At 57.1% G+C, this 57671-nt stretch carries 51 protein-coding genes and 3 tRNA genes (2 of these 54 cut by a window edge); 36 read left to right on the top strand and 18 right to left on the bottom strand.

Annotated elements, in window-relative coordinates; translation table 11 throughout:
• From F5897_RS02115 to trpA, 7 genes are all read left to right on the top strand, one after another.
• Positions 1-662: the 3' portion of an alpha-ketoacid dehydrogenase subunit beta gene (locus tag F5897_RS02115; RefSeq protein WP_183304307.1), read on the top strand. Its footprint begins 376 nt before the window's first position; the window shows 662 of its 1038 coding nt (coding positions 377-1038); its start codon lies beyond the left edge, outside the window; its stop codon occupies positions 660-662.
• Between the two features lie 126 nt (positions 663-788).
• The gene (locus tag F5897_RS02110) at positions 789-2213 is read left to right on the top strand and encodes a 2-oxo acid dehydrogenase subunit E2 (protein WP_183304306.1); all 1425 of its coding nucleotides are present in this window, start codon (positions 789-791) and stop codon (positions 2211-2213) included.
• Between the two features lie 142 nt (positions 2214-2355).
• On the top strand, positions 2356-3135 hold the full coding sequence (locus F5897_RS02105; protein ID WP_183304305.1) for a Sua5/YciO/YrdC/YwlC family protein: 780 nt from the start codon (positions 2356-2358) through the stop codon (positions 3133-3135).
• A 154-nt stretch (positions 3136-3289) separates the two neighbouring features.
• Positions 3290-4312, top strand: coding sequence for an anthranilate phosphoribosyltransferase (gene trpD / locus F5897_RS02100; RefSeq protein ID WP_124824622.1), 1023 nt, complete (start codon positions 3290-3292; stop codon positions 4310-4312).
• Positions 4305-5807, top strand: a complete 1503-nt coding sequence (gene trpCF, locus F5897_RS02095) for a bifunctional indole-3-glycerol-phosphate synthase TrpC/phosphoribosylanthranilate isomerase TrpF (protein ID WP_183304304.1) — start codon at positions 4305-4307, stop codon at positions 5805-5807. The genes trpD and trpCF overlap by 8 nt, the downstream gene beginning before the upstream one ends.
• Positions 5794-7068, top strand: coding sequence for a tryptophan synthase subunit beta (gene trpB / locus F5897_RS02090; RefSeq protein WP_183304303.1), 1275 nt, complete (start codon positions 5794-5796; stop codon positions 7066-7068). The genes trpCF and trpB overlap by 14 nt, the downstream gene beginning before the upstream one ends.
• A complete protein-coding gene (gene trpA, locus F5897_RS02085) occupies positions 7065-7889 on the top strand; it encodes a tryptophan synthase subunit alpha (protein ID WP_183304302.1) in 825 nt (274 codons plus the stop codon). The genes trpB and trpA overlap by 4 nt, the downstream gene beginning before the upstream one ends.
• 7 nt (positions 7890-7896) lie before the next feature.
• Here the strand turns inward: trpA and F5897_RS02080 are convergent, their stop codons facing one another.
• The 3 genes from F5897_RS02080 to F5897_RS02070 form a co-directional block, all read right to left on the bottom strand.
• Positions 7897-8544 carry an anthranilate synthase component II gene (locus F5897_RS02080; protein WP_183304301.1) on the bottom strand — a complete coding sequence of 216 codons (648 nt, stop codon included), beginning with the start codon at positions 8542-8544 and terminating at the stop codon, positions 7897-7899.
• Positions 8541-10274, bottom strand: a complete 1734-nt coding sequence (locus tag F5897_RS02075; RefSeq protein WP_221221242.1) for an anthranilate synthase component 1 — start codon at positions 10272-10274, stop codon at positions 8541-8543. The genes F5897_RS02080 and F5897_RS02075 overlap by 4 nt, the downstream gene beginning before the upstream one ends.
• Before the next feature lie 157 nt (positions 10275-10431).
• Positions 10432-11427 (bottom strand): pseudouridine synthase, encoded by a 996-nt coding sequence (locus tag F5897_RS02070; protein WP_183304300.1) that lies wholly within the window; start codon positions 11425-11427, stop codon positions 10432-10434.
• A gap of 203 nt (positions 11428-11630) precedes the next feature.
• On the opposite strand from F5897_RS02070, the gene F5897_RS02065 reads away from it, so the two are divergent.
• From F5897_RS02065 to F5897_RS02055, 3 genes are read left to right on the top strand one after another with little or no spacing between them, the layout of a single operon-like run.
• Positions 11631-12086 (top strand): lanthionine synthetase LanC family protein, encoded by a 456-nt coding sequence (locus F5897_RS02065; RefSeq protein WP_183304299.1) that lies wholly within the window; start codon positions 11631-11633, stop codon positions 12084-12086.
• A complete protein-coding gene (locus tag F5897_RS02060) occupies positions 12079-12708 on the top strand; it encodes an ABC transporter ATP-binding protein (protein WP_183304298.1) in 630 nt (209 codons plus the stop codon). The genes F5897_RS02065 and F5897_RS02060 overlap by 8 nt, the downstream gene beginning before the upstream one ends.
• Positions 12705-15335: a hypothetical protein gene (locus F5897_RS02055; RefSeq protein WP_183304297.1), complete on the top strand. Its 2631-nt coding sequence runs from the start codon at positions 12705-12707 to the stop codon at positions 15333-15335. Before F5897_RS02060 ends, F5897_RS02055 begins: the two co-directional genes overlap by 4 nt.
• A gap of 38 nt (positions 15336-15373) precedes the next feature.
• Here F5897_RS02055 and F5897_RS02050 read toward each other — a convergent pair whose 3' ends face one another.
• From F5897_RS02050 to F5897_RS02025, 6 genes are all read right to left on the bottom strand, one after another.
• Positions 15374-16174 (bottom strand): sulfite exporter TauE/SafE family protein, encoded by an 801-nt coding sequence (locus F5897_RS02050; RefSeq protein ID WP_183304296.1) that lies wholly within the window; start codon positions 16172-16174, stop codon positions 15374-15376.
• Between the two features lie 44 nt (positions 16175-16218).
• Positions 16219-16773 (bottom strand): orotate phosphoribosyltransferase, encoded by a 555-nt coding sequence (gene pyrE / locus F5897_RS02045; RefSeq protein ID WP_183304295.1) that lies wholly within the window; start codon positions 16771-16773, stop codon positions 16219-16221.
• Between the two features lie 140 nt (positions 16774-16913).
• Positions 16914-18923 carry a bifunctional copper resistance protein CopD/cytochrome c oxidase assembly protein gene (locus F5897_RS02040; RefSeq protein ID WP_343048745.1) on the bottom strand — a complete coding sequence of 670 codons (2010 nt, stop codon included), beginning with the start codon at positions 18921-18923 and terminating at the stop codon, positions 16914-16916.
• 250 nt (positions 18924-19173) lie between these two features.
• Complete coding sequence (locus tag F5897_RS02035) at positions 19174-19452, bottom strand: HU family DNA-binding protein (protein WP_124825180.1); 279 nt, start codon at positions 19450-19452, stop codon at positions 19174-19176.
• A 258-nt stretch (positions 19453-19710) separates the two neighbouring features.
• The gene (locus F5897_RS02030; RefSeq protein ID WP_124825181.1) at positions 19711-20010 is read right to left on the bottom strand and encodes a Dabb family protein; all 300 of its coding nucleotides are present in this window, start codon (positions 20008-20010) and stop codon (positions 19711-19713) included.
• An 86-nt stretch (positions 20011-20096) separates the two neighbouring features.
• A complete protein-coding gene (locus F5897_RS02025) occupies positions 20097-20903 on the bottom strand; it encodes an SGNH/GDSL hydrolase family protein (RefSeq protein WP_183304294.1) in 807 nt (268 codons plus the stop codon).
• A 110-nt stretch (positions 20904-21013) separates the two neighbouring features.
• On the opposite strand from F5897_RS02025, the gene F5897_RS02020 reads away from it, so the two are divergent.
• From F5897_RS02020 to F5897_RS01985, 8 genes are all read left to right on the top strand, one after another.
• Entirely contained in the window at positions 21014-21913 is a 900-nt protein-coding gene (locus F5897_RS02020) for an exodeoxyribonuclease III (protein ID WP_183304293.1), read from the top strand.
• A 139-nt stretch (positions 21914-22052) separates the two neighbouring features.
• A complete protein-coding gene (locus tag F5897_RS02015; protein ID WP_183304292.1) occupies positions 22053-22898 on the top strand; it encodes an exodeoxyribonuclease III in 846 nt (281 codons plus the stop codon).
• A gap of 111 nt (positions 22899-23009) precedes the next feature.
• A complete protein-coding gene (trpS, locus tag F5897_RS02010) occupies positions 23010-24008 on the top strand; it encodes a tryptophan--tRNA ligase (RefSeq protein ID WP_183304291.1) in 999 nt (332 codons plus the stop codon).
• 7 nt (positions 24009-24015) lie between these two features.
• Complete coding sequence (locus F5897_RS02005) at positions 24016-25293, top strand: bifunctional diaminohydroxyphosphoribosylaminopyrimidine deaminase/5-amino-6-(5-phosphoribosylamino)uracil reductase RibD (RefSeq protein ID WP_183304290.1); 1278 nt, start codon at positions 24016-24018, stop codon at positions 25291-25293.
• Positions 25294-25298: 5 nt separating this feature from the next.
• Positions 25299-26051, top strand: a complete 753-nt coding sequence (locus tag F5897_RS02000; RefSeq protein WP_124825187.1) for a riboflavin synthase — start codon at positions 25299-25301, stop codon at positions 26049-26051.
• Positions 26048-27340 carry a 3,4-dihydroxy-2-butanone-4-phosphate synthase gene (gene ribB / locus F5897_RS01995; protein WP_183304289.1) on the top strand — a complete coding sequence of 431 codons (1293 nt, stop codon included), beginning with the start codon at positions 26048-26050 and terminating at the stop codon, positions 27338-27340. The genes F5897_RS02000 and ribB overlap by 4 nt, the downstream gene beginning before the upstream one ends.
• On the top strand, positions 27340-27813 hold the full coding sequence (gene ribH / locus F5897_RS01990; RefSeq protein ID WP_124825189.1) for a 6,7-dimethyl-8-ribityllumazine synthase: 474 nt from the start codon (positions 27340-27342) through the stop codon (positions 27811-27813). The genes ribB and ribH overlap by 1 nt, the downstream gene beginning before the upstream one ends.
• Positions 27814-27849: 36 nt before the next feature.
• The gene (locus F5897_RS01985; RefSeq protein WP_183304288.1) at positions 27850-29754 is read left to right on the top strand and encodes an ABC transporter ATP-binding protein; all 1905 of its coding nucleotides are present in this window, start codon (positions 27850-27852) and stop codon (positions 29752-29754) included.
• An 11-nt stretch (positions 29755-29765) separates the two neighbouring features.
• Here the strand turns inward: F5897_RS01985 and F5897_RS01980 are convergent, their stop codons facing one another.
• Positions 29766-32744 carry a hypothetical protein gene (locus tag F5897_RS01980; protein WP_183304287.1) on the bottom strand — a complete coding sequence of 993 codons (2979 nt, stop codon included), beginning with the start codon at positions 32742-32744 and terminating at the stop codon, positions 29766-29768.
• Between the two features lie 144 nt (positions 32745-32888).
• Positions 32889-33209: a GNAT family N-acetyltransferase gene (locus F5897_RS01975; RefSeq protein ID WP_183304286.1), complete on the bottom strand. Its 321-nt coding sequence runs from the start codon at positions 33207-33209 to the stop codon at positions 32889-32891.
• A 192-nt stretch (positions 33210-33401) separates the two neighbouring features.
• Here F5897_RS01975 and F5897_RS01970 point away from each other — a divergent pair, with 192 nt between their 5' ends.
• Entirely contained in the window at positions 33402-34799 is a 1398-nt protein-coding gene (locus F5897_RS01970) for an APC family permease (RefSeq protein ID WP_124825193.1), read from the top strand.
• A 115-nt stretch (positions 34800-34914) separates the two neighbouring features.
• Here F5897_RS01970 and F5897_RS01965 read toward each other — a convergent pair whose 3' ends face one another.
• The 3 genes from F5897_RS01965 to F5897_RS01955 form a co-directional block, all read right to left on the bottom strand.
• Positions 34915-35403, bottom strand: a complete 489-nt coding sequence (locus tag F5897_RS01965; RefSeq protein ID WP_183304285.1) for a GNAT family N-acetyltransferase — start codon at positions 35401-35403, stop codon at positions 34915-34917.
• Between the two features lie 180 nt (positions 35404-35583).
• Positions 35584-35668 (bottom strand) — tRNA-Ser (locus F5897_RS01960).
• Between the two features lie 110 nt (positions 35669-35778).
• A complete protein-coding gene (locus F5897_RS01955) occupies positions 35779-36216 on the bottom strand; it encodes a hypothetical protein (protein ID WP_183304284.1) in 438 nt (145 codons plus the stop codon).
• Positions 36217-36475: 259 nt separating this feature from the next.
• Between F5897_RS01955 and F5897_RS01950 the strand changes: the two genes are divergently transcribed.
• From F5897_RS01950 to F5897_RS01930, 5 genes are all read left to right on the top strand, one after another.
• Positions 36476-36550: transfer RNA gene (locus F5897_RS01950), tRNA-Thr, on the top strand.
• Between the two features lie 34 nt (positions 36551-36584).
• Positions 36585-36661: transfer RNA gene (locus F5897_RS01945), tRNA-Met, on the top strand.
• A 188-nt stretch (positions 36662-36849) separates the two neighbouring features.
• Positions 36850-37239, top strand: a complete 390-nt coding sequence (locus F5897_RS01940) for a hypothetical protein (RefSeq protein WP_183304283.1) — start codon at positions 36850-36852, stop codon at positions 37237-37239.
• A gap of 112 nt (positions 37240-37351) precedes the next feature.
• A complete protein-coding gene (locus F5897_RS01935; RefSeq protein WP_183304282.1) occupies positions 37352-39505 on the top strand; it encodes a glycosyltransferase in 2154 nt (717 codons plus the stop codon).
• Complete coding sequence (locus tag F5897_RS01930) at positions 39505-41130, top strand: helicase HerA-like domain-containing protein (protein ID WP_183304281.1); 1626 nt, start codon at positions 39505-39507, stop codon at positions 41128-41130. Before F5897_RS01935 ends, F5897_RS01930 begins: the two co-directional genes overlap by 1 nt.
• Here F5897_RS01930 and F5897_RS01925 read toward each other — a convergent pair.
• The 3 genes from F5897_RS01925 to F5897_RS01915 all read right to left on the bottom strand — a co-directional run bounded on the left by F5897_RS01925 (position 41127) and on the right by F5897_RS01915 (position 44807).
• Positions 41127-41495 (bottom strand): hypothetical protein, encoded by a 369-nt coding sequence (locus tag F5897_RS01925; protein WP_183304280.1) that lies wholly within the window; start codon positions 41493-41495, stop codon positions 41127-41129. The genes F5897_RS01930 and F5897_RS01925 overlap by 4 nt on opposite strands.
• 229 nt (positions 41496-41724) lie before the next feature.
• Positions 41725-43374 (bottom strand): amidohydrolase family protein, encoded by a 1650-nt coding sequence (locus tag F5897_RS01920; protein ID WP_221221241.1) that lies wholly within the window; start codon positions 43372-43374, stop codon positions 41725-41727.
• Between the two features lie 8 nt (positions 43375-43382).
• Positions 43383-44807, bottom strand: coding sequence for an APC family permease (locus F5897_RS01915; protein ID WP_183304279.1), 1425 nt, complete (start codon positions 44805-44807; stop codon positions 43383-43385).
• 320 nt (positions 44808-45127) lie between these two features.
• Here F5897_RS01915 and F5897_RS01910 point away from each other — a divergent pair, with 320 nt between their 5' ends.
• The 12 genes from F5897_RS01910 to F5897_RS01855 all read left to right on the top strand — a co-directional run bounded on the left by F5897_RS01910 (position 45128) and on the right by F5897_RS01855 (position 57536).
• Positions 45128-46249, top strand: coding sequence for a polyamine ABC transporter substrate-binding protein (locus tag F5897_RS01910; RefSeq protein ID WP_246332189.1), 1122 nt, complete (start codon positions 45128-45130; stop codon positions 46247-46249).
• Positions 46250-46252: 3 nt separating this feature from the next.
• Positions 46253-47140, top strand: a complete 888-nt coding sequence (locus F5897_RS01905; protein ID WP_124825204.1) for an ABC transporter permease — start codon at positions 46253-46255, stop codon at positions 47138-47140.
• Positions 47141-47938, top strand: a complete 798-nt coding sequence (locus F5897_RS01900) for an ABC transporter permease (protein WP_124825205.1) — start codon at positions 47141-47143, stop codon at positions 47936-47938.
• Positions 47931-48938 carry an ATP-binding cassette domain-containing protein gene (locus tag F5897_RS01895; RefSeq protein ID WP_183304277.1) on the top strand — a complete coding sequence of 336 codons (1008 nt, stop codon included), beginning with the start codon at positions 47931-47933 and terminating at the stop codon, positions 48936-48938. The genes F5897_RS01900 and F5897_RS01895 overlap by 8 nt, the downstream gene beginning before the upstream one ends.
• A gap of 41 nt (positions 48939-48979) precedes the next feature.
• Entirely contained in the window at positions 48980-50377 is a 1398-nt protein-coding gene (locus tag F5897_RS01890; RefSeq protein ID WP_183304276.1) for an NAD(P)/FAD-dependent oxidoreductase, read from the top strand.
• A 1-nt stretch (position 50378) separates the two neighbouring features.
• Positions 50379-50735, top strand: a complete 357-nt coding sequence (locus tag F5897_RS01885) for a cupin domain-containing protein (protein WP_183304275.1) — start codon at positions 50379-50381, stop codon at positions 50733-50735.
• Positions 50736-50783: 48 nt separating this feature from the next.
• Positions 50784-51362 carry a hypothetical protein gene (locus tag F5897_RS01880; RefSeq protein WP_183304274.1) on the top strand — a complete coding sequence of 193 codons (579 nt, stop codon included), beginning with the start codon at positions 50784-50786 and terminating at the stop codon, positions 51360-51362.
• Between the two features lie 126 nt (positions 51363-51488).
• Positions 51489-52241, top strand: coding sequence for a hypothetical protein (locus tag F5897_RS01875; RefSeq protein ID WP_183304273.1), 753 nt, complete (start codon positions 51489-51491; stop codon positions 52239-52241).
• A gap of 207 nt (positions 52242-52448) precedes the next feature.
• Positions 52449-53888 (top strand): APC family permease, encoded by a 1440-nt coding sequence (locus F5897_RS01870; protein ID WP_343048741.1) that lies wholly within the window; start codon positions 52449-52451, stop codon positions 53886-53888.
• 20 nt (positions 53889-53908) lie between these two features.
• Positions 53909-55216 (top strand): glutamine synthetase family protein, encoded by a 1308-nt coding sequence (locus tag F5897_RS01865; protein WP_124825210.1) that lies wholly within the window; start codon positions 53909-53911, stop codon positions 55214-55216.
• 1 nt (position 55217) lies between these two features.
• On the top strand, positions 55218-56357 hold the full coding sequence (locus F5897_RS01860; protein WP_343048740.1) for an amidohydrolase family protein: 1140 nt from the start codon (positions 55218-55220) through the stop codon (positions 56355-56357).
• A gap of 3 nt (positions 56358-56360) precedes the next feature.
• Complete coding sequence (locus tag F5897_RS01855) at positions 56361-57536, top strand: amidohydrolase (protein ID WP_183304271.1); 1176 nt, start codon at positions 56361-56363, stop codon at positions 57534-57536.
• Here the strand turns inward: F5897_RS01855 and F5897_RS01850 are convergent.
• Positions 57533-57671 carry the 3' portion of a MurR/RpiR family transcriptional regulator gene (locus F5897_RS01850; RefSeq protein ID WP_124825213.1) on the bottom strand. The gene runs 695 nt beyond the window's last position, so 139 of the gene's 834 nt are visible here — the last part of the coding sequence; the start codon falls outside the window, past its right edge; it ends in the stop codon at positions 57533-57535. The two genes, F5897_RS01855 and F5897_RS01850, sit on opposite strands and share 4 nt — an antisense overlap.

Below are 57671 nucleotides of genomic sequence, written 5' to 3'. Positions count from 1 at the left end.
CCCAAGGAGCGGTGAGCTTACCGGTGGTAATCCGCATTCCATATGGCGGTCACATCGGTGCGGTTGAGCATCATCAGGAGAGCCCGGAAGCGTATTTTGCGCACACTGCGGGGCTGCGCGTGGTGTCGCCGGCTAACGCCCACGACGCTTACTGGATGTTGCGGGAGGCGATTGCGAGCCCGGATCCGGTGATTTTCATGGAGCCCAAGGCAAAATACTGGCACAAGGGCGAGATTGATTTCAGCGGCGCGGCTGCACCTATGACAACCGCGCGAATTGCTCGCACCGGCACCGACTGCACGGTTGTGGGGCACGGCGCAATGGTTGCGACCCTGCTGGCGGCGGCAGAGATTGCGGCCGCGGAGGGCACCAGTTTAGAGGTTGTGGATCTGCGCTCGCTGTCTCCGGTTGACTATGAGCCGCTGTTTGACTCGGTGCGCAAAACTGGGCGTTTGGTGGTGGCGCAGGAGGCTCCGGGCAACGTTAGTTTGGGGTCTGAAATCGCTGCGACCGTTGCGGAGCACTGCTTTTACTCTTTGCAAGCACCGGTGCTGCGGGTGAGCGGCTATGACGTTCCGTTTCCGGTGGCGAAGTTGGAGGGCTTGTATTTGCCGGATGCGGACCGAGTTTTGGAAGCGGTCGATCGCACGATGCACTACTAGCGCTGGCCCGTGTTTGTGGTTTCCGCGGGTTTTGCAACCGCTGGAAATGCGCAGACAAGGAAGCGAGCCGCACCGGCACCGCAGGGCAAGCGCAACAAAAGATTTGACTAGGAACAGGACAACATTGTGACTGAACAGGTGTTTAACCTCCCGGATGTGGGTGAGGGGCTGACTGAGGCTGAAATCGTGACCTGGCTGGTGCAGCCGGGCGATGAGGTCGAGCTGAACCAGACAATTTGCGAGATCGAAACCGCGAAAAGCTTGGTGGAACTCCCGAGCCCTTTCAGCGGTACGGTTGTGGAGTTGCTGGCGCAGGTGGGGCAGACCGTACCGGTTGGGGAGCCGCTGCTGCGGGTTGCTGCTGCGGGCTTGCCTGCTGATACAGGCGCTGCAGCTGCGGGTGCGGCCGGTGCTGAGGATTTTGCTGCTCAGGTGGATCCCGCCGTCGCTTCCTGCACTGCACCGGGTGCGGCGTGCGACGCTGCGGCCGGTGCTGGGGCCGACCCAGCTGCTGCTGCCGCTGCTGCGGCTGAGTCCGCGACTGATGCTGCCGCGACTGATGCCGCCGCGACTCCTGCGGCGCAGAACGCGGTGCTGGTGGGTTATGGCTCTGCCGGTGCCGCAAAGAGCCGCCGCCGCAGGGGCGGCGAGCCGCTGCTTACAAAGCCGGTGATTCCGGTTGCCGCGGCAACTCCGATTTTGGCGAAGCCGCCAATTAGGAAACTTGCAAAAGACCTCGGCGTTGACCTGGAAACCGTGATCGGCAGCGGTATCGCAGGCGAAATTCTCCGCGATGACGTGGTGCGTCACGCCAGTCAGGCAGCGGTGTTCCACAACCTGGAGACACCGGAGCCGCCAAGTGTGCGCGAAGAGCGGATTCCGGTGAAGGGGGTGCGTAAGCAGATTGCGCAGGCAATGAGCCGCAGCGCCTTCACCGCACCGCACGTTAGCGTTTTCACTGAAATCGATGCAACGCGCACCATGGAATACGTGAAGCGACTGAAAGCGTCACCCGACTTTGCCGGGGTTAAAGTGTCGCCGCTTTTGGTGATGGCGAAGGCGATTGTGTGGGCGGTGCGACGCAACCCGATTGTGAACTCCACCTTCACCGAAGAAGAAATTATTGTGCACAACTTCGTCAACCTCGGCATTGCCGCGGCAACTCCGCGCGGGCTGCTGGTGCCAAACATCAAAGACGCGCAAGACATGTCAATGCTGGAGCTGGCAGAGGCGATCCAGCAACTGACGATCACTGCGCGTGACGGCCGCACACAGCCCGCAGACATGGCAAACGGCACAATTACCGTCACTAACATTGGGGTGTTTGGGATGGACACCGGCACCCCTATTCTGAACCCGGGTGAGGTTGCGATTGTGGCGATGGGCACGATTAAGCAGAAGCCGTGGGTTGTGAACGGCGAGATTCTGCCGCGGATGGTGACAACCGTTGGGGGGTCTTTCGACCACCGTGTGGTTGATGGCGATGTGATCAGCCGTTTTGTTGCCGACGTTGCCTCGGTGCTGGAAGAGCCAGCATTGCTGCTTGATTAGCCGCTGTAAAACAGGCTGCGTCGCTGCTTTAGTGACTGTAGGAGCGGCGCAGAAAAGCCCTTTTGTTTCACGTGAAACACTGCGATTGCCCCGTGTTTTAGGGCTAGAATTAGAATATTCGCAAAGCAAATAAGGAGAAACGGTGAGCGCAAAGCGAGTTGCCTGGAACGGTGAGCTGACTCAGGAAGCTGTTGAGCTGCTTGACGAGGGTGGCAAGATTATTGTGAGCCCCACCAAGGTTGGCTACATCATTATGACCACTGATCTTGCTGGTCTAGAGCGGAAGTTCGACGTTAAAAACCGCAAGCGGAACAAACCGGGCGTGGTGCTGTGTGGCTCAATGGAGCAGCTTAAAGAGCTCGCAGAAATGACTCCGGAAATTGAAAAGTTTTATCAGCTGCACTGGGATCAGGACGTGCTGATGGGCTGCATCCTGCCGTGGAAGGAAGAGGCTAAAGCGAAGTACATTCCGGAGGGCGCAGCGGAGCTGATGACCGATGTGCGCGGCACCAGCTGCTTCGTGATTCGCTTCGGCACCCCGGGTGAGCAGATTGTGGCGGAGCGCTGGGAAAAGAGCCGGGCGCTGTCGTTTGCAAGCTCTGCAAACCCTTCCGGGCAGGGCAACCGTGGCCTTGTTGAGGGCATCGGTGAGCGCATCGAAAATGGTGTGGATCTGATTATCGAGGGTAATGACTACGTGGCGTCAATTCAGCCAGACGCAACCCCAGAAACCCGCTACGAGCAGGGTGTTATGGTGTCATTCGTTGATGAAGATGGCAAACTGGTGCCGGAACAGCACGGCGAACGAGACGTGACCCCGGCACCAATCTTGATTCGCAAGGGTGTTTACCTGCCGCAGATTCTGGAAAACCTGGCGGAATGCTTCAACAGCTGGGATTACCGACACGGCCACTACTACTAAACCGAAAGCAGGGAAGTAAACCTCACATACCCCGCTGTTATCAGGTGCAGCTGCTACCGATAAAAGCGGGGTATGCTGTATTTACCCTCTGGGTACTAACCCGTCAGGTGCGGTGCGCTGCCGCCGCGAGATAAACCACATAAGGATGTTTCACATGAAACAACACGATGCACAAACAGCTTTTGCCGAGTATCTCGACACAGCGGAGCCAACCGCGGCCCAAACACAGGCTGTTTTTACGCCGCTCACCATGGGCGAGTACGACGATATTCAGATTGCCGCGCTGCTGGCAACAGTGCGTGCCCGAGGGGAGCGTTACGAAGATATTTTGGGTGCAGCACGAGCTTTTATACACGCGGCACGGCCCTTTCCCATCACCGGATCCGGAGTGCTTGACACCGCGGGCACCGGCGGCGACCGCACCAACACCATTAACATTTCCACCGGAGCCTCGCTGATTACAGCAGCTGGGGGCTGCAGGGTGGTGAAGTGTGGCAACCGCTCAGTCAGCTCCAAAGCAGGCAGCGCTGACGTGCTGGAGGCACTGAACATTCCGCTGGATTTGAACCCCGAGCGCGCGGTGCGGCAGGTGCAAGCGAGCAACTTCACATTCCTCTTCGCGCCCGCATATCACCCGGCGGTGGCGCACGTAATGCCGGTGCGCCGCGCCCTCAAAGTACCAACAATTTTTAACACGCTGGGGCCAATCCTGTCACCAGCCCGCCCGCAACTGCAAATGATGGGGATCGCAAAACCCGAAATGGGGCTCACCATTGCGCGGGTTTTTGCAGAGCTGGGACGCACCCGGGCACTGGTGGTGCACGGCTCTGGAATGGACGAAATCGCGGTGCACGGCCCCACTAAAATCTGGGAACTGCGTGACGGCGAAATAACCCACTACGAGGTAACCCCGGAACAGCTTGGCATCGCAACCCACGCGCTCAGTGACCTGCGCGGCGGTGAAGCGGCACAAAACGCGCAGATTTTGCGCGAGGTATTCGCCGGGCGCGGCACCCGGGCGCAGCGGGAGGCGCTCGCCGTCTCGGCGGGCGCAATGTTTTATCTGCATGACCGGGCAGAAAGCATCGCCGCGGGCACTGCGAGGGCACTGGATTTGCTCGCGGCCGGCACCGTAAACGAGTGGCTGCAAACTCACGAGGAGGCACACTATGGCTAAAACCGTCCCCACCGTGCTCGAAAAAATCGTGTCCCGCCGCCGCACTCATTTGCCAGCGCTGCGACAGCAGCTGGCGCACGTTACCGCCGCTAGCCTGCAACCGAGTCAGCGCAGCCTCGCTGCCAGTATTCGCGGCAGTGTGGGCTCCGCTTTTATCATGGAGTGCAAGGCCGCTTCACCGTCGCTTGGCACGATCCGCACCGCATATAACCCCGCAGAGATCGCGGCTGTGTATTCGCGGTATGCGGCGGGCATCTCGGTGCTGTGCGAGCCGGAGTTCTTTAACGGTCACTATGACCATTTGGCGACGGTTGCGGCAACAACCCACTTACCGGTGTTGTGCAAAGACTTTATTGTTGATCCGGTGCAGGTGCTGGCGGCGCGCTACTACGGCGCAGACGCAATCTTGTTGATGCTCTCGGTGCTTGATGATGCCGCATATCAGGAGCTTGCGATGCTCGCGGCGCAGCTGCAGCTAGATGTTTTGACCGAGGTGATTGACGCTGCTGAGGTGGCTCGGGCGGTGCGGCTCGGCGCGCAGATTGTTGGCATTAATCACCGTAACCTGCATGATCTCAGCATTGATTTAAACCGCTCTGCTAGATTGGCGGCGCTGCTTCCGCCGGAGGTGCTGGTGGTGAGCGAATCTGGCATTAAAGATCACGTCACAGTGCGCCAGCTCGCCGCGCACTCGGATGGCTTCTTGGTGGGGTCGCATCTGAGCGGGCAGGAAGATGTGGATCACGCCGCCCGGGAGCTGCTTTACGGCTCTGTAAAGGTGTGCGGGCTTACCAGCGCGCGGCAGGCACAGGCCGCAGCGGCGCTGGGCGCGAGCTACGGCGGAGTGATTTTGGAGCCGGCGAGCCCGAGGAATGTTTCACGTGAAACAGCATCCTCGATTATCGCGGCTGCTCCGGGGTTAAAAATGGTTGCGGTGAGTCGGCGTCGTCAGGGGTGGGAAGAACTTGCCGAGCTGCCGGGCTTGTTTGCAATCCAGGTGCATACCCCGTGGCAAGGCAGCCTTGCGGCAGAGATAGAGCTGCTGCAGGAACTGCGCGATTTAATAGCCCGTACTGGTAATACCAAGAAAGCTGGTGCGCCGCTGCAACTGTGGCGGGCGGTGAATATGCAGGATGCTGCGCAGGTTGAGCACCTGGTAGAAATTGCTGCCGCTGTAGATAAGGTGGTGCTAGACAACGGTGCCGGCGGCACCGGGGAAAGTTTTGACTGGGGCAAAATCCCCGCGGCGGTGAAAGCTAAGGCACTCTTGGCAGGTGGCATCGGGCCCGGGAACGTAATCGCAGCAACCGCTGTAGGAGCGTGGGGAATAGACCTGAATTCCGGGTTGGAATATCGTGAAACAACCACCTCACAGCCCGAAAAAGACCCGCATGTGATGGCGGAGACTTTGCGGCTGCTGCGCGCTGCTGGCGGCAGCGTGGATCCACAATTAACAGATTTCTTTGGGGAACGGAACACAGATGACACAGTCTGAAAACACAAACCGCGGCAGCGCTGACGGTGTGCAGAGCACCCTGCTGCCGGCATATTTCGGGGAGTTTGGCGGGCAGTACGTGCCAGAATCGCTGATTCCGGCGCTTGACCAGCTGGAGCAAGCTTTCGTGGAGGCAATGGCTGACCCGAGTTTTCACGCTGAGCTCAACGGCTACCTTAGAGACTATCTGGGCCGCCCAACACCGCTGACGGAGTGCGCACAGTTACCGCTGCCCGGCCACGGCCGCGGCTACGCCCGTATTTTCCTGAAGCGAGAAGATCTGGTGCATGGTGGCGCGCACAAAACAAATCAGGTGCTGGGGCAGGCGCTGCTCGCTAAAAGAATGGGCAAAACTCGCATTATCGCAGAGACCGGAGCAGGCCAACACGGCACCGCAACCGCGCTCGCCTGCGCCCTGTTGGGGCTGGAATGCGTTATCTACATGGGAGCCAAAGACGCTCGGCGACAGGCTCTTAATGTGTACCGCATGGAGTTGATGGGTGCACGGGTAGTGCCGGTTGATGCCGGCAGCGGCACCCTGAAAGACGCGGTGAATGAGGCGCTGCGCGACTGGACCGCAACTTTTCACGAATCGCACTACCTGCTTGGCACCGCCGCCGGGCCACACCCTTTCCCGACAATTGTGAAAGAGTTTCACCGGGTGATTTCGCGCGAGGCAAAAGCGCAGCTGGCGGAGCGCATTGGCGGCCTGCCAGACACGGTTGTGGCGAGTGTGGGGGGTGGATCCAACGCCATCGGAATTTTTGCAGAGTTTATTGACGAACCCGCAGTCGCCCTGGTTGGCGTGGAACCCGGCGGCGAAGGCCTCGAAAGCGGGCACCACGGTGCAACTATCTCATACGGGCAGGTGGGAATTCTGCACGGGGCTCGCAGCTACCTGATGCGCACCCCGGAGGGTCAAGTGGCGGAGTCACATTCCGTCTCCGCGGGTCTTGATTACCCCGGAGTGGGACCAGAACACTCTCACCTGGCGAAAACTGGTCGCGCAAAATATGTTGCTGTGACCGACGCTGAGGCGCTCAGCGCGTTTCAGCTGCTGGCACGATACGAGGGCATTGTGCCGGCGCTGGAGTCTGCCCATGCGGTTGCTTACGCTCTGCAGCTGGCAGAACAGGCAGCACAGCGGCAGGAACACACCACGATTTTAGTGAACCTGTCAGGGCGCGGCGATAAAGACGTCAGCCAAGTGGCGCAGCTGCTTGAGTCGCAGCCAACTTCAACCGCAAAGGAGCACCAATGAGTACCCGCTACGACACCATGTTTCAGCGGCTTACCGCAGAAAACTGCGGCGCTTTTGTGCCGTTTTTGATGCTCGGTGACCCCACCGCCGAACTGTCTTTGGAAATTGTGCGGACCGTGGTGGCAGCCGGAGCTGACGCGCTAGAGCTGGGAGTTGCCTTTTCTGACCCGGTGGCAGACGGCCCCACCATCGCCAAATCACACGTGAGAGCGCTCACCCAGGGCATCACAGTTAAGCGCTCGCTGCAGCTGGTGCGACAGATTCGGGAAGAGTTTCCAGACATCCCAATCGGAATGCTGGTTTACGGCAACGTTGCTTTCGCGCGCGGTATTGCAGAGTTTTACCGGGATTTCAAAGCAGCCGGAGCAGACTCAATTTTGATTCCTGATGTGCCGGTGCGAGAGAGCGCCTCGTTTGTGACCGCAGCAGCAGCAGCCGACATCGCTCCGATTTTTATTGCTCCGCCGCAGGCGAGCGAGCAGACACTTGCTGGGGTGGCAGCGCACTCCCGCGGGTACATCTATGGGGTCTCGCGAGACGGTGTGACCGGCACCGAGCGGGAAGCCCGCACCACCGGACTTGCCGCAACCGTGCAGAACATTAAGCGTTTCGGGGGAGCGCCGCTGCTTTTAGGCTTCGGAATTTCGACACCGCAACACGTATCGGATGCGCTCGCGGCGGGTGCGGCAGGGGCAATTACCGGTTCTGCCATTACCGCTATTATTGAACAGCACGCCGAGGAAGCTACGTTACTGCCTAAAATCGCAAACTTTGTGGCGCAGATGAAAGCCGCCACCAAGCTCACCGCAGCGCCTGAGTGATTATGGTTTAGGCACCGCCGCGGGAGGAAGCTGCCGTGAGCATGGCGATAGCCCGATCGAGCATCACCGGCCCGGCCGGGCTTAAAACGCTCTCCGGGTGATACTGCAGTCCCAGTGCCATTTGGTCAGTGGTGCTCGCCGCCATCACCACCTCGCCGACTGCGGTCGCAGTGTAGCCCAGCGGCACCAGCTGTGACGGGGTTTCATCCAGGGTGCAGCCGAGCGAGTGATAACGCGCTACCGGCACCAGGCGCCCAGCGGTGGTAGCATCCGGGGCCGCGTCGACGGTCAAACCCTGAAACAGCTCAGCCGCCATCCCCGCCGGGGTTAAGGTCATGTTGTCTGTGACCCCGTGCACCGGACCAACCGGGCGGACTGATCCACCAAAATGCTCCAACAGCGCCTGAAACCCGAGGCAGATCCCTAAAATAGGGATTTTGCCGAGCACGGCGGCGACAAGCTCCATCATGTTGCCGGCCGTTGCGGGGTGTCCAGGCCCGGGAGAGAGGCAAATCAGGTCAGGTTTCGCGGCAAGCACCTCAGCAACGCTGACAGTGTTGCGCAGCACCGTGGTGCGATAACCGCCCACCGCGAAAGTGTCAACCAGATTGTAAACAAAAGAGTCTTGGTTGTCGATAAGCACCACGTGAGTCATCGTATAATCTCCAAGGTTTTCGCTTGTGACGCGGCAATTGCGTGCAGCACCGCGTAAGCCTTGTGCACGGTCTCATCAGCCTCTGCCTGCGGTGCGGAATCACGCACCACTCCGGCGCCGGCCTGCACGATAGCGGAGCCCCGCTGCACCAGCGCGCTACGAATCACAATAGCGGTGTCAAAGGTGCCATCACCACGAATATAGCCAACCGCCCCGCCGTAAGAACCGCGACGAGTGCCCTCTAATTCACGGATCAGCTCCATCGCCTTCAGCTTCGGAGCGCCGGTCAGAGTGCCCATGTTCATGCACGCGCGATAGGCGTCAAGCGCATCAAAATCGGGGTGTAGCGTGGCTGTGACACGGCTGACGAGGTGCATCACCCGCGAATAGCGATCCACCTGCAGCAAATCAGCAACTTTGCGAGTTTTTGGCACCGCAACCCGGGCCAGATCATTGCGGGCCAGGTCAACTAGCATAGTGTGCTCCGCGAGCTCTTTTGCGTCGGTGCGCATCGCCAGTTCGGCGCGGATATCAAGCTCGTGATTAATGCTGCCGTCAGGGTTCAGCCCGCGCGGCCGGGTGCCGGCGATAGGGTAGAGCTGCACGCTGCGATCTGTCGGGTCAAACTTTAGATTCGACTCTGGGGATGCGCCAAACAGCTCAAACCCAGTGGCGGCTGCAGCCGCGGCGGTCGTGGCGGTGTCACCACTCGTGGCGTCCGTGTCGATTGCGCCAGTGTCACTGATACTGTGCGAGCGCAGGTAAAACATGTACGGGCTGGGGTTAGAGCGCTTTAGCTCCAAATATGCAGCAAAAGCGTCAGGGCAGGCAATCTCGAAACCGCGTGCCGGCACCACCTGATAGGCGTTGCCGATGCGAATCTGCTCCTGCATCTGTCGCACCTGATCGCAGAAGACAGCATCGCTTGTGAGAGCGGTAGCTGTAATCACGCCCGGGGATTGCAGCACAGTTGCATTCTGTACAGCCGCCGCCGGATCCACCCCCTCCGCAGCTCCAGGGGCCGCCGACTCTGCCGCGGTTGCTGTTGCAGCAGCAAGCTGCCACCACTCACCCTGCAACGCGGCGGCAATCTCAGCCAGCTGGGCGGCAGTATCAGCCACGTCAAACCCTAAAACCTCGACCGTTGCCTGTTGGGTTAGATGATCCACCGCCAACAGCTGCTGTGCCACCACAAACTGGTAATCAGGATAGCTATTTGGTCCCGCCGCAACCTGCGGCAACTGCTCAAAGCTCGCAACGTAATCAAAGGCAAAACCGCCGCCGAGCAGCGGTAACCGCGACCCACTGTAAGGCGCTCGCTGATACAGCGCCCGCACAATCTCAATGTTGCTCAGGGCCAGCAGCCGTTGCCGCTCATCAATGTGATGCGGGGGGTGAATCATAAACCGCGCACCGCTTAACCCGCCTTCTGACAGGGCGTGCTGCGACACTGTAACCGCGGGGTTATGCGCAAACTGTGCCACTAAATCAGCGAGCAAAACCTCGCCGACAGCGGTGAGCGCGATAACCTCCACGGTTTGCACTGAGCAGGTAACGCGCAGGCACGCCTGAATAATTGCGAGGCTGTTAGTGCTCGCCTTGGAGGTGATGTCAGCGCTTTCGAGCAGCACCGTGTCGTCACGGCTGGTGCCACCGAGCCCGGCAAACATCGCGGCAGCGTCATGATAGTAGGGAATAGCTGCCTGGCTGGTGTGCAATTTGTGAGCCACCGTGCGCTCCTCGCCATCCGCAGGCGCAAACACCGGCGGAATCAGATCAGATTAATCGTTGATTTCCTAATAATACTCTGCCTTGCATAAAGATGTGCAACCTTAAACGCGCAAGCAGCGCGGTCAGCAAACGAGGCCCTTGGCTGACAGCCGCTGATCACAGCCTGATGGTGACGGCCTCACCAGTTTGTGGGTCTGTGAAATCGAGTCCGGTCGCGGTTAGCTGCAGGCTGGTGGTGCCGGCGGGGGGCTGATCCACCTCGAAAGGTGCCGCATTAAAGCCCTGATACAGCGGATCGCCCACGAGCGGGATGCCGAGCGCCGCGAAATGCAATCGAATCTGGTGAGTTTTGCCGGTGTGCGGTGTCACCTCATAGGCCACAAACTCGCGCCCCGCAAGCCGCACCCGCGCAGCGGTTGGCCTGAGATAGGTGAGTGCGTTCGGCTCCCCGGGCACAATTTGCGCCGCCATCACCCCGTGCTCCTTTTCAATGCGGCTAGTGACCCGCACCCATCCCGGTTTTTCTGGCGGGTCAGTTAAAACTGTTAGCGGAGTGTGCAGCGGGTGTGCCACAAATTTTAGGGGCAGTGGATCAGCCACCGCCTGATAGGTTTTCTGCACCTCGCGGCGCGCAAACATTTCTTGATATGCGCCGCGCAATTCACGGCGTGCGGTGAATAGCAGTAGCCCGCCGGTGGCGCGGTCGAGCCGGTGCGCCGGCGTCAAATCAGGATTGTTTAGCTGGCGGCGCAGCGCAACGGTGACGGTGCGCGCCACGTAAGCGCCGCGCGGCATCGTGGCCAGGCCTTGCGGTTTATTAACAACCAGCCAGCCATCGCCCTGATGCACGATCGGGATTTCGGGCAGATTGCCGTCTTCATCAGCAGCTTTGCGATACATGAAAACGGGGCGCTGCAGCACTGATGCCGGGGTATCCCAGGTGAGTTTTTCGCCGGCTGCGGTCAGCACATCGCCGTGCGCGAAAGCGGCTTCGAGCTCAGCCACGGTAAGTTTTGGAACGTTTGCGCAGATCCACGCCCCAAGTGACATTTCTAGGGCGCGTGCTTCAGAAATTTTTAGTTTGCGGCCTACTCGCATGGGGTGCAGGCCGCCGCGCGCGGGGAGGGGCTGAGGCTTTAAGCTCTGTGTCATATGTTTTATGCTGATTAGTGAATTTTTTAAGGTTTTTTATTGAGCTTGTAGTTTTGTGGGGTGTATGATTAAGTCAATTTAAGCACGGTGCTTAAATTTTATGATATTCAAAGGAGGGTATCGTGAACACCGCATTGTTAGAGAAAGAGCAGCCTGCGATGGTGGAGCTGTAAAGATAAACAGCAAAAATTGATTACCGAAGCGTGGGAATCGCAAAATCTTTATACGATGATGCTCAGCAAAAATGGCGCAGATCAGCCAAAGGTAATCTGCTAAATATGTCTGCGTGGTGCCACGGTTCTGAAGGTGGGTCTGAATCACTCCAGCCGATAGCAGAACTTATTGGAGGTACGGCGCATCATTTCTATCTAAGAGAGACAGAATCTGTGTTAGCTGAGGATTTGCCAGAAGATTTAACAGTTTGCCATGGGTTATCTGGGAGGTTGTTAGCGTTGTTTAACACAGATAGCCCCGCATTTGTTGAGGGTAAAGAAGTTCTTAAGAACTGTTTGAGTGCTTTGGTTGATTCTGATTTATGTCTGAGTGATGGTTTTATGGTTGGCCGTGCCGGAGTGCTTTTTGCGGCATCGAAAATTTTGTTAGGTGCCGATGTTGGTAATCCTTTGTTCTGCGAGTTGAAAGGTTATTGCAATGAGTGAAGCGTTACTCCAATTAAGAGATGTTTGCATTAAGTATAAGCAGCAAGATCATGAGCAGGAGATTGTATCTGATTTGAATCTTGACGTTGCGCCTGGCGAGGTTGTGGTTTTGTCGGGCCGCAGCGGCTCTGGGAAGTCATCACTGTTGAATATTTTATACGGGTTTCAGAAACCGACCTCCGGAACCGTTTCTTGGTACGGAGATGATGTTGCGGGTTTGTCTGAGAGTAAAAGGCAGACTATGCGCCGTGAAAAATTTGGTGTGTGTTCGCAGGAGGTGCAGGTTTTAGATAGTCTTACTGCGCTGCAGAATGTGAAGTTGGGGGGCGCTGACGAGACCGCAGCCAAAGAGTATTTGGGTGCGCTGGGGTTAGGCGGGCGAGAAAAATCTTTGGTTAAAGTAATGTCTGGCGGGGAGCGGCAGCGAGTGCAGGTTGCGAGAGCTTTAGCTAAGCAGGCGGAAATACTAATTCTAGATGAGCCAACTTCAGCGCTTGATATTGTTGCGGCACAAGCAGTAGCTGGTTTATTAGAGGAAGCTAAGGCGCGTGGTGTTGCGATTGTGTTGGGTACGCATGATGAGGTGTTGTTGCGGATTGCTGACAGGGTGGTGAGGCTGTGAGTAAGAGTGTTGCGCCGAAGCAGATACGTGTTTTGACTGTGGCTTTGCTTGTGGTGGCGTTGTTGTTGCCGGGGGTGCAGTTGTTGGTGCGGGGTGCTAATTCTGTTACTGATGAGGTGCTTGAGGGTAATTGGCGTGGTGCTTTTGATATTTTGGTGACTGATAAAGAGTTTGAGGAGCGGGTGTCTCCTGGGCGGAATGAGTTTGATTTAGCGTTTTTGGATCCGAATTATGGTGGTGTTGCGGCTCCTGTGATTTCGAGGGAGAAGGTTGCGGAGGTTGCTGGTGTTGCGGGTGTGGAGGTTGCTGCGCCTTTGGGTTATGTGGGGACACAGATCGACCCGTTGCGACCTTATCATGTCATAATTCCATGGCAAGAATTTGAGGTTGAGAAAAAACGAACTTTTCGTTTGACTAGTGTGGCGACGAGTTCGGATGGTATTACTGAGCGGGTAGAGCGTAAAACAACCAATATTTTTGAGATTGACGTCACTGAATGGAACGGGAAATATGGCAACGTAAATTTCGGTAGCGAAGGCGCAGGTATTGAAGCAATTTGGACCAACTATAAACGCGAAGCAGCCTGGTATGCCCGCCCAGAAGGCGTAGGGCTGCTATTTCTGCAATTGCCCACTGCCACTACTTCAATCGCGGCTGTTGATCCGGTTGCTGAAATAAAACTCTTGGGTGAGGGAAGTGAGTTTACGCAGTCATTACAGCGGTTGCAGCAAGCTGAGGATATTTTTACTGTGAATGGTGCTGTGTCTGCGGCGGATTATGAGGCTTGGAGTAAGGCGCATCCCGCGGCTGCGCAGCAACTAGATCAATTCCCCGGGGTAAAGCAACTGCAGGATTTTGCCAGGCTTGGCTATTACGGGTTTGAGAGTGAGCTGGTGCCTTATATTCATAGTAATAAGGCGTATCCGGCAAACTATATTAAAACCAAGTTTGAGCGGAAAAATGATGATGATGAATATGTTGAAATCGGCGAAACAGAAATAGACCTCTCGGAGTCATATTTACCATTCGGTGTATTCGGTGCGGATATTGTTTTTCCAGGTTCAAGCGTAGAAACTGAAAATTATCATGGAATCACCGATTTACTTGGCTTTGCAGGAATAGAAGCTGGTGCTTTAACTCTAAAACCTCGTGTGGATGAGAATGGTGCCCCGGGTTTTGAAGTAGTGCCAAAACAAATCACGAACATAATGGAAAAAGCACCCGATTATAAACCAACGGGGGAGCTAATTGGTGATGTGCGTGATTATCGCAGTGCAGAGGAAATTGACTTAAAAGTAGGTACTAGGTTTGCTCCTGGTGTTGCTCCGTATGCTGTTGGTAGTTATGAACCGGTGACTAAGACTGTGGCTGATGTGTATACGCCGTTGGGGTTGTACGAGAACACTCCGGTGGTGACGAGGGATGGTAAGACTTTAGCGCCTTCTCGTACTGGTGCGGGTCTGGTGTTGGAGTCGGCTGATGCTATTGTGTCTTTGAGCACTGCTGAGAAGTTGGTTGAGGGTGATTTTGTTACGTCTGTGCGGGTGCGGGTTGCTGGGTTAGAGGGGTTGTCTAGGGAGGCTGCGCAGGTTGAGATTGATAAGGTTGCGCAGCGGATTCGTGCTTTGGGTTTGGGTGCGAAAGTGGTGGTTGGTGCGAGTCAGCAGGAGGTGTCTTTTTGGGTGCCGGGTTATGTTTTCGGCACTTCGGATCCTGAGGGGTTGCAGGAGATTAGAGATCTTGGGTGGGTGACTCAAACTTTTACTGTTTTGGGTGCTGACCAGTGGACTGCTGCGACAACGGCTGCGGTTGTAAGTTCCGCAGGAATTATTTTGCTTGCTCTTGTGGTGTTGGGGCTGGTGGTGATTATGTTGTTGGTGCGGCCAGGGCGGGTGCGGGCACAAACCCTGTTGCGCAGTCTTGGGTATAACGGTGTGCAGCGTATGAGCTGGGCGTTACGGGAAAGCTGGTTGGGGCTTGTGTGTCTCGTGATAGGGGCTGTCGCCAGTGTAGTGTTGAGCGTTGCGGCGACCAGGGTGCAGACCATGCTGGTTGTAGGTGCGGTGTTGTTAGCGGTGTTGTTGGCGATACCTTTTACACGCAGTAATAAGCAGCGGTTGCCGAGTAAGTTTGGGTCGCGGCGTACTATCACTGGGATTTCAATATTGGAGAGCGTGATAGCTGCAGTGTGTGGGGTGATTATTTTTGTTCTCGTGCAGGTTGCTATTTGGTTTTGGGAGACTGGTTCTAAGTTGAGTCTGTCGCGGTTGGTGTTGGAGTCTTTGTTGCCGTTGGCGGTAATGGTTTTGGTGGTGTTAGCGTTTCTTGTTTATCTGCAGTTTGTTGCTGCTGGTTTTTATCAGCGGATTTTGCAGGCGCGGGTGGTTTTTGCGTATGAGATGTTGGCGCAGCCGCAGTGGCGGGTTATGTTGCGGCAGGTGTTGTTGTTGGTGGCGCGTTTTGTGTTGGTTGTGGTGTTGTTGGGTGTGGCTGCGTGGTATGGGTTGCAGTGGGTGGAGCCGGAGTTTGGGGCGTTGTTGGCTGTTGTGGTGTGGTTGGTTGCTTGGTTGTTGGTTAGAGTGGTTGCGGTATGGCGGATGGCACCAGCGAAAAAATTAAACCATTAGTGAAATAAGCCACTAAAAATATTGCGCCCAGCAGGCAATCAATCAGCATCCGCTGTCGGACGCAGCAGCCGCCGTAGATACTGCGTAGCAATCACCGCTAAAAAAACAGAGAACAGTGCATTAGAAATAAACGGTGTCATTAGTACCGCTAACTGCACACTAAAAGGCGTTATCATCGCCGCGGTCAAACCAATTGTAAGCGCAGTACGAGACTCTACCAACTTGGCACGCAGGTGTTTTATAGCAGCAGTTGTAGAACCGACAATAACCATTAACAAGGAGCTTCCTTTAGCAGCTAAATCACTCGCTCCATAGCCTGCAATTAAAACCGGAATTGCTAAAATCCCGCCCCCGACGCCAAGCAGAGACATAGCAATGCCTGGGATAAGCCCAAAACCAATAAGTGAAATGAATACCAGAGATGACATCTCCAGCTGTGCACCGCGCACCGGGACAACAACCCAGAGCAGAATTATTGCGGCAAGTAAGAAACAGAGAAATAACCACTCCAAGGTGCGCAAACTTAAACGATGCAGCAGTCTGGTTCCAAGTTGCGCACCCAATATCATGCCCAGCGCTAATGCCAAACCCACAGAGAAATCAACGGCGCCGTGTAAACCATAACTGATAACTCCGGTAACAGCGGTGGGTAAAAGCGCAAGGGTGCTTGTAGCAGCTGCCTGGCGTTGATTGAAACCCATGAGCAACACCAACGCAGGTACAATAATGACACCGCCGCCAAGCCCGAAAAGACCACCAAAAAGGCCCGCGATTGCCCCGATTCCGAGCAGTTTTAAAAAGTCACCACCTTTAAAACCCGGATGCTGCTTAGCAGACAAGACTGACTCCTTAGATAATTGGGGTGGCAGCCCAAAGAAGAAAACTATTGCGGGTCAAGCCCGAGATCGCTGAGCCCGATGGCGTAGCGATACTCGTACCCGGCCTCCTCAATGCGGGCCTTAGCAGGCGCCTGGCGATCCACCACAACTGCAACGCCGGCGACAATCGCCCCCACCTTTTCGAGCGCCTCGATAGCTTTCAGCGGGGAGCCTCCCGTGGTTGAAGTATCTTCGACCACAATCACACGCTTGCCCGCAAGCTCGGGGCCCTCAACCTGTTTGCCACGGCCGTGATCTTTCGGCTCCTTGCGCACTACGAAAGCATCATAGGTCTTACCGCGTGAGGCCCCCTGGTGCAGAATCGCTGAGGCAATTGGGTCGGCGCCCATAGTGAGACCTCCGACCGCGACAACACCATCGATATCGGCAATCAAATCAAGCATAACCTGCCCAATAAGCGGAGCCGCGCGGTGATCAAGCGACAGCTTACGCAAATCAATGTAATAGGTAGCTTTTTTACCGCTGGTGAGAGTGAAATCACCGTGGAAAACAGCCCCAGACTTAATCAGTTCAATGAGTTCTTCGCGCGCATTAGACATAGTTTTATTCTACCGTTTTCGCAGGGTAAATTGACCCGCTGTGTGTGCGTCGCGAGACAGGCGCCGATGTTTCACGTGAAACATCGATTCGCGGTGCGCCGTGGGCCGCGTTATTGCCGCTGGCGTTATTGCCGCCGAGGTTATTGCCGCCCGTGTGCCGGTTGCCGCTGTGCCTGTGCGGCGCGCGCTGCCAGCATCTCATTGTAAGCCATGAGCTCAGCGTCACCGCTGCGCTCGGCGGCGCGATCCTTGCGACGTTGCTCTTTCTCATCAGAGCGCGCCCACTGAATCGACACCACCAGCATAATAAACAGCGTCGGTAGCTCACCAATGCCCCAGGCAATGCCGCCTCCGGACTGCTGATCAATAAGCGGCGGATCGCCCCACACGCGACCCATAGCCCCGAACCAGTCTGCGGCGAGCAGTCCCGTGCTGCTCATTACCGTAACCCCGAAGAAAGCGTGTGCTGCCATGGTGGCGAGCAGAATAATCACCCGCAGCGGATACGGGGCACGGTGCGGCACCGGGTCAACCCCGATAAGTGCCAGCGTGAACAGATACCCGCTGAGCAGGAAGTGAATAATCATCCACTGGTGCCCCAGGTGAGTGCTCATTGACCAGCGCAGCACCGGCGTGAAATAGAAAACCCACAGCGAGCCCGCAAAAATAGCGGCAGCCACAACCGGGTTAGTGATAAACCGCGAATACGGGGTTTCCACGAGCCACAGCACCCACTCGCGGGCTCCCCACGAGCCATCTTGCCGTTTTGCGGCGGCGCGCAGGAGCAAGGTCACCGGCGCCCCCAAAACCAGCAGCAGCGGAATCAACATCGTCAGGAACATATGCCCCAGCATGTGCAGGCTAAACAGGTAAGCCTCGTAGGCGTTGAGGAAACCGTTGGTGACATAGCCAAGCAGCAACATGCCGCTAACCCAGCTAACGGTGCGCCCCAGCGGCCATTTATCGCCGCGGCGGCGGAGGATCCACACCCCATAGCAGTACAGCCCAATGCCGCCGAAAGTCACCGCCGCCCACAGCAGGTCAAACTTCCAGACAGTGAAAATGGAGGTGAAAGTAAGCTCCGGCGGCAGCGGATCGCCGGTGAGATACTCTGCCGGCGTGATTGTGGCGCCCAGCTCGCGGGCAGGGGTAATCGCTGCGGGAGTGGCGGATCGGCCGAGCGCCCCCGCGAAACCGCTGGCAAGGCCCATAACCGCGAGCTCCGCGGCCAGAATCCAGGCGTAGGTTTTGCGGCTCTCAGGAGCCGCTTCAAGGCGGCCGATGAGCCGCAGTCGCTGCCAGGCTCCGAACCCGATAAGTGCAGCGAGGGAAGCAGTTTTAAGCAGCAGCAGTAACCCGTAGCCGGTGCTGGTTAGTTCGGCGAGAGAGTTAAGCCGGGTCAAACCACTCACCACACCGCTGGCGAAAACCATAAGCGCTGCAAACAGCGCCAGCACAGAATAGCGGCGCACGATTAGGGGTAGGCGTGCTGCGTCAACCGTGGAAATAAGCAGCGCTAAAACCAGCAGCCCGCCGAGCCAGATACTGGCCCCGGTAAGGTGCATAAAAATCGAGTTCACGGCGAGGCTGTGACCGCTGGCGCCACTGGCGTGACCCTGGGCGGCGAGCGGGAAAGTTGTTAGCATCGCAGGAACCAGCGCCACAAGCAGTAAACGGCGACCCCTGATTGCAAACAGCAGCACACTGGTGACAGCGGACAGCAGCACCAGGGTGAGCCACAGAATGCCGAGTTCAAACTCGGTGATGAACTGTGCCAGGCTCGCCCCGAACTGCGCAGAGGCAGAGAATGGCTGGCTGCTGACATCGATGAAAGTGGTGATTAGGGTGACGCCTCCGGCAACCGTCAAGACACCAGCCGCAGCCGCAGCGAAATCAAGCGCTTTGCCCCACTCGGGACGCTTCGGATCAAGCGCCCACAGCGTCAAAATTAGGGTGCCGAGCATTGCCGCGAGAGACACATTCACTACGGTGCGCGCTGCCGGGAGCAGATAGCGGACCACGGCCCCCGGGTCTAGCAACTCCCGCGGCGCGGCCGCGCCACCGACCTGTAGCCCTAGCAGCAGGGACACTGCGGTGAAGCCTAATAGCAGTGCTAAAGCGGGCGCAAAAACTTTTACTGATCTGCTCACTCTTCTAGGTTACCGCGGCCACGCCCACACTGTTCTAGGAGACGCACTAAGCAGCGTTGCGACTGGCCCCTAGCGTAGGTGACTGTGCTGACTCAGTAACTGCTCACCCGGGTCAGATTCGTGCGAATAGCGTAAATTGCTTTACCTTAATCGTGGTTGCTGCCAGAATTGTTTGCCACTGTTACAAATAATACAGCTAAAAGCAAAGCGGGCGACTCGTTTGTGAGTCGCCCGCCAGGAGTTAAGAAAATTACTTAACTGCAGCCTTCAGCTTGCTGCCTGCGGTTACCTTAACACGCTTGCCAGCTGGGATGTTGATTGCTTCACCGGTCTGTGGGTTACGGCCGGTGCGAGCTGCGGTCTCGATTGAATCGAATGAAACCCAGCCTGGGATGGTTACCTTACCGCCGGCTGCAACGGTCTCAGCAACCGCGTTGAACAGGCCGTCAAGAACGGCTGAAACAGCTGCTTGGCTCTGGCCGGTCTCTGCTGCAACCTTTGCTACCAGCTCAGTCTTGTTAAGTGACATCTTGTCATCCTTTCACGGGGCGAGTTTGCTGCCCTTATGTTTTGAGACTCTGAACCCCTGCGGGCCCTGACACGGATTGCCGCGTCTAGTCGATCAGTTTGATCTGTTCGTTAATTTACCCGAGAAACCATAAGGATGTGCGAATTTTCAAGGTTTTTTTGAAAATATCGCAGGAAATTCAAGGTTTTCGAGGTTTTTGTAGACAATTGTGGGTGCGGATCCCGGGCGCGCCACGGTTTGCTGCCGTGCTTTGCCAGGTTAAGCGGTGTAGTCAACACCGGCACGACCAGCCGCCCGAGCTTTAATCAGCTCCACCACCTCTTGGTGCGCCGGATGTACCACGTAGGCTTCAAAATCAGCCTGGTTAGCGAACTGGGAGATGAGCACAACATCCCAGTTATTGTAGCCATCAAGTTCATTAAGGTGCACCTCAAGGTGCGCCACGGTCGGCACGGTGGCGGTGAGCCCGCGCAGCGCGGCTGCGACTTCTGCCGCCTGGGTGGCGCGTTCCGCTGCGGTTTCGCCGTTCATTTTCCAGCTTACGATGTGGTTCAGCATAGTTTTCCTTTTGGTTAGTGGATGATTGAGGAATTTTGGTGCGGTGGCTCGGTTGGTTTTAGTGTGGTGTTAGCCGGTTGCGGGGCCTACTGTGCCGCGTCGGGGTGCGCTTCGGACGGGTGGATCCACACCCAAGCCGGGTATTTAGGTTGCCGCCCGTCGCCGCTAGAGGTGCCGGTAAGGCGACGCTTAAGCCATGGTAAGACGTGCTCTTTGGTGTATTGCAGCTGAGCGAGCAGACCCGGTTTTGGTAGCTGTGGTGCTGTGAGCTGCCAGGTTTCGGGCACCTGATAGCCGAGGGTTTGCAGTACATTGGCGGCTACGCGATGGTGCCCGACCGGCGCGAGGTGCAGGCGATCAGGGCTCCAGTAGCCGCGCTGTTTTAGAATTGGTGACGACCAATTGTCACAGAATTGCAGCCCCAGCTCTGCTGCCAGGTGGTGCGCTGCGGCGGTCAGTTCGTCTCCTTTAGCGCGCACTTTTTTGCCCTGCGGGATCCCGATTGTGGGGTCTGCTCCGGCGAGCAGCAGTGGCTGGGCTCCAGCTGTCAAAATAGCGTCTACCGCATCCCGGGTTTGCAGCATAATCGCCGCGATATCGGTGCTGGGGCGCAGCATATCGTTACCGCCGCCGTTAAAAGAAACCAGGGTTGGCTCAAGCGCCAGTGCGCGCGGCAGCTGCTCCGTAACAATCTCGGTTATTTTTTTGCCGCGAATCGCGAAATTGGCGTACTGGATCGGCTCGCCGAGAGCATCTGCGAGCCCCTGCGCTACTAAATCGGCCCAGCCACGTACCGTGCCATTGGGCAGTTCGTCACCAACGCCTTCGCTGAAGCTGTCTCCGACAACCGCAAACCGCAGGTTTGCTTGGGGAGTTTGTGCACCGAAATCCATGACTCTAAGTCTAGGGGTTTTGTTGCAAGGTTGGGTGCGCAGCTGCAGCAGCTTTGCGTTGAGGGTGCGCAGCAAATGTGTTTACGCGCGCGGTGGGGTAACCTAAAAACATGCGTATCGCCACTTGGAATGTTGCTTCAATTCGGGCACGTGCCGCCCTGGTTGTTGATTTTTTGCTGCGTGAAGACATTGATGTTTTGGCGCTGCAAGAGACTAAATGCCGCCCGGAGCAGTTTCCCACCGCGATTTTTGAGGCCGCCGGCTACCAGGTGGTAAACCACGGCTTTCACGCCTTTAACGGAGTTGCCTTTGTGAGCCGTCACGACATGACAGACGTGACTTTCGGCCTTCCCAGCCTGCCCGGCTTTGGCGAGCAGTGCCTGCCAACTCAACCGCCCGGGGCAAACGGCCTCCCGCAGGAGGCCCGCGCGCTCGGAGTCACCGTGAATGGCATGCGGCTGTGGAGTCTCTATGTGCCTAATGGCCGCGACCTCGCGCATGAGCACTATGCCTATAAACTGCGCTGGCTGCAAGCTCTGCAGCAGGAGGTTGCGGGGTGGCTGGAGGCGGAGCCGCAGCTGCCGCTGGCGCTTTTGGGAGACTGGAACGTGGCACCGCTGCCCAGCGACATGGGTGACCCGGATTTTGTGGAGGGTCGATCCACCCACGTATCGCGCCCGGAGCGGCAGGCGTTTGCGGCGTTTGAATCGTATTTGAGCGATGTGGTGCGACCGTATGTGCCCCACGGCTACACTTTCTGGGAGTATCGCGGTGGCAAGTATCAGGCGGATCAGGGGATGCGCATCGATTTTATTCTCGGCTCCGAGGGTTTTAGCAGCGCGGTGACCGGGGCGTTTATCGCGGCTGACGAGCGTCGCGAGCGCCAAGCGGCACCCGGGCAGAAGGCACTGAAGCCTAGTGACCACGTCCCGGTGGTGTGCGAAATTGCACCAGAACTGCTGGGCCAGAGTTGGGAAGACGAAGACGACCCGATGATTTGGGGCCTGTAGGCTGGGCTGCCACTAAGGTCTGGGATTGGATCGCGCCTCCCTAGTGTTTCACGTGAAACACCTGAGGCGGGGAGGCTTATCCGCCCCCTGCAAAAAACTCCAAGCAAAGCCGCAAGCAAAGAGCGCTAAAATTACAGCTATGTCGCAAAATTTCCGTCTAATTTCTGTCAATGTTAACGGCGTGCGTGCCGCGTACCGGAAAGGGATGGAAGAGTGGCTGGCGAGCTGCGGAGCTGCGGTAGTGGCGTTACAGGAGGTGCGTGCCGATGAACAACAGTTACGGGAGCTAGTCGCGGGTGAATGGCACGTTGAGCATGACGTGTGCGAGATTAAAGGGCGCGCCGGGGTAGCGCTGCTGAGCCGTGTGGCACCAGATGCGGTGCGCCGTGGAGTGGGTCCCGAAGCGGCTGCGAGCAGCGGGCGCTGGCTGGAGGCAGACTACACTATCGACGGCAAGAAAATCACGGTGGTCAGTGTGTACATGCACTCTGGTGAGGTTGGCACCGAGCGGCAAGAGCAAAAATGGGCGATGCTTGACGCCATGACCGCGCGGCTGCAAGAGCTGTACGACGCAGACGCCAATGTCGCTGTGGTCGGTGATCTTAACGTGGGGCACCGTGAACTCGACATCAAAAACTGGAAGGGTAACCGCAAAAAGAGCGGTTTCCTGCCCGAGGAGCGCAGCTACTTTGACGCTTTCTTCGGGCCATACGGCGAAACCGTCGCCACCGTAGACGGCACCGCGCGCCAGGGCCTCGGCTACACCGACGTCGGGCGCAGCTTCTGCGGCGAGGTTGAGGGGCCATACAGCTGGTGGTCGAACCGTGGCCAAGCCTTCGACAACGACACCGGCTGGCGCATTGACTATCACGTGGTAACCCCTGGGCTTGCGGCGAAGGTGGTTAACTATCGCGTCGAACGCTACCCGAGCTACGACTCCAGGTGGTCAGACCACGCTCCGGTGACCGTCGACTACGCTCTATAGTTGGCAGCGGCAGCGAGAGCGGCAAAATAGCAGCGGATCTCACAGCCGGGCGCACCGAGAATCCGGCCCGCGGATCCACCCCAAGAATTTCAATCGCAACTGAGGAAAACAATGAGTGACAAACCAGTAATCTTTTCGGGAATGCAGCCATCAGCCGACAGCCTGCACCTGGGCAACTATGTCGGGGCGCTAACCCAGTGGCTGAAAATGCAGGAAGAGAACGACTGTTTTTTCTGCGTTGTGAACCTGCACGCGATTACCGTGCCGCAGGATCCTCAGGAGCTGCGCGAGCGCACCCGTCGGACCGCCGCACAGTACATCGCCGCTGGAATCGACCCCGCAAAATCAACACTATTCGTGCAAAGCGACGTACCAGCGCACGCGGAACTAGCGTGGGCACTAAACACCCTCACCGGTTTCGGGGAAGCCGGGCGGATGACGCAGTTTAAAGACAAATCACAGCGCTACGGCGCCGACTCCACCACCGTCGGGCTGTTCACCTACCCGATTCTGATGGCCGGCGACATTCTGCTTTACAACACCAATGTGGTGCCAGTGGGAGAAGACCAGCGGCAGCACGTGGAGCTCACCCGCAATCTGGCGCAGCGCTTCAACAGCCGCTACGGCGACACCTTTGTGATTCCCGAGGCGCGCATTCAAGAGGGCACCGCGAAGGTTTATGACCTGCAGGATCCCACCTCAAAGATGTCCAAATCGGCAGCGAGTGATGCCGGGCTGATTAACGTGCTCGACGACACCGCGAAAACCCGCAAAAAAATTATGCGAGCGGTGACTGACGCCGACGGTGAGATTCGTTTTGACCGCGAGGCAAAACCGGGGGTTTCGAACCTGCTCACGATTTACTCGGTGCTGTCGGGGCAGAGCCTTGACACGGTGACCGCCAGCTACCAGGGCCGCGGCTATGGCGACCTGAAAAAAGATCTTGCGGAACTCGTGGAGAGCGTGTTTAGTCCGATTCGGGAGCGCACCAATGAGCTGCTCGCAGACCCCGCAGAGCTCGACCGGATTTTGGCAGCCGCAGCCGCCCGCGCGAACGAGGTTGCCAGCGCCACCGTCACCCGCGTCTACCGCGCGATGGGGCTGAAGTAGCGCCGCCATGGCTGACACCATTCGGCACCCGCACAGCGCACTCAGCGAGAGTGAGCTGCGTGCAGCGCTGCAGCGCGCCGTTTATTTGGCGCGGCGCGGGCCGAATAACACCCCGAACCCGCAGGTTGGGTGCGTCATCATCGATGAGCTAGGGCGGATTGTCGCCGAGGGCTGGCATCAGGGAGCCGGAACCCCACACGCCGAAACCGCGGCGCTGTCGACGCTCCCGCTGGAGCTGCAATTCCCGCAGGAGATTAAAAAACTAACCGCGGTGGTGACCCTCGAACCGTGCAACCACACCGGGCGCACCGGGCCGTGCGCGCAGGCTCTCGCCGCCGCTGGCATCGGCGCCGTGGTGTACGGCGCTGCCGACCCCACCGAGCTGGCATCCGGTGGCGCGCAGGCGCTCGCGGCGGCTGGGGTGCAGGTGAGTTTGATGGCGGATCAGGGCTGCGCCGAGCTGCTCGCCGCGTGGCAGCAGCGCACCGGGGCCGGTGGCGGGGCTCGGGCAGCAGCCACAACTGGAGCTGATTTGCAGGCGGTAGCCGGGGCCGCGCCGATCGGTGCCGCAGGAGTCGCACCAGTGCACGCAGCCACTAGCGCCGCCGAGCTGCCTGGCGCCCGCCCTTACGTGATTTTGAAGTGGGCGCAGAGTCTCGACGGTCGCGCCGCGGCGCAAGACGGCAGCAGTCAGTGGATCACCGGGCCAGAATCCCGTGCTGACGTGCACCGCAGACGCGCCAGCTGTGAGCTCATCGCCTGCGGCACCGGCACCCTGCTAGCCGATGACCCTTCACTAACAGCGCGTGGCCCAGCCGGTGACCTGCTGGTGCCCGCGGCACAGCAGCCGCTACCGGTGGTGTTTGGCAGCCGCGAAATTCCGGAAACCGCGGCGCTGCGGCAGCATCCGGCGCTCGCCGCTAAAGGCCTAACAGCCCCGCTGCAGCTGCCAGGGCATAACCTGGCAGCAGCGTTGCAGCAGCTCGCCGCCGCAGGATACCGCAGCCTTTTCGTGGAGGGCGGCCCCACCCTGATCGCCGCATTTTTACGCGCCGGGCTGTATGACGAGCTGCTGGTCTATATCGCACCAACCCTGCTTGGCGGCGACAGCTTAGCGGTGGGGGATATCGGGGTGGAATCAATCACCGCCGCAAAACGTTTTACTGAGGTGCAGTACACTCAACTGGGAGCCGACCAGCTGGTGCGGATGGTGCGCGGCAGCGCTGATCCACACCCCACAACAGTGAAGTCGCACCCCACACCACACAGCAGAGCAGAAAGTTAAGGGAAGTGTTTACCGGTTTAATTGAAACACTGGGCACTGTCACCGCGGTGCAGCCGCTGGGTGACGGCGTGCGGCTGAACGTGCGGGCACCGGAAATTTTGGGCGATGTGCAGCACGGTGACTCGATTGCGGTTAATGGCGTGTGCCTGACTGTGATTGCCTTTGACGCCGCCGAATTTAGCGCCGATGTGATGCAGCAGACCCTGGAAATGTCGAGCCTCAGTGAAATTGCGGTCGGTTCGCGAGTTAATCTGGAACGCGCCGCGCAAATCGGCAGCCGTCTTGGCGGACACATTGTGCAGGGGCATGTTGATGCCACCGCGACGGTTACCGAGGTGCGCCCGGGCGATAAATGGCAAGTGTTGCGGTTTGAGCTGCCGCGCAGTGTCGCGCCGCTGCTGGTAGACAAAGGGTCGATTACGGTTGACGGGGTTTCCCTCACGATTTCTAACCTGGCGCCGGCTGCTGCCGCCCCGCAGTGGTTTGAGGTGTCGCTGATTCCGGAAACGCTGAGCGCCACCACCATGGGAGATATGGCCGTGGGAGATAGGGTTAATTTAGAGACTGATATGGTTGCGCGGCATGTGGCGCGGCTCGCAGAGTTCGGGATGCCGCTGGGCGGCGCCCTCGCTGCGGTGTCTACCGCGACGCACCCGACAGCCGGGCAGCAGCCCACCCTGACGCAACACGCACCTACCGCGCAGCAGGCAACAACCGGGTTGCACGTAAACCCCGCACAGAATGGAGCAGAAGCTTGAGTATCGCAGAAATTGACGAGGCAATCGCCGCGCTGCGGGCGGGCAGACCGGTTATTGTTGCCGACGACGAAAACCGCGAAAATGAGGGCGATGTAATCCTCTCGGCAGAGCTTGCAACACAGGAGTGGGTGGCCTGGTCAGTGCAGCACTCTTCCGGGTTGCTGTGCGCGCCGATGACCAACGAAATCGCAGATCAGCTGGATCTGCCGATGATGGTTGAGCGCAACGAAGACGCCCGCGCCACAGCCTACACGGTGACCGTGGATGCTGCCGCCGGGGTGACCACCGGAATTAGTGCCTCCGACCGCATGACAACCCTGCGGGTGCTTGCCAATCCGGATGCGAAACCGAGCGATGTTAATCGCCCCGGTCATATTTTGCCGCTGCGCGCGGTAGACGGCGGGGTGCGTGCACGCGCCGGCCACACCGAAGCCTCGGTGGAGTTGATGCGACTGGCAGGGCTGCGGCCGGTTGCAATGATTGCCGAGATTGTGGCTCCCGACGGCGAAATGATGCGGATGCCGGGGTTGCTGGAGCTCGGTGAGCGCGAAAACGTACCGGTGACAACCATTGAAAAACTTATTGCATACCTGCAGCAGCATGAACCGCTGGAGGCCGGAGAACAGCCGCTGGCTTCCTGTGCGCGCCGGGTTAGCCTGCGTGCAGACACCCTGGTGCCGACCAAGCATGGCAAGCTTCGGATGATGGCATTCCGCGATCGGCATAAGGGTGTGGATCACGTCGCCCTCATTGGAGCTGATGCGGCTGGCAAGATGCCGGGTAATGGTTCCCTGGTGCGGTTGCACTCCGAGTGTCTCACCGGCGAAGCATTTGGGTCATTAAAGTGCGAGTGCGGGCCGCAGCTTGATCAGGCGCTTGCCACAATCGCGGCTGAGGGCGGAGTAGTGCTGTATCTACGTGGGCACGAGGGTCGCGGCATTGGCCTGGCAAATAAACTCCGCGCCTACGAGCTGCAGGAGAACGGGCTTGACACGGTAGACGCTAACCTGGAGCTGGGGCTTCCCGCAGACGCACGCGATTACAGCGCCGCCGCGCAGATCCTGCAACAACTGCACCTGAGTGAGGTCAGACTGCTAACAAACAACCCAGACAAGGTGCAGCAACTGTTGCGTCACGGCATCACTGTTAGCGAACAGGTGCCGTTGGTGGTGCCAGTGCCAGAAGAAAGCGTTGAATATATGCGGGTGAAGCGTGATCGTATGCAGCATATTTTGCCGGCTGAGATCAGCTCCGCAACAGTGACACAATCCCAGAGTGAGGAAAACTAATGAGCGGGCAGGGAGCACCTGATTTAACAGTTGACGCAAGCGGCATGAAAGTCGCGATTATCGCCGGCAGCTGGCACGCAAAATACATTGACGCGATGGTTGAAGCAGCGGTTGCAAGCGTGGCCGCGGCGGGCGCCAGCAGCGAGCTGTTTCACGTGGCGGGATCATTCGAACTGCCACTTGCCGCGCAGGCGGCAGCCAGCCACTATGACGCGGTGGTGTGTCTCGGCGTGATTGTGCGCGGCGGCACCCCACACTTTGACTATGTTTGCAACGCTGTCACCGACGGCCTCACCAGGGTGCAGCTAGACACCAAAACTCCGATCGGCTTCGGGGTGCTGACGGTCGACAATGAAGAGCAGGCGTTTGCCCGCTCCGGACTGCCGGGCAGCAGCGAATCAAAGGGTAAAGAGGCGGCGGAGGCTGCTTTGCACCTCGCCGTTGCGGTGCAGCGGATCGCGGCGGCCCAGTAACTACCCGCCCGGTAAGCGCCGCGAAGGAGAACCAGCATGAGTGTGCACGAAAATACCACAAGCGCTCGCCGCTCGACTCGGGGCGCAAAGCGCGACCCTTTCCGCGCCAGTTTTAAAGAGCTGCTGCCATACCTGTTTGCGCAGCGGAAACTGCTGGTAATCGCGCTGGTGCTGGGCATCGCCGCCGCAATCACCGCGCTGCTGCAGCCGGTGCTGGTGGGGCGCACCATTGAAACCGTGCAGGCTGGGCAGCCCCTCGGGGCGCTGCTGTGGCTGCTGATGGCCTGCGTTGTAGCCAGCGCGATTTTTTCGGGACTCGAACACTACACCCTGCAGCGCATGGGCGAGGGTGTGGTGCTGCGCAGCCGCCGCACCCTCATCAGCAAACTGCTGTTTTTACCGATCAGCCAGTTCGATCAGCGTCGCAACGGTGACCTGGTCAGCCGTATCGGCAGCGACACCACCCTGCTGCGGGCGGTGTTGACGCAGGGCCTGGTGGAGGCGATGGCGGGCAGCCTGGTGTTTGTCGGGTCGCTCATCGGAATGCTGATTATCGACCCGGTGCTGTTTTTTGCGACCGCGAGTGTGCTGGTTTTGGCAACCGTCGCGGTGGTGTTTATCTCCCTCAAAATGCGGCCGCTGGTGACTGCAACCCAGCAGCAAGTCGGTGATCTTGCGGCGAGCGTGGATCGCGCCGTAAATGCGATTCGTACAATCCGGGCCGCAGGTGCCAGCCAGCGAGAGGCCGACATTGTGACCGCCCAGGCGGAAAAAGCCTACCGTTTGGGTATCAGGGTGGCGAAGTTGAGCGCTCTGGTTGTGCCGATCTCGTTTATTGCGATGCAGCTGTGCTTCATCGTAGTTTTGGGTTTGGGTGGCTACCGGGTAGCAATTGGGGCAACCAGTATTGCGCAGCTGGTGAGCTTCATTATTTTTGTGTTTCTGTTGATTGCTCCGCTGGGGCAGATGTTTGGGGCGGTGAGCGCGGTTAATCAGGCGCTTGGCGCACTCGGTCGCATCCGGGAGATTACGGCGCTGCAAACCGAGGCAGAGCTGGATGCCAGCGCGGCAGCCGCAAAAGGTATCGCGCTGCGTGACCTGCGCGAGATTCCCGCCGCGGCAGCCGCGATTGAGTTTCAAGATGTGCACTTCACTTACCGCTCCGCGGCTCCCGATCGGGTAGACGCCAGAACCCTGGTTGATCGCCGCCGCCGCGGGGTCTACACACCGCCAGAAATTATGGAAACACCGGTTTTGCACGGGGTTAGTTTCGCTGTGCCGCACGGCAAACGGGTTGCGCTGGTGGGCCCATCCGGTGCTGGAAAATCAACCATTTTGGGGCTGATTGAGCGGTTTAACGACCCAGACAGTGGCACTATTTATTTCAGCGGTGTTGACTTGAAGCAGCTTGACCGCACCCAGCTGCGCAGCCAGCTCGGCTATGTGGAGCAGGATGCGCCGGTGCTCGCCGGCACCGTGCGCGACAATCTGCTGCTGGGGTCACCTGACGCCACCGATGCTGACTGTGAGCGGGTACTGCGACTGGTGAACCTCGGCTCGTTGCTGGATCGCACCGGAGCCGAGGAACACCGCGGCCTGGACGCGGAGGTTGGCGAAAACGGCATTATGCTGTCAGGCGGTGAAAAGCAGCGGTTGGCAATCGCTCGGGCGTTGTTAGCGAACGCGCCGGTGCTGCTGCTTGACGAATCCACCGCAAACCTCGACGGGGTGAACGAGGCGATGATGCGTGATGCGCTCGAAGCCGTTGCCGCGGAACGCACCATGCTGGTCATCGCTCACCGCCTCGCCACCGTGATCGACAGTGATTTAATTATCGTGCTGGAAAACGGCCGCGTAATCGGCTCCGGCACTCACGCGGAACTGCTGGAGAGCACCCCGCTGTACCTGGAGCTTGCTCGTCGCCAGCTGCTGACAGACTAGCCGCAGCACGCTCATCGTGATGGTTTTACGGGGTGCGGACTCGCCCCGCGCCGACTCGCCCGCACCGTGCCCACAGCTAAAGCGATGACCGCCCCTGCCAAGAGCAGACCGCACCCGAGATACAGCGCAGTCTGGTGCTGCAGGCCAGTGGCCGCCAACAACCCGGGCTGCACCACCGTGCTTTCGTGCGCCGCCCCGCACACGCCACGATGCACGATTTCCTGTTCACCAGCGCGCACCAGTGACAGGGTTTCCACCCAGAAAATGGTGCGCGGCGCGGTTGCCGCGGTCACCTTTAGCGGCGCCGAGCGGTAATCGCCTGGCGCATTAACTGCAATCACGGGTGACTCCCACAGCTGGGTTTCCGGAGTGCACCAGGCTACGGTGTCGGTGCGTCCTGCCGTCACCTGGGCGGTGACATCATATGCTGTGAAACGCAGTTCATAACTCACATCTGGGTGCACTGCGAGTGGTCCAGACACCGTCGCAGTGTCGAAAAATTCGGTTTCGCTGAAGACCTGCGGCACCGCTTTGGTAACCACGGTAGGCGACACGATGCGAGTGGTTTCGTGCGGCACACCGCACTCGCCCCGATGCACGGTGTGGGGTGTGGCGGTGGCCGGATCCACCACCCGCAATTCCTCAACCCAGTGCACGGTGCCCGTGCTGTGCGCCACAAGCTCGGGAGACTGCACCTCGCTCGGGCCTACTACCGGCTGCCACGCGGAAGTGAAAATCGGCTGCACTTCGCAGACCTCAGCCGCGGTTAGTTGCGCCAACTCGGCAGCTTGCCACCGTGCTGGCTCTCCGGTGGAGGTCAGTATTGGCTGCCAGGAGTCGTCGTATTTAATCGCACCAACCTCAGGTAAGAGATATCCGGTGAAGCGGATCTCCCCGCCCGCAGGTGGTAGTAACCCCGTGACAAAAGCGGTGTCGTGAAAGGTTCCCGCATAAGCGGCCAGCGGTACCGCTTGGGTGCTGACCTGCGGTTTTACAACCCGCAGTGTTTCGCTCGGGACTCCGTAATCATCACAGCCCGACGCGATTCTGCCGCGATAGGCAGCCGGCTGCGCATCCTCGTGCAGACACCACACAACCGTGATGTAACCGGAATCTAAGTTTGCCGGCACGGTGAAAGCAGGCGACTGCAGCACCTCGCCGGGACCGGTAACAGTCAGCTGCAGCGGCTCCCCGACAGCAATCGCGTCAGTCGGAACCGCCGGCTGCTGCGCCGGCTCGCTTGCTGAATAGTATGCCTGGCCGTGTAATACGGCGGGTATGCGCTCGCCAGTATCGCCCTGCAGCCAGCCGCCCGAATCCGGAGCTAAATGCGCCTGCACCGCATCCGTGAAGCTGCCGCCAACCGCGACTTCGGTGGTGGAAACCTGGGTTTTAAACGCGAGCCGGGTCGGCACTATTTGACGCTCGGTGATCCGCCCAAAACCGTCGCTGTAACTGTAATCCCGAGGCAGCGCGGGCTCCGCCCCGCCCGGTGGCTGCTGCACCTGGCTGTCTTGAGTCGCCGCAGTAATATCCCACACCCAGGTGTAGTATCCCGCCTCTAGCGCGGGCCAGGGAGCGGTCACTGGGTAGCTGCCGGGGCCTTGCGTCGCGCTTGTGGTGAGGGTTATGGTACCTACCGCGGGGGCACCGGCGGGTACGGTTGCGGCTGGGTTCAAAGCGGGGTCAGATAGGAACGGGCCGTAGAGTGTGCCCTGCGCGGTAACCGGCGCGTAAACCCGTTCGCCCGCGCCGGTGAAGGCGACGCGCCAGTTTGCATCACCGCCAGCCGCGCCGAAAGTTACTGTGTCAGCGAAGGTGCCGCCGTGCGGCACAAACTCCGCCTGGGTTTGCGTGGTTACCAGCGGCTGCCACGCGCTATCTGCCTGCAGCTCCTGTCGCAGTTGAAATTCGTGCACTTCCTCGCGTGGTTTCGCAGCAGTCAGCGACACCTGAAATTGTGTCTCGGTGGTAACTCGGGGTGCGCCGGTTACCGTCACCCTGCGCGCGCCGGAAGCGGTCACAGTGATTGGGTAAAATCTGCTCCACCCCAGATCCGCAGCCGGTGTCCCGCGCCAGGACACGGTGCGGTTGGCGGTGAGCCCCGTCGCGCCGAACTCCAGCTTGGTGGTTTCGGAGCCGTCAGGCAGCACAAAAACTCCGCCCTCGATGGCTGTTGAAACCACGCCGGAAGGCAGTTCTGCGACACCGGAAAACTGTTGCTGTTGAGTTAAGATAATTTGGGTGTTTTCTGCTGCCGCTGCAACGCTGCGTTGCTCGGCGGCGATAGCCTGCTGCGCTTCTGTAATAATCTGCAGCATGCGGGCAGAGGTGGAAAGCGGTTGATGCGCGCTATCGTAGCGGGCCAGAATCGCCTCTAAATAGTCACGGTAAACTCCGGTGTAGTGGTTGCCCGCCGCTAATTTCCAGATAGCGGCCTGCGCGGCGGAGGCGTCGAGCGGGTTGCCGGTGGTGACGTAACGGGTCGCAATCCAGCTAATTTCGGCTGAGGCGGTAGCGCTTAATTCTGGATAGTGGAAGGTGCCGCCCTTAAAAGTGGGACGGCTGTAACCGCCCAGCTGATCCACCGTAGTAAAATTATGGTCGGCGCCATGGGCGCGATTCGGGGTCAGCATCTCTAAGCAAAACACTCGCACCCCGCTGCTGTGCTGCCAACTGCCCATGTAGTCAGCGTCGAAGCGGCTGTGCAGGCTGACGCCGGGGCTGAGGGCATGCGCGGCATGGGTGGTGCGCAGCGGATCGACGGTGCTTTCAACGCTAATTCCGATTCCGGCGAGCACCGAGCCGGCGAGCAGCAACGCCACTGTTTTGCCGAGAACTCTGGGTAGGGCAGTGCCCGGGTTGTTGCGCAAAACGGGTGGTGCAGTGAGAACTGCTGCGCTGCCGCGGGCGATAGGGATTGCCTTGCGGACAGCGGGTATTTTGCCAGGCTGGTGACTGCGATACCGACAAATTTTTCGAAAACGCACGATAATCCTTTCGTTTGGTTGGTGACACCAAACTATGCGGATATCGAGCCCGGTTAGTCGCCCCAGTCGCGCGCGGTGGAAAACTCGCGCAGCGCTCGCCGCCGCCGCTACCCAGAGCTCAAAAAGTGCGTTTTATCAGGGATTTTATATTGCTTCCGGGGTTGTGTGAAGTTCTGGGTTGCGCGCCAAAAACTTCGCAATAAACCAGCAGCTGGCGGTAATCTGTTTGCCCGCGGTGATTTCATGAGTCACGGCTTGGTGTGCCAAGAACTGGCTGAGCCCGGTGCCGCGCAGCGCGGGATCCACAACCGTATGATCAAAGTCTAAAACCGCACCGCGCAGCGTGTAGTGAGCCACCCCAACCTGCTTTTCTGCCTCGTAAAGCTTGAACGTTTGTGCGGCTGCGTCGTGCTCCACACGGTAGGCGGCCGCGGCAATCTTTTCCTTATCGCGATAATCAAACATACTTGTTACGATATCGTGACCAAGCCTAAAATCCGCGGTTTTCAGGGGATTTTTGGGTTTCTTCCGGGGTAAATTCCGGTAAAAACCCGGTGCACAGATGACCGGTGCAGAATGACTCTTCCAGCTACCGCCCCTTTGGGGTTACAATTTTGTGCGTAAGTTCTGAAAGTTAGCAATGATGCAGGAGTAATCATGGCAGCACAGCAGTCAGGTGCGTTGAAGCGTAACCTTGGCCTTTGGGCAATTGTTGGTTTGGGCCTGGGTTATATGACCCCGACCGTGGTATACGACACATTCGGATTGGTCTCTGAGCGCACCCATGGTGCCGTGCCAACCGCATACATCGTCGCGCTGGTGGTAATGGCGTTCACCGCTATCAGCTACGGCAAGATGGTGACGGCGATTCCGAGCGCGGGTTCTTCATACACCTACGCGCGTGAAGCGATTCACCCGAATGTTGGTTTTATTGTGGGGTGGATCGCCCTCCTCGACTATCTCCTCCTGCCGCTGGTTAACATCCTGATTCTGCGCCTCTACATGGAGGTTGTATTCCCAGACGTTGACGGCTGGTTCTTCGTAATCCTGTTCACCATCATCGTTACTGGCTCAGTCGCGATTTCGATGAAGGGCAGCGCGGGCTTTAACTCTATCCTGCTGATTTTCTCACTCGTGGTGATGGTGACTTTCACTGTAATGGTGTCAATCCAGGTTGGTGACGGCCGCGGCGTTGGCAGCCTGTGGAGCGGGCAGCCGTTTGTGGGCACCGACTTCGACTTCGGTAATATGCTCTTCGGCGCAACCATGGTGTGCTTCTCATTCATCGGTTTCGACGCGGTAACCATGTATGCGGAAGAGGCGAAAGACCGCAAACTGATGCCGAAAGCGATTCTGCTCACCGTGCTTTTGGGCGGCGCAATCTTCCTGGTAGGCAGCTACTTCGCACAGCTGCGCTGGCCAGACAACGCAGAGTTTGCTGATAACGTAGACGATCCGCTGCCAGTGCTGGGCCAGATTGCTGGTATGGATGCGTTCGGTGGCGACGGTTCAGTATTCATGTGGATCTTCACCGCCGCAGGTTTCGCTGCAACCATGGCTTCAGGCATCTCATCTCACGCCTCAGTGGCGCGTATGCTGATGGTTATGGGCCGCAACGGTGTGCTGCCACGCAAAGTATTCGGTTATGTGCACCCGAAGACCCACACCCCGCTTTACAGCATCATCATCGTGGGTGTTGTATCACTGTCTGCGCGTTTCTTCGACCTTGACACTATTGCGAGCGTGATTAACTTCGGCGCGCTGATTGCCTTCACCTTCGTGAATATCTCAGTAATCGCCTTCTATGCGATTAAGCACAAGCGTCGCCACACTGGCTCCGATGTCTTCAAGTACATCATCATGCCAGGCCTTGGCACCCTGCTGACCCTCACCCTGTGGGTAAACCTTGATGAAACATCCCTCACCGTTGGTGGTATCTGGACGGCACTTGGCCTGATTTACCTGCTGGTAATCACCAAGGGCTTCCGCAGCCAGCCACAGAGCTTTGACGAGGCAGAGCCGGTGACTGATTTTAACAAGGTTGCGGCAGAGTAATTGAAACTCGGCGCAGCTTAGCGACACAGCTAAGCGCTGCACAAGGCGTAGAGCCCGGGGGAAACCCCGGGCTCACGCCTTTAACGCTGCGAGATGTGGGTTGTAGCGGGAGCTATTAGTTGTTGTTCACCGGCACTTCGACGAACCCTAGTGACCGGTAGAGGGCTACTGCTGCAGTATTTTCGCTTTCTACCCGCAGCCCGACTTCTCGTGTTGGTGGGATAGCCGATAGTGCGGCCTGCAACAAGTTTTTACCAATACCCTTACTACGATGTTTGGGCTCCACGAAGATGTCTATCACGAACACTAAATTGGCCACATCGTCCCAGGGCGGCGAATCAACAACCATGACGCATCCGAGGATTTCTTTATCCTTCTGGTAGACAAGGTTGCTGGCGGGGAGAAACCGGCCATATTCTCCAGCTAGCGCGGCTTTAATATCGGTAACTGCGGCATCTATGTTGGGCACTGTGCCAAGCGGGTAGCTATTAAAATACAGTTTTCCGAGCTCTAGAATATCGTTTTCAGTGTGTGGACGAATATTATTATGTTTTTGGTGTCCTGGTCTGTGCTCATCTGCAGGGCGAATCATGGTTAGTTGCATTTGTTAATAAACTTTCGAAATAACTTGAATTGGCATTTGCAGCTGTCTGAAAAATCATAAAATTACGCATAGTAAGGAATTTTACCGCACTGTTGAGTGCTGCAATGAATCTGACTTAGTGCAGGGGCAAAGCAAATGTCCCAAGACAAATGCGGACATATGTCTTGGGACATCACACGGCGGAGGATAGGGGATTTGAACCCCTGAGGGCGTTAACCCAACACGCGTTCCAGGCGTGCGCCATAGGCCGCTAGGCGAATCCTCCAGGGCTGAAAACATCAGCATCAATAACTTTACCGTGTTCTCGGCTGGCTTGCATAAAAAAGGGTGTGAAGGGCGCGGGAGGTGGATCCACCTCACCAAAAATTTATACCCCTAGTCTTCGGGGTCGACGTAGGCGGGGCGGGAGTTAAACCAGGACACGATGCACGCCAGCAGCAGGAACACAAACATGCCGATTGCAAAGGGGTTGCACAGCGCCACCACGATTTCGACGGTTACCGGGTCGGCGCCCGGGGGAGCGGTGATTGCGGCGAGGGAGCCGTCAGGGAGCACATCGGGCACGGTGAGGGCGAAAGCGATGCCGGAAACCCAGCTGAGCACTGCCAGCACCCATACGGCGCGCGTGGTGGGGCGCTCGTTGCGCGCGGTGACCCCTAGGCGGTGACTTAGCAACAGACTCAAGAGGAGATACGGCACCGCAAGGAAGCAGGTGTACCACACGGTGTTTGCGCCCAGCGCATCCACAATCACCCGCCCGAAAGCAACGAAAATGGCGATGATGAAGCCCATGGTGAGCACGAAGATCCGCAAAATAATCACCCTTTAGTGCGACAGGTTGCTGCGGTGGTCTGGAGACAGTGGCAGCAACTGATTTGGTGCAGCGAGAAACAGCTGCAATTTCTATTTTAGTGAAGCACTGTCGGGAAGTTGCAGCAGTGATGAACCGCGCAACGAGCAAAGGCAACACGCCTGTAAGCGGCAGTTGAAAATCGTAAGACACGCGGGTAATAAAACAATTTGCAAACCGTAAAAAAATTCTGTTATATTTATTGAGTTGCATATGCGACTCGCCCCGATAGCTCAGTGGTAGAGCACTTCCATGGTAAGGAAGGGGTCGCCAGTTCAATCCTGGCTCGGGGCTCCAGGTTTCTTGAGTAGACAGCTTTCGAGACCGACGCGGCTGAGTAGCTCAGTTGGTGAGAGCGCACGACTCATAATCGTGAGGTCGCGGGTTCGAGTCCCGCCTCAGCTACCAGTTTCCCTTGAATTTCTGCGGAATTCAGGGGCTTTTTTGTTTGTTTTTGGCGGGTTTTCGTGTTCCCCGGGGGAACATTGCACGATTTCAGCACTTGCCTCGTTTTGTCTTGATTTTCCGCGGTTTTGTGGTAAGTTGTGGAATGTTATTGAAAGTCGCGTAAACCCTGATTGTTGGTGGAGGAAAACATGTTTAAACTCCCTAAGTGGTACACGATTCTGCTTCCTGTAATCGGAGCAATCTGTCTTGCCTTAGCATTTATCGCCGCCTCGTTCGGCAATCATTTGTTACAGGTTGCGGCAGCTTTCGGCGGCGCGATTCTGGTGACTATCCTCTACCTCCGGGTGGAATTGCCGTTGCAGCGTAAAAAACAAGCAGCCGGATATAAGACGCAGCTGAGCACCCGTATTGTGCTACTGTTCATAGTTGCAGGGCTGGTGTTAATAGGCTGCGGCGCGCTTATACACGAACTTAATCAGGGCGCGGCAAACCTCGCCATCGATCTGGGGGCAGCTTTAGCAATCGGCGCGAGCGCAGCATTAGTGTGGCAAAGGTTTAACAAAACCACAACCAGGTGACAGAGATCAAAAAATACGGGGTGATGCACCGCAAAACTGATAGGGTGCGCTAGAGCCGGGCTTCGCACAAATACCCCATTGATTGCGCAGCAGCACCTGGTAGCTTAGATATATGGCTCGCATTATCTATGTTTCGCTGCATACCTCGCCGCTAGATGCCCCCGGTTCAAAAGACGCCGGCGGTATGAATGTGGTTGAGGTGCACAACGCGCGAGCCCTCGCAGAGCGCGGCTACCAGGTTGAAATCGTAACCCGCCGCGACAACACCACTCTGCCGGATGTGATTGAAATTGCCCCCGGGGTCACCGTGCGGCAGCTCACCGCGGGCCCGGCAGAGCCGCTCGCAAAAAGCGCCCAAGAGGTCTATATTGCTGAGTTTTCTGCGGCGCTGGCGCAGTTGGAGCCGGCGGAGCTGATCCACTCTCAACACTGGATGAGCGGGGTTGCGGCGCTGCCCATCGCGAAACAGTGGGGCGTGCCGCACGTGCAGAGTTTCCACTCGGTTGCGGCGTTGCCGGGGGCTCCGCTGAGCGACGGGGAACCGCCAGAATCTGCGGGACGTAACGCTGGCGAGCGATTAATTGCTGCGCAGTCAGACTTAATTGTCGCGGTTAGCCAGTATGAAGCAGACACGATTATTTCTAGGTGTGGGGCGGATCCGGCAAAAGTGGTAATCGTCAACCCCGGCGTTGATTTAGACTTCTTTAGGCCGCGCGCCGCTGCGGGTGCTGCTTCCGCAACTGCTACCGGCACTCCTGCTGCATCTGACCCGGAAGCTGAGCCGGCCGCTGCGCCCACAGAGGAGAGGGAAGCGGAGCCACGACATGAGTGCGGCAGCGGCGACTACTTGCTGTTTGCGGGGCGACTGCAGCCACTTAAAGGCCCGCAACTAGCGCTCGCCGCGCTCGCCGCAGTGCCGTGTGAGATGCGGCCGTACCTGGTAATCACGGGCGACGTCAGCAAAGACTTTGCGCACTATCTGGACGAACTAAAACAGCTCGCCAGTGACCTCGGCATCAGCGACCGGGTCAGATGGTGCGGCTCGCAAAGCCGCGACAATCTAGCCACCCTGATGCGTGACGCGAAAATCATGTTGGTGCCGTCATACAGCGAAACTTTCGGGCTCGTAGCGCTAGAAGCCAACGCCTCCGGAGTGCCGGTAATTGCGGCTGCGGCGGGTGGGTTATGTGAAGCGATAGCAGATGGTGAGACCGGCATTATTATGGCGGATCGCGACCCCGTAGCGTGGGCTCAGGCGATTACCTTATTGCTCGCAGATGATACCCGCCGCGTGGCGCTTGGTGCTGCCGGGAGGGAACGTGCCACGCAGTACAGTTGGCAGCATGCTGCGGCGGGACTGGATAAGCACTACCGCGAAATTTTGGGGCAGCCGCTGCCGGAGCCGCCGCTTACTACGTCACAGCCGCAACCGCAGCTGGCTGCGCGGCAGGCCGCTAACACCGCGGGTAATCGCAGCTCACAACCAGCTGCGGACTCCGCTGCTATGCTGCCGGAACCGTTTGCGTTCGGCGACCGGGTGCTGTTTCTGCACGCCCACCCTGACGACGAAACCCTCGCCACCGGCGCCCTCATCACCCACCTGGTGAGCGCCGGAGTTGCGTGCCAACTGCTCACCGCAACCCGCGGTGAAGCCGGAGAAATCGTGCCCGGCGCGCTCACCACCAAACCCGCCGGCCACACCCTTGAAGAGTATCGCGAAGCAGAGCTCGCCGGTGCGCTCAAAGAACTCGGCATTACCGCCCACGCCTATCTCGGCACCGCCCCGGCACGAGCCGAGGGAGCCGCCGCACGCCGCTACCGCGATTCCGGAATGCGGTGGATTAACCCCGGCGTCGCCGGTCCCGCCGCAGACGCCCCGGCAGACAGTCTCACCAGCAGCGATTTCGCCGCCGCGCTCGCCGATGTGCTAGCCCTGATTACCGCCTGGCAACCGACCAAGCTCATCAGCTACAACCCGCAGGGCGGCTACGGCCACCCCGACCATGTGCGGATGCACCAGCTGACGGCGGCAGCCAGCACGGTGAGCCGGATCCCCGCATATCAAATCGAGCACAGCCAAGACGCGGCAACGCACTGGTACGAGCTGGAGCACACCCGTGACACCGTGGCCCGGGCACTGGGGCACCACGTCACCCAGCTCACCGTGACCGGAAACTTAATCACCCACTCCGGTGGGCAGCAGGAAGAAATTACAACCGCGATCGGGCTCAGCCCGCTGGCACCCGCAGAGAGTGGAGAAAAGTGATGACCAGCAACACCGAACAGCAGCAGACCGGGCCGCTCACCGCCGCCGAAGTCGAGAAAATTAGCGTCGGATACAGCTTCGCCGAGCCAGCGCTGGAGATGGGCGCTTTGGTGAACGGGGAGGCACTGCCGGAGGTGCAGATCCGCATCCCCATTGCAATGACAAACCGCCACGGGCTCATCGCGGGTGCGACCGGCACCGGTAAAACCCGCACCCTGCAGGTGCTGCTGGAGCAACTCAGCAGCAACGGAGTGCCGGTTTTCGCTGCCGACATCAAAGGTGACCTTTCGGGTGTGGCAACACCGGGGGTGGCGAGCGAGAAGCTGCTGGCGCGCACCGCCGGCATCGGGCAAGAGTGGCAGGCGGCGGCGACTCCGGTGGAGTATTTCAGCCTCGGCGGCAACGGCCACGGAGTGCCGATCCGCGCCACCGTCAAAAGCTTCGGGCCGCTGCTGTTTGCGAAGGTGCTGGGGCTTAATGAAACCCAAGAGTCTAGTCTGAAACTGATTTTTAACTACGCCGCACAGCACCAAGTGCCGCTTAATACCATTGCGGATCTGAAAGCCGTGCTGACTCACCTCACCAGCCCCGAAGGTAAAGCCGAGCTTGCCGCCCTGGGCGGAGTTTCGAAGCAGACCGCGGGGGTTATTCTGCGAGAGCTCAGCAACTTCGAGGCTGCCGGGGCTGCGAACTTCTTTGGTCAGCCGGAGATGCCGAGCAGTGAATTTTTGCGCTACGCAGCTGACGGGCGCGGCATTGTGTCGCTGCTGCAGATTCCCGGCGTGGCGCATCAACCAGAGGTGTTTTCAACTTTCCTGATGTGGCTATTGGCGGATCTGTTCCGTACACTCCCGGAGGTCGGTGACGCCCCGAAGCCGAAACTGGTGTTTTTCTTCGACGAAGCGCACCTGCTGTTTAAAGACGCGAGCAAAGCGTTTATTTCGCAGGTGGTGCAGACGGTGCGGTTGATCCGCTCGAAAGGTGTTGGGGTCTTCTTTATCACGCAGAGCCCAAAGGATCTGCCAAACGATGTTTTGGCACAGCTCGGCAGCCGGGTACAGCACCAGCTGCGGGCGCACACCCCTGACGATGCGGCGGCCTTGAAAGCGGCGGCACGCACCTACCCAGACAGCGGGTACGACCTGGAAAAGGTATTGACCGAACTGGCCACCGGTGAAGCAATTGTGACGGTGATGAACGAGAAGGGTGCGCCGACGCCTACCGCGTGGACCAGGCTGCGGGCCCCGCAGGGGCTGATGGATCCGACCCCGGAAGCAGATATTGTTGCCGCAGTTAATGCGTCCCAGCTGTTGCCGCGTTACGGCACCCCGGTGCAGTCGGTGAGCGCGGCTGAGATTTTGGCCGGACGGGTGGCTGCCGCGCAGCAGGCTGCGGGCGCTGACGCCGCCGGTGACGGCCGCGGCTACCGGGATGGCGAGCGCTATCGCGAGAGTGAACGTTACCGGGATTCAGCGCCACAGCGCCATGCTCCGGCACCGCGCCGCCAGAGCACGAGACAGCAGAAATCTGGTATTGAAAAGGTGATTGGCAGCCGCACTGGGCAGACGGTGATTCGCGAGGTGACCCGCGCAATCATCAACACTATTTTTGGGAAGCGGCGTTAGAGCCCCGCTTCGGCAGCGGACATCGGCTCCACTGTAAGAGTACTGGCGGGCGCGGTGGTGGAAATCACCAGCTGTTCTTGGGTTGCGATTAGGGTGCACTGGTCGGGTGCATCAGCGGGATAGCCTCTGATTACTGCGACGCGCAACACTGTGCCATCTTCGCTGCTAACGACACGAGTAGTTTCGCACAGCGGGTCACCCCCATGTACGGTGACAGTGATTTCATGGGTCCCGGTAATCTCGGCTGAAGTCCAAGAAATGAGATGCTCATTGAGAGTAGCATCTGCAAGCGGGACACAGCCGCTAATAGCACCGCACAACAGTCCGCCAGCGAGCAGCAGTGCACCATTACGGTTGTTGATCATAGTTCCGCCTCCTGAGTGAAATGCTGGGTTTAGGAATTATGACCAGCCTAAAACACGCATCTGAATCTGTGCTGCAAACCCTAAAATAGACCGGAAGCCGAGCCAGTGTGATGCTGTGCCCGGCTCCCGGAGGGTGTGGCCGCAGGGGTGCTGCCTTGGGTGCGCCTCGGGTACGGCGCCCGGGGGCGCCACGTCCCGGTGCGGCACGCTGCGGCGAGGCTATGCCATTTTACGCTGCGGCGTTAAACACCACTTTGCCGGCAACCACGGTGAGTTTGTTGGTGGTTTGCCACAGTTCGCTCATCGGCGCCGCAAACGGGTTGCGGTCTGCAATCGCGAAGTCTGCCGCTTCACCCACCTGCACCAACCCGGAACCGGTGCGCAGCAGCTGCGCGGAATTGCGGTGGTACGCGGTGAGCATTTGCTCCAGGGTGAGCGCCTGCTCTGGCAGCAGCGGCTCGCCCGGCTCAGCTCCCGGCTGGGTGCGGGTTACCGCAACGTGCACTGCCTGCCACGGGTCTGGGGTGGAAACCGGCCAGTCTGATCCGCACACCAGAGTAGCGCCGTGCTGGGCGATGCCCGCGAAAGGATACTGCCACGGGATGCGGTTTTCGCCTAGGGTCGGGAAGGTGACGTCGAGCATTTGCTGATCTTGACAGGCCCACAGCGCCTGAATGTTGGCGCGGATTCCAAGCTCCGCGAAGCGCGGCAGATCAACCGGGTCTACCACGTGCAGGTGCGCGATGTGATTGTGGCGTGCCTCACGTACCGCTGCCGGAACTGCTTCGAAAGCGTCTAGAGCATACTTCACGGCACGATCTCCGATAGCGTGCACGTGCACATCAAACTCAGCCTCGTTGAGCAACGGAATTAGTTCTAGCAAGCTGTCGCGAGAGAAATAAGCTAGCCCTGTGTTTGCTGGAGCGCAGTTGCAGTCGCTGACGTAAGGGTCGGTGAGCGCGGCAGTGCCGTTCTCTTGCACACCGTCAGCCATAATCTTGATGTGATCAAGGTTGAATCCTGCCCGCGCATACTTGGCGCGGCGATTGGTGAGGTCAGCAACATATTCAGGAATGGTCATTCCGTCAAAGTCGCGTGATACCCACAGCGCGCCCGTGACCCGCCCGGTAAGCTCCGCCGCGTCAGCCATCTCGGCATAAACCGGGCTGAAATCAGGGTAGCCGCCGTAGTCGCCGAGAATCGCTTCCTGCCAGGCGGTGACCCCGCACTCAAATAGATATTTCTCGCCCGCTAGAATACCGGCGCGAATTACCGCCGGGGTATACTCTGGCAGTACGCTCGCCACCAGTGCGGTGGCGCCCTCTTGCAGGGTGCCGTTAGGATTTCCGGCGGCATCACGCTCAATGCGCCCATCGCTCGGATCTGCGGTGTCAGCGGTGATGCCCGCAAGCTCCAGGGCTTTGGAGTTAGCCCACGCTGCGTGATGGTCAGCGTTTAAGAGGTAGACCGGACGGTCGGGCACAACTGCGTCAAGCTGCTCTTTTAGTGGGGTGCCGCCCTCAAACCACGGAATCCGCCAGCCTCCGCCGAGAATCCATTCCGCCTCCGGGTTGGCGGCAGCGTAAGCCGCAACCGCGGCGATTGCCTGTTCGCTGTTTTTGCACCCGGTGAGATCGCAGCTGTTGCGCTCAATGCCGCCCATCGCGGTGTGGTTGTGGCAGTCTACGAAGCCGGGGGTGAGCAGCCCACCTGCGGCATCAACAACCTCGGTTTTGGCGCCTGCCAGCTGTGCCACTTCAGCGCCGCCGAGCGCTGTAATCTTGCCGGCAGTGACAGCCATTGCAGTGTGCTCGGTGAGGGTTTCACCGTTCCAAATAACGGCGTTAGTAACGATGAGATCAGGGGTGTTTTGAGACACGCTTCCTCCTAGTATTTACCGTCGCGGAATGGGTAGTCAGCGCCGAGGAGATCGATATGCTCGGTGCTTGGACCAGCGGCATCGGCAGCGGTTTTTTCGCTGAGATCCATGGTGGGAACCCGACGCTTAAAACCGCGGGTGACAATCAACAGAATCACAAAACCGCCAAGCAGCCACAAGAGGCCAACGATGAGAGTTTGTTGGGTGAGAGACGTCCAGAGCCAGAAGGTGAAGATGGTGCCGATTAGTGGGAAGACCACATACCGCAGCGCAGACTTAAAGTCACGTACCTCACTGTTTTGCCGCAGCGCAAAGGTGCGAATCACAGACAGGTTTACCATCGTGAATGCCGCCAGGGCGCCGAAGCTAATCACGTTAATTACGAGTGACAGCGGCAGGAAAATGCCCAGCAGAGTGAACACGCTAACGGCAGCGGTTGCGATAACCGGGGTGCCGCGGCGCTCCCACACCTTACCGAGAGCTGATGGCAGAATGCCGTCACGACCCATCGAGAACAGAATACGAGACACGCCAACCTGGCCGGCAAGGCCGGAACCGATGCAGCCGGCAACGTAAACCGCGATGAAGAAGTTTAGCAGCAGCTCGCCGCCAACGCTCTGCATCAGGAAGGCGCTCGCGGTGTCGAGCTCTTCAGTGCTCATGCCATCCCAGTCCGGCTGCACCGCGAGGGAGCCAGCCCAAGAAATCAGGGTAAAGAGCAGCCCACCAACAAGGGTTGTCAAAACAATCGCGCGAGGAATGTTGCGGCGTGCGTCACGAGTCTCCTCAGACAGGGTAGAGACCGCGTCAAAACCGAGGAAGGAGAGCGCGAGGATCGCCGCGCCGCCGAATACGCCCTGCCAGCCTGCATCACCTACGGTGAAAGGTTCAAACAGTGCTGGCGCATTGGTTGCTTTCAGGTAGGTGTTGAACGACAGCACAATGAAAACAAGAGAGAGAATCGCTCCAAGCGCAATAATCAGCACGTTTACCTTGTTGATCATAGTGATGCCGAGCACGTTGAGGGTGAACACCAGCGCGATAGCCACGAGCGTGAAAACCCAGAAAGGCACCTGCGGAATAACCGCGTTGAGGTAGGCGCCGAGCAGCATGAAGTTAATCAGTGGTAGGAACAGGTAGTCGAGCAGTGTCGCCCAGCCGGTGAGAAAGCCTGCACCGCCACCGAAGGCTTGCTGTGCGTAGGTGTAGGAAGAGCCGGCCACCGGGTAGCGGCGCGCCATGGCGCCGTAGCTGAGGGCGGTGAAAATCATTGCAACTGTGGTTACCAGGTAGGCCAGCGGCAGCCGACTGTCAGAGACCTGACTGACGTAACCGTAGGTGGTGAAAACTGTGACCACGGTCATGTAGGTGATGCCGAACAGCACGAGCTGTGGCAACCCGAGCGACCGTTTGAGTTTGCCGGTGGAGTTCATCGGCGTTCCTTACGAGTGACTAAATATGAGATGAACCGCGCTGTGATGCGGTTTCGGTACCAGTCTAGAACACTCTTTGCTGCGGTGTGAGAGTCGAGACGAAACAGGCGGGTAAAGTCGTGTAAATTTACAAAATAACGTAAATATTTTGCTGAGATAGCAAAAGAGACTTGACATTATTGCGATGTTGAGAATATGCTGAGTCTAATCGCAGAACTCGTGAGGCATCCGAACCATTTGCGGCGCCAGCATAACTCGAAGAAGACTTAACGCAATCGCACAGGGTAACTGTTTAACCAACACATTCAAAGGAGATGGATATGTTAAAGCACAATAAGACACGCGTGGCTTTGCCAGTGCTCGGTATCACCGCCGCTGTGCTGCTCAGCGCCTGCGGGAGCGGCCCACAACAGAGTGCAGACATTGACCTGGGCACCGGTCCCGCACAAGCAGGTGTCACCAAAGAAGGAGCGCTTAAAGGGGTAAACCTCACGTTCAGCTCCTGGGGTGGCATTTACCAGGATGCACAAATTGCCGCGTTAGAAGAATTTAAGAGCATCTCCGGCGCCAACCTGCTGTCTGACGGCCCCACCGAATATGCGAAGGTAAAAGCCCAGGTAGACAGCAAAAACGTGACCTGGGACGTGGTCGACAGCGACATTATTTGGGCTGAAAAGAACTGCGGCCCGGATGGGCTGCTGATGGATCTCGACTTCAGCATTATCGACACCTCCAATATCGAGCATCAAGAGCTGGTTGGCTCCTGCTACGTGCCGGCGATGCAGTACAGCTACGTCATCATGTACAACACTGAGAAATATCCAACTCCGCCAACCGGCTGGCAAGATTTCTTTGACACCGCAAAATTCCCGGGCAAACGTGCCATCGCCGGGTTTGAGGATGTGGGCCCGGGAGTTTATGAGGGCGCACTGCTGGCTGAGGGGGTAGCGCCGGAAAACTTGTACCCGCTTGACATGGACAAAGCATACGCCAAACTAGACACCATTAAAGACAGCCTGATCTACTGGAAAACCGGCGCAGAATCGCAGCAAATGATGGAATCTGGCGAAGCAGACATGGCGCTGGTGTGGTCTGGCCGCGGTTTCGCAGCGGTTGAAAACGGCGCGAAATACGCGCCAATCTGGGATGGATCACTGCTCATCGCAGACGCACTAGGCGTGCCTAAGGGCGCAAAAAATCCAAAGGCTGCGATGGCGCTAATCAACCACTACCTCGGCGCGGCAGCGCAGGCGAAAGTGACCGAGATGACCGCCTACTCACCGGTGCATAAAGACGCTGCGCCGCAGCTGAGTGAGCTCGGCAAACAGTACCTCATCACCGAGCCGGAAATCGCCGCGAAAATTGTTTCCACCGACACCGCCTGGTGGGCTGCCAACTACGACGCTGAACTCGAACGATGGGTGAAGTGGCTGCAGGGGTAAATCGTGGCAGATACAACAAACATTCCGATCGGGCGCGCGGATAGACGCAAAACCCCGCGCGCCCGATTCCGGGCCCTGCTGCTACTGCTGCCGGCGTACGCCCTGCTGCTGGGAGTCTTTGCTTACCCTCTGCTAGACAGTATGCTGCGCAGCGTCAGCGATCCACACCCCGGAATCCAAAATTATGAATGGGTGTTCTCCGACCCCAACAACCTGGCAACAATCGGGCGGACCTTCAGCAACGCCGCGCTCGCAACCGTTATCTGCCTGGTGCTCGCGTATCCCTACGCCTACCTGATGACGATTGTGGGCAAACGCGCCCGCATCGCACTGCTGGTGATTGCGCTGATTCCGTTTTGGACCTCGCTGATGATTAGAACCTTCGCGTGGATCGTGCTGCTGCAGGATAACGGTGTGATTAACAACCTGCTTGAGGTTTTCGGTGTCGGGCCGCTGCAACTTTTGCGCACCAACACCGGGGTGATGATTGGCCTGACCCAGGTGCTGATGCCGTTTATGGTGCTGCCGCTGTACGCCACCATGAGCAGTATCGATCTGCGTCTCATCACCGCGGCCAGGTCACTCGGCGCGCGGCCCGCGGTGGCGTTTTTGAAAGTGTATCTGCCGCTGAGCATCTCCGGCATCGCCGCCGGCTCGCTGCTGGTGTTCATTCAAGCACTCGGGTTTTATGTCACCCCCGCGCTGCTCGGGTCGCCGCAAGACAGCATGCTGGCGCAGTCTATTTACACGCAGGTCAATGGGCTGCTGCAGTGGGGTCGCGGCGGTGCGCTCGGAGTCATCTTGTTGGTGTGCACCCTGTTGATTCTGGGACTGCTGGCACTGATAGCGAAGAGCGGCGCAAAACGTGGTATCGCAGTAAAGGTGTTCTAAATGCTGAAACCTAGTTTGTTTACGAGAGTCTGGTTGTGGGCGCTTGCCGCGGTTGTGGCGGTGTGGCTGATTGCCCCCACTCTGATTGTGATTCCCCTGAGTTTCACCGACAAAGCCTCGCTGGTTTTTCCGCCGCAGGGCTGGTCTTTCAGGTGGTACGAGTCGTTCTTCACCAACCCGCAGTGGACTGCCGCGCTCGGCAACTCCCTGCTGCTGGGGCTGCTGGTTGCGGTGCTTGCAACCGTGCTGGGGCTGTTGGCGGCGCTCGGGCTGCGGGTTATCGCGCAGAAGAAACTGATGGCGGCGGTTACCGCGGGGCTGATTGCCCCGATGGTGGTGCCGGGGATCGTGCTGGCGATTGGCGTATACGCGGTGTTCTTGTATTTGGGGCTGGTCGGCACCCTGCCGGGGTTCCTGTTCGCCCACACGGTGCTGGCGCTGCCGTTCACGGTGATCGCGATTAACTCCGGGCTCGCAAATTTTGACGAGCGCCTGGAGCTCGCGGCGCGCAGCCTGGGGGCAAACGCCTTCGGCACCTTCATGAAAGTGACGCTGCCAAACATCACGCCTAGCCTGGTTTCGGGGGCGCTGTTTGCCTTCGTCACCTCCTTCGACGAGGTGGTGTTGTCGCTGTTCATCAAGAGTCCGTATTTCGAGACGCTGCCGGTGCTAATGTACGCCAGCGTGACCCGCGACACTGACCCCACGCTTGCTGCGGCAGCAACCGTGATTCTGCTGCTCACAACCGCAATCGTAGTAATCGCTTTACTTGCCACAGGAAGGAAGAAACGTGGCTGAACTATCTGCTGGCGCCCCGATTCGGCTGGAGGGCGTCTCTAAGCACTACCCTAAATCAGTCGCGCTTGATGATGTCAGCCTCGACATTAAAGCCGGCGAGTTCATGACTTTTCTGGGGCCATCCGGCTCCGGTAAAACCACCACCCTCAACCTCATTGCGGGTTTCGCCCAGCTCACCACCGGGGGCATCTACATCGACGATGAGCTGATGAACGAGGTGCCGGTCCACAAACGCGATCTCGGCATCGTGTTTCAGCACTATGCGCTGTTTCCGCACCTCACGGTGAACGCCAATGTGGCATTTCCGCTGCGGGAGCGTAAAGTGGCGAAGGCAGAGATTGCGACGCGGGTTGCGCAGGCGCTAGAGGTTGCCGGGCTGAGCGGTTTCGGGGAGCGCTTCCCGCACGAGCTCTCCGGCGGGCAGCAGCAGCGAGTGGCGCTGGCGCGGGCGCTGGTGTTTGAGCCGCGGGTGTTGCTGCTTGATGAGCCGCTGGGCGCGCTCGACAAGAAACTGCGGGAGCAGCTGCAGCTGGAGTTGCGCCGCATTCACCGCGAAATCGGCCGCACCTTCATTTTCGTGACCCACGATCAGGAAGAGGCACTGACCCTGTCTGACCGCATCGCGGTTTTCAACCACGGCAAAATCGAGCAGGTCGGCACCGCGAAAGAGCTCTACGAAACCCCGAAAACCCGATTTGTGGCGGAGTTCATCGGCGACTCCACCGTGGTGCCGAGCGCAGACGGCAAAACCGTGACGATTGTGCGGCCGGAGCAGGGCAAGCTGGTGGAGCCACACACTAATCTCGCCGCCGCCCCGCAGCTGCCGGTCACCGTGAAGCAGGCAATATATTTGGGCGCCGAATGGAAGTTCGAGATTGAATTGCCAGGTGGATCCACCGGCGTGGTCCGCAGCGCGACCCCGTATGAGTGGCTCCCGAGCACCGGCAACCGGGCGTTACTAACTTGGAACCCAAATTTCGCTCCGGTACTTCCGGCGTAGCGTTTTGCGACATAAAATTTAACTATCAAAGGAGTGGGGAAATGTTAAACGGAAATGTTTCACACTGGTGGCAGCAGCTTGGCGGGGCACCCGGGGCTGATAGCGGCGTGGCCGGGTTACGCCCGGGGTTGCGCGGCGATATCACGGTTGATGTTGCGATTGTGGGAGCAGGCTACACCGGGTTGTGGACGGCCTACTACCTGAAACAGGCAAAACCTGAGCTGCGGGTGGCGGTTGTGGAGCAGCGGCACGCGGGTTACGGCGCTTCGGGCCGGAACGGCGGCTGGCTTACCAACACCATCACGGGCGGCCGCGAACAGTACCTGAAACAGCACGGCATCGACAGCGTGAATCGCTTCCAGCAGGAAATGAATAACACCGTGCTTGAGGTGATGCGGGTGTGCGAGGCCGAGGGCATCGACGCGGATATTGTGCAGGGCGGCGAATACAATGTTGCGCTAAACACGGCGCAGGAGCGGCGGCTCAGGCAGTTTGCGGCGGCAGAAGCGCGCTACAAGCACACTGATTTGCAGGTGTTGGAAGCGGCGGAGGCGCTGCGGCGAATTAACGTGCATGGCACCCGGGCCGCGGTGTGGCATCCGCACGCGGCGCGGATCCAACCCGCAAAATTGGCTGCCGGGCTCGCCGCCGCCTGTGAAAAACTCGGGGTGGAGATTTACGAGCAGACCCGGGTGGAGGAGATTTTGCCCGGCAAACTCGTAACCACTGCCGGCACGGTGCACGCAGATTTTGTGGTGCGCGCGACCGAGGGTTTCACGGCGGGGCTGAAGGGGCTGAAGCGACTGTGGCTGCCGATGAACTCTTCGCTGATCGCCACCGCACCGCTTGATGCCGCGATGTGGGAGGAGATTCGCTGGGAAGGTCGCGAGGTGCTGGGCGATTTCGCGCACGTTTACATGTATGCGCAGCGCACCGCCGACGACCGCATCGCGATTGGCGGCCGCGGGGTGCCTTACAAGTACGGTTCGCGCACCGACCTTGACGGGCAGACGCCGCAGGTGACGGTTGACACCCTGACCGAGATTTTGAACCGGTTCTTCCCGGTGACCCGCGGGGTAGAGATTGCCCACACCTGGTCTGGCGTGCTGGGCGTGCCTCGCGATTGGGCGGCTACTGTGGGGTTGGATCGCGCCACCGGAATGGCGTGGGGCGGCGGCTATGTGGGCACGGGTGTGACCAGCACCAACCTCGCCGGCCGCACCCTGTGCGACCTGATTTTGGAGCGCGACAGTGACCTGGTGAGTCTGCCGTGGGTGAACCACCGGGTGCGCAAGTGGGAGCCGGAGCCGCTGAGGTGGATCGCCACCAAGGGGCTGTATCAGGCTTACGGCATGGCTGACCGCGCGGAGACTGCGGGCCGTAAAACAACTTCACCGATCGCGAAAATCGCTGACGTGATTACCGGAAGGGGACACTAACATGAGCGAAACCATTGACACTGCTGGCTTGCAGCAGGTGCCGGGAGTGGATCTCGGCACCCCACAGCCGAAGCCGACCGCGACCACACCGGGTTTAACGGAGGCGACCCTGCCGGTGTGGAGCGGCGGCAAGATAGAGACCGGGGTGTGGGAGTGCGGCGTGGGCAGCTTCACTGCGGTGCGCGACGGCTACACCGAGATTTGCTACCTCATCAGCGGCGAGGTGACCATCACCGCTGAGGGAGCGGAACCGCGCACCTACCGTGGCGGCGACATTGTTGTGATGCCCAGCGGTTGGCGCGGCACCTGGGATGTGCACACCCCCGTGCGCAAACACTACACCGTAGTGGATGACTGAAGCACTTGAATGCTTAGAAGCTAAACCCGAAATCAGACGAGGTGGAAAATGGGCAATACAAAAAAAGACCTCACTAAATATGTTTTAGAGCAATGCGTTTGCCGTTATGTGTTTTTCACAATCACGATATTTCTTTTATTATTTGCTTTATTGTTAGTTGTCATTAGTTGCTTGCCTGAGCTAAAACTTCCAAGCATCATATTTCTAGCAAGTGGAGTTTTATATTGCGTAATTTTGTTGTTGTTTATAAAAGAAGATTTAACAAAAATCCCTTCTGCGGAGGACATTAAAAACAAGATGGATGAATTGCAAGTAAGCACGCAGTTTTTGGATAACACCTATCAGCAGGCGCACAAAGAAATAACTTTGATTTGGATGTTTTTACAAATAGTCGGTTCATCAATTGTTGTAACTGTGATTTTTATGTTTACTGGATCGTTAGAATTTATACTTGGACTTTTCGGAGAAGGCGCAATTGAAAAGGAGAAAATTAAACAAATAAACGTAGAAATAATTCTTCCTTATGCTGGCTTTGCGTTAGGTGCGGCAATTTGGGTTTGTGTCTTTGGGATTGCTTTTTCCGCAAAAAAATTTATTCTGACAAGAACTTTGGTTCAAGTAATGTGACGAGTGAACTGGATTTACTGTTTCCTGTTGTAAAGATACGCAGAAATATCTGTACAAATCATTAGATGTTTGTGTTTGTATTCGCAACTAAACCAGCAGTAAAGTTTTGTCTTAGCAGGAGTAGTTTTGGAAGAGTATTTGCCCTGGATTGACGCACTGTCTAATTTTCTCATATCTTTATTGATTGCTTTTTTTGGTTGGAAGTTTGAAAAAAATCAAAAGAATTTGGATAGGGAACAGGCAGTCAGAACTTCTTTTAACTCCTGGAGCAATGAGTTAAGAAAGAAATTAATCACAGAAAACGGAAGTTACGTTCATGCTGGGGAAGTCGAATTTTTAGATATCCCTTGGTTATTTATGATACGAGATATTCGAAGATCGCCCTATGTCAAACTTAAATCGCAGGTGGAATTAATTAATGCTGCTTCATGTGATTTGCACTTAGTTTCTAAGAATAAGGGTAAGTTTGATAAGTCATTTTCCCGCTTTTATAACGTGAATGAACGTCTTTCTGCTACCACATCGGATTTTCTCCTTGGTGCAGCACATTATTTATTCAAGGATGATTCGGACTTATATAAACTTGTTGGTAAAGATTTTTGGAGCCCAACTTCATTGGACCTTAGTGAAATTCATAACTCTAAAGCGTTTATCGATAGCTTGGGGATGGGAGTCTTTGGGGAACAAAAAATAAAAATTGCGACTTTAAGCGATTACAAAGAGATTTTAGAAGCAAAAATGCGGTGGATCGTTAAAAGCGATTCGAAAGAGGGAGCGCCGAAAAAGCAGATTTGGAAGTTATCTGCAGAAGCAAATTTATATGCAATATATGAAATTCATGCTCGAATGAGTTTGTCGCTTCATGAAATGTTTAAGTAGGGCAAACCTCGCACATACTCCAACTTTGGAGTAGGTTTTAACATCAGTGCTTGTGTGAACGGATTTCGAAGTTCAAGCACTCAATTGATCGGTAGCTTGACAAAACCAAATACTGAATTTAGTATTTATTTCAATAAAGCAGTTTTTTAACTGTTTTTTAGTAAAAATTACAAAACAGTGATGTTTGGGAGAGTCAAGGAGCGCACAGTGGCGTACACAGAAGACACAGCAGCCCCGGAAGTAGTATCCGTTAAGAGGAAGTTGCGAACCTGGGAGATTACAGCAATTTCTATTGGCTTTATGGGGCCGGTGATGGCGATGTCTCTTAATGGCATCGGTGTTGCCGGTATTGTAGGCAAAGCGGTGCCTTTCACATTCTCAATCGCTTTTTTGGGCACCATGCTTGTTGCATATAGTTTTATCCGGCTAACGGGTCTCATCACGCATGCAGGATCAGTATATGCTCTAGCCGGTAGCACGATTGGACCGCGGGCCGGATTTTTTGGTGGCTTCGCTCTGCTTGGAACATACATTTTTTTCGCAGCCTGCATCGTCGGTGCTTGCGCAGTTTTCTTTGAAGCTTTCTTAGGAGAAATCGGTCTTTCTCTGGATGGGAAGCTGTGGATGTTAATTCCATTGCTGATTCTGGTGCTTGGTCTAGCACTAAATCTGCGGGAGTCAAAAGTCACAGCCCGAACCTTGCTCATCATTGGTTTTATCGGTATTGTTGCAATGTTGGTATTGGCTGCGGTGATTTTTGTCACCGTCGGAACCGGTAAAGCGCCGGTTTCTACTGGAATTGATTTCACTGCTTTGAGTCCTGCAGGTAACAGCTTTAGTGTGATCCTGACAGCATCTGTTTTCGCGTTCCTCTCTTGGGCCGGGTTTGAGTCGGGCAGCTCTCTTGGGGAGGAAGCCGCAGAGCCCAAACGAGTTGTGCCGCGGTCACTGTTTTTGGCGGTGGCTCTTGGTGGGTTCATTTATGTGATTGTGATGTTTGCTCAAACTATTGGCTTCGGTACTGATGAAGCAGGAGTAGCAGCATTTAGCGCCTCGGAATCAACTCTCACGCAGTTATCGACCACTTACATCGGCAAATGGTTTGCGATTGGTATCTCAGCTATTGCGTTCTGTGTGGCGCTTGCAGCGTTCCTGAGCTCAACAGCTGCTGCTTCACGTCTGCTATTTGCGCTTTCGCGTGATGGTTTTGGGCCGAAGCGGCTAGCTGCTGTGAATCCTAAAACAGGTGTTCCCGCAAACGCAGTTTGGTTTGCAGTTGTTTTGGCTGTTGTGATGGCACTAGCTTTGGGTTTGTTCGGAGCCACGAGTGTCGATGTTTACTACTGGTATGCGACTATCGGCACGCTTTGCATGGTTATTGCGTACGGTATGACATCAGTAGGTGTTATTCGGTATGTGCTTAAACCGGGGTCAAAGATTGCTAAGTATGAATTGGTACTGCCATTGCTGGCGCTTGCTTATCTCGTCCTGGTATATATCAATCAGGTGATTGGACAGGAAGCGCCCTACACTTACTTCCCATACTTGGCAGGCGCTTGGTGTCTTGTCGGACTAGTCATTGCATTAGCGAAACCTGATCTCGCGAAAAAAATTGGCAGTGATATCACTGCACACGATCCACTATAAGAAATAAATAGGAGCTTGAAATGACTTTTGAAAATGTTGGAGAAGAGCTGCTATTTGTAGCTACAAGCGATATTGCCGCCAGAACCAAAGGCAGGTCAATGTTGCTCAGTGATTACAGCCCCCGTACTTCGCTAGGTTGGGTGCCAGCAAATCTGGGGATTGGTCCGCTGGGTCATATCGTAGAGAACATTCCTTACGGTTCAAGCGGAGATCTACGGCTGTTGCCTGACCACAATGCTGTAACTAGAATCCCGAGTATCGGAGAGAAACCACCGCTTAATATCGTTTTTGCGGATCTAATCGAACCAGATGGCACCCCGTGGGCGGCGTGTCCACGCACCTTCTTGAAAAAAGCAGTTGCCGAGCTTGCGGACACTTATGGGTTGAAGGCAAAAGTGACTTTTGAGCATGAATTTGTCGATATTTCAGATAACCGAGAACATCATCCCTTTTCGCTTGAAGAATTCCGGCGGGCGGAGCCAATGGGTACGCAACTGATGAATATCCTCAGTGCGGCAGGTTTGCAGCCAGAGACTTGGCTGCCCGAGTACGGGAGACACCAATTTGAGGTGACTTTGCAGCCAACCGACCCTGTAACTGCGGCAGATCGCGCTGTTTTGGTGCGGGAGATTGTTTATGACGTATTCGAACAAGCAGGAAAAGAAGCGAGTTTTGCGCCAACCGTTTCCCCCGGAAGTGCAGGCAACGGAGTGCATGTGCACTTTGGGCTGAGTGATTTAGAGGGCAATCAGATTTGTTTTGACTCTACTAAGCCCGGGAGGTTGAGTGATAAGGCTGCAAAGTTTGCTGCCGGAATCGTGAAATATGCTCCAGCGCTCACAGCTTTATTTGCACCTCTTGTCACGAGCTATGATCGTTTAGCACCGCACAACTGGTCTACTGCGCGGGCATTTTTAGGATTGCAAAACCGGGAAGCGCTTTTGAGAATCCCGCCAACCAATGAATTGGATGGTCGTGATCCAGCTCCACAACTGCATTTTGAATTCAGAGCAAGTGATATCGGCGTAAACCCTTGGATACTTGTTGGTATTATTCTGCGTGCGGGAATGCAAGGGTTGGCTGAAGATCTTCCGCCGCAACCAATTGTGATTGGTGAGCTAGATTTAGCAGGAGAACATATGGGCTTGTCTGAATTGCCACGTGACTTACAGTCAGCCTTGGAGTTGTTGTTGGCTAACGATGTTGTGAGCTCATGGTTCGCGCCTGAATTCTTAGCTACGTTTGAGGCAATTAAGCGAGATGAAATTGCTTTCTTGAAGGGACGCACTCCAAACGAATTATGTGAGGTATACAACAGTGTGTACTGACGTGAAATTGAATTTGGATGAGCTGGTGCTTTTTGATCATCACTGCCACGGAGTGGTAAATGAAGATTTGGACCGAGCCGGATTTGAAGAGCTAATCTCAGAATCTTCTGCACCGGCAGTAGCTGGGACTACTCGTTTTGATTCTCAAGTTGGCTTTGCTATACGACGCTTTTGTTCTGCACCTTTGGGAATATCAGATTTTTCAGAGCCAGACGAGTATCTACGCGTGAGACAAGAATTAGGGTCGAGCAAGGTTAATAGAATTCTCCTGGAAGCTAGCAAGATCAGCTATCTTGGGATTGAGACAGGACACCAACCGAAGTCTATTCTGTCACCGGAAGAGATGTCTGAAGCAGCTAGTGCTAAGGCTTATGAGATTGTTCGTCTCGAAAAAGTAGCGGAAACCGTAGCTTTTCAGCATTTAGAGGTAGGGGGAAACCCGTTTGAGTTATGGTCAAAAATCGTGGCTGAACTTGATAAAAGTCTTTGTCGAGCAATCGGGGTAAAAACTATTGCTGCTTATCGAGTTGGTCTTGACTTCCCTCATTCGCAACCGACCGACGATGAGGCGGTATTGGCCGTAGCAAATTGGTTTAAAACGCTTGAGCCTGGTCAGGTTCCGAGATTGGCGGATCCAGAGGTTATTAGGGCTTTAATTTGGTATGCCATTAAGAAAGAAACTGCAATCCAGTTTCACATCGGTTACGGTGATGATGACGTTGATTTGCATCGATGTAATCCATTGTTGCTGACCAATCTGATTCGAGCTGCAGCCGACTACGATGCTAGATTTATGCTGTTGCACTGTTACCCGTTTCATCGCGAAGCTGGATACTTGGCGGATGTTTTCCCTAGCGTTTATTTTGATGTGGGCCTCGCGATTAACTACACAGGTTCACGTAGTACCAGCGTAATAGCGGAGTCCCTGGAGCTTGCCCCGTTCGGGAAAATTCTATTTTCTTCGGATGCATTTGGGCTCCCGGAGCTTTATTACATTGGTGCCAAACTTTTCCGGGATGGTCTTGCGCGCGTTTTGCAGAGTTTTATAGACGAGCATCAATGGCCGCTGGCGGAAGCAGAGAGAGTCGCAAGCATGATTGGGTTCGAAAACGCGATTCGTGCTTATAAATTAGAGGGATAATTAGTGGAAAAGTTAAAACAAAAACTTTTTGTAGCGCTCGAAGCTGAACTGTCGGCTGCTAGTGAATTGCGATGGAAAGTGCATCAAGACCCTCGGATATCTGGCGAAGAAAGCGATACACTAGCGGCGTTTGAGGAGCATATCGGTTTTCAAGTGACGCCTACTGCGGAAACTGGCGGGTTTTGCAGACTTGGCCCAGATTATGGGCCAGCTATTGCGATTCGAGGAGAATTAGACGCCTTACCGATTGTAGAAGAGACAGGAGTTGCTAAAGCATCGAAGAATGGCGCAATGCATGCTTGCGGACACGACATACATTTGGCTGCTTTAGCAGCTGTAGTGCGGGCTGCGCGACAAGTCGAGCTGCCGGTCGCGTTGATCCCGGTATTGCAACCGCGTGAGGAGACATACCCTTCCGGGGCGTTAGATATTAAAAACAGTGGATTATTAGAAAAAGAAAAGGTAGCTTACGCTATTGGAGCTCATGTGCATCCAGGAATTCCAAAAGGTGAGGTAGCTTTAGGTTCTGGAGTTGTTAATGCGGCTGCTGGGGAACTGCATATCGAGATTGTCGGATCCGGTGGTCACGGTGCATATCCACATCAAGCTCAAGACGTGGTTGCTACGATAGCAGCGATTGCCACGGGCATACATGAGATAGTTCGCCGCAACGTTAATCCTATGCACCCGGCGTTAGTCAGCGTGGGGCAAATGATAGCTGACAGCGGTGCTCCAAATGTGCTGCCCGCTACGGGGAAAATCGCTGCGACTATACGGACAACCGGATCGGAAGACGCAAGTTATGTGGTCGCTGCTCTGGATAAGTACTGTAGCAGTGTCGCAACTGCTTATGGTGTATCAGCGAATCTAACCTATGTGGAGGGGGAGCCAGTGCTTGACAACGACCCGACACTCTGTGAGGAGATGAAGCAAGAGCTTAAACCGTGCGGGATATCTATCGGGGAGCCAATGCGGTCTCTAGGCGCAGATGATTTTTCCTTCTTCAGTTCAGTTGTGCCTTCGGTAATGGCTTTTGTCGGGGTAGAGAACCAGGTTTCAGCAGAAGGGGTTTCGTTGCATGACCCAAGGTTTTTGCCCGATGAGGATGCTGTGCGCAGGGTTGCACTCACAATGATGGCGGGATACCTTGCTGGTGTAAAGCTGCTGCAGATAGACTAATTTTGTTCTATCTGAAGTCGTATAGCGTCTAGTTTTTCAAGACGAGCTGTACCTTCTTTGTCTAAATGCTCTGAGACTTGATTGCATAGCAACTCGGTGACAGCTAGAAGAGCGACAGAACTGTCATTCGTATTT

It is taken from the genome of Canibacter oris (assembly GCF_014197205.1).
In the GTDB taxonomy this organism is placed as follows: Bacteria; Actinomycetota; Actinomycetes; order Actinomycetales; family Microbacteriaceae; genus Canibacter; species Canibacter oris.
The sequence above is the reverse complement of the archived record's forward strand: the minus strand, read 5'-3'. Positions and strand labels throughout refer to the sequence as shown.

Excerpts from the sequence above, each read along its gene's own strand:
- trpD (WP_124824622.1), top strand. The coding sequence starts at position 3,290 with ATGAAACAACACGATGCACAAACAGCTTTTGCCGAGTATCTCGACACA.
- trpCF (WP_183304304.1), top strand. The coding sequence starts at position 4,305 with ATGGCTAAAACCGTCCCCACCGTGCTCGAAAAAATCGTGTCCCGCCGC.
- trpB (WP_183304303.1), top strand. The coding sequence starts at position 5,794 with ATGACACAGTCTGAAAACACAAACCGCGGCAGCGCTGACGGTGTGCAG.
- trpA (WP_183304302.1), top strand. The coding sequence starts at position 7,065 with ATGAGTACCCGCTACGACACCATGTTTCAGCGGCTTACCGCAGAAAAC.
- F5897_RS02080 (WP_183304301.1), bottom strand. The coding sequence starts at position 8,544 with ATGACTCACGTGGTGCTTATCGACAACCAAGACTCTTTTGTTTACAAT.
- F5897_RS02070 (WP_183304300.1), bottom strand. The coding sequence starts at position 11,427 with ATGACACAGAGCTTAAAGCCTCAGCCCCTCCCCGCGCGCGGCGGCCTG.
- F5897_RS02060 (WP_183304298.1), top strand. The coding sequence starts at position 12,079 with ATGAGTGAAGCGTTACTCCAATTAAGAGATGTTTGCATTAAGTATAAG.
- pyrE (WP_183304295.1), bottom strand. The coding sequence starts at position 16,773 with ATGTCTAATGCGCGCGAAGAACTCATTGAACTGATTAAGTCTGGGGCT.
- F5897_RS02035 (WP_124825180.1), bottom strand. The coding sequence starts at position 19,452 with ATGTCACTTAACAAGACTGAGCTGGTAGCAAAGGTTGCAGCAGAGACC.
- F5897_RS02030 (WP_124825181.1), bottom strand. The coding sequence starts at position 20,010 with ATGCTGAACCACATCGTAAGCTGGAAAATGAACGGCGAAACCGCAGCG.
- F5897_RS02025 (WP_183304294.1), bottom strand. The coding sequence starts at position 20,903 with ATGGATTTCGGTGCACAAACTCCCCAAGCAAACCTGCGGTTTGCGGTT.
- F5897_RS02020 (WP_183304293.1), top strand. The coding sequence starts at position 21,014 with ATGCGTATCGCCACTTGGAATGTTGCTTCAATTCGGGCACGTGCCGCC.
- F5897_RS02015 (WP_183304292.1), top strand. The coding sequence starts at position 22,053 with ATGTCGCAAAATTTCCGTCTAATTTCTGTCAATGTTAACGGCGTGCGT.
- trpS (WP_183304291.1), top strand. The coding sequence starts at position 23,010 with ATGAGTGACAAACCAGTAATCTTTTCGGGAATGCAGCCATCAGCCGAC.
- F5897_RS02005 (WP_183304290.1), top strand. The coding sequence starts at position 24,016 with ATGGCTGACACCATTCGGCACCCGCACAGCGCACTCAGCGAGAGTGAG.
- ribH (WP_124825189.1), top strand. The coding sequence starts at position 27,340 with ATGAGCGGGCAGGGAGCACCTGATTTAACAGTTGACGCAAGCGGCATG.
- F5897_RS01985 (WP_183304288.1), top strand. The coding sequence starts at position 27,850 with ATGAGTGTGCACGAAAATACCACAAGCGCTCGCCGCTCGACTCGGGGC.
- F5897_RS01975 (WP_183304286.1), bottom strand. The coding sequence starts at position 33,209 with ATGTTTGATTATCGCGATAAGGAAAAGATTGCCGCGGCCGCCTACCGT.
- F5897_RS01970 (WP_124825193.1), top strand. The coding sequence starts at position 33,402 with ATGGCAGCACAGCAGTCAGGTGCGTTGAAGCGTAACCTTGGCCTTTGG.
- F5897_RS01965 (WP_183304285.1), bottom strand. The coding sequence starts at position 35,403 with ATGCAACTAACCATGATTCGCCCTGCAGATGAGCACAGACCAGGACAC.
- F5897_RS01940 (WP_183304283.1), top strand. The coding sequence starts at position 36,850 with ATGTTTAAACTCCCTAAGTGGTACACGATTCTGCTTCCTGTAATCGGA.
- F5897_RS01935 (WP_183304282.1), top strand. The coding sequence starts at position 37,352 with ATGGCTCGCATTATCTATGTTTCGCTGCATACCTCGCCGCTAGATGCC.
- F5897_RS01930 (WP_183304281.1), top strand. The coding sequence starts at position 39,505 with ATGACCAGCAACACCGAACAGCAGCAGACCGGGCCGCTCACCGCCGCC.
- F5897_RS01925 (WP_183304280.1), bottom strand. The coding sequence starts at position 41,495 with ATGATCAACAACCGTAATGGTGCACTGCTGCTCGCTGGCGGACTGTTG.
- F5897_RS01915 (WP_183304279.1), bottom strand. The coding sequence starts at position 44,807 with ATGAACTCCACCGGCAAACTCAAACGGTCGCTCGGGTTGCCACAGCTC.
- F5897_RS01910 (WP_246332189.1), top strand. The coding sequence starts at position 45,128 with ATGTTAAAGCACAATAAGACACGCGTGGCTTTGCCAGTGCTCGGTATC.
- F5897_RS01900 (WP_124825205.1), top strand. The coding sequence starts at position 47,141 with ATGCTGAAACCTAGTTTGTTTACGAGAGTCTGGTTGTGGGCGCTTGCC.
- F5897_RS01890 (WP_183304276.1), top strand. The coding sequence starts at position 48,980 with ATGTTAAACGGAAATGTTTCACACTGGTGGCAGCAGCTTGGCGGGGCA.
- F5897_RS01885 (WP_183304275.1), top strand. The coding sequence starts at position 50,379 with ATGAGCGAAACCATTGACACTGCTGGCTTGCAGCAGGTGCCGGGAGTG.
- F5897_RS01880 (WP_183304274.1), top strand. The coding sequence starts at position 50,784 with ATGGGCAATACAAAAAAAGACCTCACTAAATATGTTTTAGAGCAATGC.
- F5897_RS01865 (WP_124825210.1), top strand. The coding sequence starts at position 53,909 with ATGACTTTTGAAAATGTTGGAGAAGAGCTGCTATTTGTAGCTACAAGC.